Here is a 56393-nt window from a genome sequence, read left to right on the forward strand (position 1 = left end):
CAATCACCACCGCGGCCACACCGCACTCGGCGGCCAACCACCAGCCACCCGCGTCACCAACCTCACAGGTCAGTACACCTAGGCCCAGTGGTCGGGGCGTAGCAGGCTGCTGGGAATGCTGGTGGTGCTGTCGCCCCGGGCCGCGTTCACCTGGGACTGGGTGACGAAGAGCGCGTCGGTGAGGTCGGCGCCGGTCAGGTTGCTGTCGCGTAGGTCGGCGCCGATGAGATCCGCTCTGCGGAGGTCGGCGCCGGCCAGGTCGGCCGCGATCAGGTAGGCGCCGCGCAGGTTGGCCCGGCTGAGATCGGCCTTGCGGAGCTTGGCTCCGACGAGATCGGCGCCCCGGTGCTCCTTCTTCTTGGACTGCTTGCCGCGGACGAGCCGGCTGGTGGTCAGCAGCAGCTCGTTGACCTTGGCGCGTTCGTTGCCCAGGTCAACGTTCAGGACGGGTTGCTCGGTCAGGGCCTCGACGTGCTGCAGGCTGTGGTCGAGCTCGCTGCGGATCGGCGCGGTCTCGGGGCGCTGCTGCGCGTCGTACAGGTACCAGAGCAGTTCGTGCAGCTGGCGCATAATCGGCAGCGCAGCGAACATCTCCTGGCCGGGCTGTTCGCGCCAGCTGGTGCCGGCCTGCCGCGAGATCTTCTGGCCGGCGCCGAAGCAGTCGTAGACCGTGCAGCCGTTGAAGCCCTTGCTGCGCAGCTTCTGGTGGATGCCGCAGCCGAAGTCGTCGCGCAGGTTCGGGCACGGCTCGCCGGCCGGTTTGTCGATCGCGAAGTCGGCGGACCGTGCGAAGGTCAGCGCGACGCAGCACAGGCCGAAGCAGCTGCCGCAGTCCGCGCGGAGCTCCTCCTGGGTCACGTCAGTTCTGGTCGGCGACCGTCTGGCCGGTCCGGCGCCAGCGGATGCCGGCCTCGACGAACTCGTCGATCTCGCCGTCGAACACACCCGAGGTGTTGCCGGACTCGAACTGCGTCCGCAGGTCCTTGACCATCTGGTACGGGTGCAGGACGTAGGAGCGCATCTGGTCGCCCCACGAGCCCTGCACGTCACCGCGCAGCGAGTCGATCTCGGCCCGCTCCTCGGCCTTCTTCAGCGCGAGCAGCTTGGCCTTCAGGATCACCATCGCGCTGGCCTTGTTCTGCAGCTGCGACTTCTCGTTCTGGCAGGAGACCACGGTGCCGGTCGGGATGTGGGTGATCCGGACGGCGGAGTCGGTGGTGTTGACGCTCTGCCCACCCGGACCGGACGAGCGGTACACGTCGATCCGCAGCTCTTCGTCGGGCACGTCGATCTCGTCGGTCTGCTCCAGCACCGGGACCACCTCGACCGCGGCGAACGAGGTCTGCCGACGGCCCTGGTTGTCGAACGGGGAGATCCGGACCAGCCGGTGGGTGCCCGTCTCGACGCTCAGCGTGCCGTACGCGTACGGCGCCTTGACGCCGAACGTGGTCGACTTGAGCCCGGCCTCCTCGGCGTACGACGTGTCGTAGACCTCGGTCGGGTACCCGTGGCGTTCGGCCCAGCGCAGGTACATCCGCTGCAGCATCTCGGCGAAGTCAGCCGCGTCGACGCCACCGGCGCCGGAACGGATCGTGACGAGTGCCTCGCGCTCGTCGTACTCGCCGGACAGCAGCGTGCGGACCTCGAGGGACTGGATCGACTTGGCCAGCGAGGCGATCTCCTTCTCGGACTCGGCCAGGCTGTCCGCGTCGTTCTCCTCGCGGGACAGCTCGATCATCACACCGAGGTCGTCGATCCGGCCGCGCAGCTTGGTCACGCGTTCCAGGTCGGCCTGCAGGCTGGACAGCCGCGACGTCACCTTCTGCGCGTTCGCCTGGTCGTCCCACAGGTCGGGCGCGGCCACCGCCTCTCCGAGGTCGGCGATCTCCCGGCGCAGGGTGTCCAGGTCGAGCACCTTCTCGATCGAGGTCAGGGTCGCGTCGAGTTGCTTGAGCTCAGCGTCAAAATCCAGTCCAGCCACAACCAAGCAGCGTACCCGGTCCCCGTGCCTCGCCGGGAATCCATTGTCCGGTCACCAGGCGCGACGGAGTGCGTCGAACACCTTCGCGGTCGCACGCTCCAACTCCTCGTTCGCCGCTTTCAGCTGCTCGGGCGTCGCCTTGACCGGCATGATCCGGGCCAGTTCGTCCTCCAGCACCTTCTGCGCCGCGGCGAACTGGGCGGCGACGAACCTCGCGGTGAGCGGCTCCAGCTCCGGATCACGTTCCTGGAGCGCGGCGGCGAGCGTCTGCTCCATCTCCTCGGCGATCTGCCGACGCCGCGCGAGTAACGCCTGACTCTCCGTCATCGCCCGGCTGTACGCCTGCCAGGTCTCGAGGTGCCCCGACTCCAGCCGGCCACGGACCACGGTCAGGTACTGCTGCTCCAGGGTGTCGATCGGGTTCTGGCCGGGCGGCGCCTCGCGGATCGCCTGCGCGGGGCCCATCCACCAGCCGGTCTCGTCGAAGAACAGGTCTTCCTTGGTCGGGAAGTGGTTGAACACGGTCTGTACGGCGACGTCGGCCGCCTTCGCCACCTCGGCCACCGTCACCGCGTCGAACCCGCGCTCCAGGAACAGCAGGGTCGCCACGTCGGAGATCACCTGTCGCGTCTGCTGCTTCTTCCGCTCCCGGCGGCCAATCTCCATGGACACATCCTAGAGCGTCATGCTTTACTCTTTCCAATCTTGTAGTTACTACATTTTTGGAGTTCATCCATGACCATCTTGATCACCGGCGGTCGCGGCAAGATCGCTCGCGCTCTTGCCGCCGGACTCGTCTCCGGCGGCCGCGACGTCCGGATCGCCAGCCGCTCGCCGCAGGACCTCCCCGGCGCGGTCAGCTGGGACTTCGAGAACCCGTCGTCCCTGACCGCCGCCCTCGACGGCATCACACAGGTCTTCCTGTACGCCGAACCGTCGACCGCCGGTGTGTTTGCGGCGGCGGCCGACGCCGCCGGCGTACGGCAGGTGGTTCTGCTGTCGTCGATGTCGTCGCAGGCCGACAACGACGAGGCAGCGGGCGATCCGCACGCGGAGACCGAGGTTCTGGTCGGTAGCGGCTCGTACGCGACGACGTACCTGCAACCCGGTGCGTTCATGACCAACGCGCTCTTCTGGTCACACTCGATCCGCGCGACGGGCCAGGTCCGGCTGCCGTACCTGGAGGCGGAGGAGGCGCCGATCCACGAGCAGGACATCGCTGACGTGGCCGTACGGGTCTTGCTGGACGGCCCCGGCGGGGAGCACGACGGACGCGGCTATCCGCTGACTGGCCCGGAGTCGATGACCCGGCGAGCCCAGTTGGCGCAGGTCACCGAGATCACCGGCGCTTCCTTCGAGGCCGTCGACCTCACCGCCGACGAGGCGCGCGTGGAGATGAGCGCCCTCGGCCGCCCCGCCCAGGTCGAGGCGCTGCTCGCGTACTGGTCCTCCCGCGTCGGCAGCCCGCACCCGATCGAGCCGGCGGTCGAAAAGCTCACCGGGCGGTCGGGCCGGACGTTCCGTACGTGGCTGGCCGACCACCCAGGTGTGTTTGCCTGAGTCCCGCCCTGCTCCGGCACGCCCCCGCCCGCCTTCTCCACGTCTGCGCCCCGGCCCCGCCTTCGTTCCGGCTCGCGGACGCGGCAGTCGGCTACGGCAGGATCGAGTCGATGTAGCCGCCGTCGACGCGGACGGCGCCGCCCGTGGTGGCGGAGGCCTGCTCGGAGCTCAGGTAGACGACCATGTTGCCGATCTCGCGCGGTTCGATCAGGCGCTCGATCAGCGAGTACGGCCGGTGCTCCTTCATGAACTGGCGCTGGGCCTCGTCCCACGGCTTGTCGTCACCGACCAGCTCGGCGACGAACTCCTCGACACCCGGCGTGTGCGTCGGCCCGGCCATCACCGAGTTGACCGTCACGCCGGTCCCGGCCGCCGCCTTCGCGAACCCCCGCGTCACCGCCAGCAACGCGGTCTTGGTCACGCCGTAGTGCACCATCTCCAACGGCGTCACCACGGCCGAGTCGCTGGCGATGTTCATCACCCGCCCGAACCCGCGGTCCATCATGCCCGGCAGGTACATCCGGATCAGCCGGACCGCCGACAGCACGTTGACCTCGAAGTACCGCCGCCACTCGTCGTCGTCGATCTCCAGCACCGGCTTCGCCCCGAAGATCCCGAGGTTGTTCACGAGGATGTCGAGCTCCCCCGCCTTCTCGCGCAGCGCCTCGGCGCCCTCCGCGGAAGCGAGATCCGCCCCGACCGGAATCAGCTCGGCCGACGGAACCTCCTTGGCGATCGCCTCGGCGGCTCTCTCGGTCTTGTCCTGATCCCGCCCGTTGACCACCACACTCGCCCCGGACCGGGCGAGCTCGGTCGCGATCGCCTGCCCGATCCCCTGGCTCGATCCCGAAACCAACGCCCGCCGCCCTGTCAGATCGATCTGCATCTCCCCATGGTGCCCCACCGGGCTGCCGGTCCAAACCCTTGGCACAAGTTGCCCTCAACAACAACCCCACCAGATGTAGTGGATCTTCAGCGGACGGGGACGATCGCCGACGCGCTGGACGCGATGTCGGCGCCCTCCTGCCACCCCGGGGGCGTGAACGGGAGCTCCACGCTCGATGACAACTCCACCGTCACCGTCGTACCGGTCACCTGTGCCGACCAGTCCAACCCGTCGAACCGCTCACTCGCCGACACCGTGTCCAGGTAGTCGGCCGTCAACCGCCGCGCCTCCTCCGGATCGATCTGCGCATTCCCACCGTTCCCGGTCTGCGCGTAGACCGCGGCCAGTCCATTGGCCGCTGCCAGCACCGCCCCGTCGGCCGTCGAGTCCAGATCCCGTCGTACCAGGAACACCTTCGAGATGTCGGTCACGACCACAACCATCAGCAGCACGATCGCCGCGAACCCGACGATCAGCACCGTCATCTGCCCCCGCTCGTCCCGCCTCTCCGGGCGCCTCACCCGCCTCACGGCGAGCCCTTCGCTTCCCGGTAGTCGCCGTACGGCTCGGTGTGCGACGCCGACACGTGAACAGCCGGCGGCTCCCCGCCCAGCGCGTCCGGAATGAACGGCAACGCCACCGCGTACTCCAGCTCGACCGTCACCGTCGACCCCGGCTGCAGACACTCCGGCTCGCAGGTGATCGACAGATCCCCCGACTCCAACTCGATCCCCTGGTCCTTCATCGCCAGCCGAGCCGCCTCGAACGCCCGCGCCCGCGCGTCGTCCTCGGTCATCCCCGCCGGCACGATGATGAACGCCCGCCCCGCCGCCCGCGTCGCCGCCGTCGCCCCGTACGACGCCCGCTGGACGTCGAACACCCCCAACATCACGTAGATCAACGGCACCAGCAACAACAAGGCCAACCAGGAGAACTCAACCACCGCACTCCCCTGCTCCCCGCGCCTCACCGACCGGGTCCACCACCCGAATCCGTGCACCCGCGACCCCTGCGGCCCGCGCCACCGCGTCTCGCTCCCCGCAGGCCCGCGCCGCCGCGCCCTCCCCACTGAGGAGACGGCCCGCGGGGCTCTCCCCACCGATCCTCCCGATCGCGCGCTCATTCGCCGGTTTCCTTCACCGCGTGGCCCTCGACGCTGAAGTCGATGCCGGGGCCCCACAACCCCAGCGCCGGCATGTGCGCGTCGATGGCGACCCGGACCACCGGCTGCCCGTCGACCTCCGTCTGCTCGGCCGTCACCGACTCGATCAACTCGCCGCGGACCACCCCGTCCACCAGTTCCCGCGTCCGCGCTTCGCCGTCAGCCGTGTCCCGGTTCAGCACCGCCGCGTACAGCGCGCCTTCGGACGCCGCCGCCGTCATCGTGTTCCGGATGTAGAGGAACAGCCCGACCTGCAGGATCCCCAGGAACAACGGCACGACGATCATCGTGACGAGTACGAAGTCGACCACTGCCGACCCACGCTCGTCGCGACCTCCGGGCCGGCAGCACCGGTCCGGCGCCCGCCGCCGTTCGTTGCCCTGGGCCCCGGTCATTTGCCGCCGACGGAGTCCAGCGCACGCCGGAGCATGGCCTCCAGCTGCTCGCCGGCCACCCCCCACAGCACGACCACCAACCCCGCGGTCATCACGGTGATCAGCACCCACCCGGGAACGTCGCCGCGTTCCTTCTCGGCCGGGCGTGGTTTCAGGACCAGGGTCAGCAGGAGTCTGGTCATCAACAGGGACATGGTTTCTCCTCGTTTCATCCGGCGATCAGCCGGATGCCGACAGCGCCTGGGTAGAAGGCGAACAGGATGGTGACGGGCAGCACCAGGAACACGACGGGCACCATCATCGCGACCTCGCGACGAGCACCCGACTCGATCAGCTCACGCCGGCTGGCCTCGCGGATGTCACCGGCCTGCGCCCGTAGTACGTCGGCCAGCGGCGTACCGCGCTCGAGCGCGACCGCCAGCCCGTCCGCAAACCGTGACAAGGCAACCAAGCCCGTCCGGTCCGCCAGGCCGTCGAGCGCACGAACCAGCGTCGACCCCGCCCTGGTCTCCGCGAGCACCCGCTGCAGCTCGTCGGCCATCTCCCCCCTGCACGAGCGTGCCACGCGATCGAGCGCCGCCGCCGGACCTTCACCCGCCGCGACCGACAGCGCCAGCAACTCGGCGACCGTCGGCAGCTCCGCCAGCAGCCGCCGCTCCCGGTTGCGCACCTGTGTGCTCAGGTAGGTGTCCCGCGACAGCACCCCCAGTACGGCGAGCAGCGCGCACAGCACCAGCAGGCCGACCGGGTTCCCGTACCCCAGCGACAACGTGACGAGCGCGATCAGCAGCCCGGCGCCGAATCCCGCCGTGCCCCACAGCACCTGCTCGATCCGGAACTCCTCCACGCTCCGGTCGATCCCCGCCCGCGCCAGGCGCCGCCGGATCGACACCGCACCACCGAGGATCCGCTCCAGCCGAGCAGCTCCGGCGCGCAGCGACGGCCCGAACATCCGCAGGATCGCGTGGAACGGAGACCCCGAGTCGACCACCCCGGAGAACACATCGGCCCCGGCCAGGTCCCGCAGGTACGGCCCGATCCGGTCGTCGACGGTCGGCTTCCGCAGGAACGGCAGCCGTCGAACGATCAGCAGCAGACTCGCACCGAACACCCCACCCAGCAGTGCCCCCAGCACCAGAGGGTTCATGGTCTCCTCCACCCCGATCCGGGCCGATGCGCTGAACGTCCACCGATGCGACCAGCCCGCTTCATCGCAGCACCCGCTCGGGCTCAGGCAGCCGGCCGATCCGCAACATCACCCGGTACGCAACGACACACACGACAGCCCCGATCCCGATGATCAGCGCACCGACCGGCGAGTTGTACCGCTGGATCACATCCCCTTGGAACGACAGCAACCCGAGCACCAGCCACGGCGCCGCCACCGCAACCCGTGCCCCGTTCACCGACCACGACTGCCGGGACTCCAGCTCGGACCGCGTCCGGGCGTCGTCACGCAGGAAGCTAGACAGCGACCGCAGCAACCGGCCGAGATCACCCCCACCAACCTCCCGAGCGATCCGCAACGCCTCCACCACCCGATCACCCACCGGATCCGCCAGCCGCGCCTTCAACCGGTCGAGCGAGTCCGCGAACCGCCCGGTCGACGCGTAGTCCGCTCCGAACCGCCGGAACGGCTCCCGCAACGGCAACGGCCCACGCTCCCCGACCTGCGCCAACGCCTCCGACAGCGACAACCCAGCCCGTACGGCGGAAGCGATGTTGTCGACCACGTCCGGCCACAGCTCCCGGAACTCCGCCAGCCGCTTGCGCGCCCGGCTCTTCAGCAACGCGACCGGCACCCCACCCGCCATCAACCCGAACACCGCACCGACCGGCAACGCCGCCGACACCAGGAACATCAGCACGAACGCCACGAACCCCGTCACCAGGCACGCCCCGATGAACGCCCCCGGCGTCACACCTTCCACCCCGGCCCGCGCCAACAGGTCGCGGCTCCGCGCCGTCAACCGCCCGTCGGTCTTCGGCTTGTCCTCGTACGGCGCGATGAACGACCAGACGACCAGCAGCACGCCGATCCCGAAGAAGAGCCCGAGCAGCAGTCCCATCAGTTCACCCCGCGCGGCAGCTCGGTCAGCAGCCCGGCCGGCGAGTACCCCGCCTGCTGGAACCGCTCCGGATGCGGCAGCTGTCCCTCGGCCCGGCGCAGCAGCCCGTCGTACGTGCCGAACAGCGTCTCGGTCTCGATCGTCTGGTCCTCGATCCGCCCGCTGACCGCGACGATCTCCCGCACCCGGCGCTGCCCGTCGGCGGCGATCCCGAGGTGCACGACCAGGTCGACGCAGCCCGCGACCGTCGGCAGCACGAACCTCGAACCGATGTTCTCCCCGGCGAGCAGCGGCAGCGTGCACATCTTGGTCAGCGCCTCGCGCGCCGAGTTCGCGTGGATCGTGCACATGCCGGGGAGGCCGCTGTTCAGCGCGAGCAGCAGGTCCAGGCACTCCTCGCCCCGGACCTCGCCCACGATCAGCCGGGACGGCCGCATCCGCAGCGACTCCTTGACCAGGTCCCGCAGCCGCACCTCGCCCGTGCCCTCCAGCCCGGCCTGCCGGGTCTGCATCGACACCCAGTCGGGGATCGGCAGCTTGATCTCGAAGACCTCCTCGCAGCTGATCACCCGCTCGCGTCCCGGGATCGAGCCGGCCAGCGCGTTCAGCATCGTGGTCTTGCCCGCTTGGGTGCCCCCGGCAACCAAGATGTTGAGCCCGACGGCCACCGACGCGTCGAGCACCGCGGCCGCGTGCGGCGTCATCGAACCGAGCGCGACCAGGTCGGCCAGCTTGGCGGCCCGGACGGTGAACTTGCGGATGTTGATCGCGGCGTACCGCTGGGTGATGCCGCCGAGCACGATGTGCACCCGGCTGCCGTCGGGCAGGCGCGCGTCGGTGAACGGCTGCGAGACGTCGATCCGCCGTCCGGTCGTCTTCAGCATCCGCTCGACCAGGTCGGAGACCTCCTCCTCGGTCAGCACGGTCGTGGTCAGCTCGTGCCGGCCCTCGCGGGCGATGAACACCCGGGACGGCTCGTTGATCCAGATCTCCTCGACCTTCGGGTCGTCCAGGTACCGCTGCAGCGGCCCGAAGCCGGCCACCCGGTCGTGCACCTCACGGCTGACCGCGTCGACGTCGCCGATCGGCGGGACGATCCCCGTCAGGCTGCGCTCGTCGTACTCGCGGACGACGGTGGCGACGATCGTGCTGACCGCGCCGGGATCGCGGAGCGGGTCGATGCCCTCGCGCCGGACGACGTCGCGGACCTGCGCGTCGATCAGCTCGACCGCCTCACCACGGTCGAACCCGTTGCGGCGCGCGGCGACCCTGTCCGCTGTCATCGTCTCCCCGTGTCCGTCGGTGTTCGGCGGCGACCGTCTCGTCACCCTGCGCGACCATTCTCCCCGTCCGGAGGGCACCCGCGCCAACCCGATCCGCCGACCTGTGGATAACCCGCCGGCGGGCAGAGGCCGCCCGACCGTAACCAGACGCTCACGCTCAGGTCCACCTCGTTGCAGCTTGTTGCAGAAATTTCTCCGTACGCCGTACGGCGGGAAGCCGCTGTAACCAAATCACCGCGTGCTGGCGTCGTACCCAGTGAGACCACGACGAAGGGCAGTGATGGGATCGACGACGGACGATTTCGAGGAGTTCGCCAGAGCGCGGACCCCGCAGCTGTACCGGACGGCCTGGCTGCTCGCCGGGGACCGGCACCACGCCGAGGACCTGGTCCAGGAGACGCTGGCCAAGATGTACCGGTCCTGGTGGCGGATGCAGCGGATCGAGAACCCCGCGGCGTACGCGCAGACCGTCCTGGCCCGGACGTTCATCTCGCAACGGCGCAAACGCAGCTGGGGCGAGCAGCCGACGGCCGCGGTGCCCGACGGCGTCCACCACTCCGGCGACCTCGAACTACGGCTCGCGCTGCGCGACGCCCTGGCCGAACTGGCTCCCCTTGATCGTGCGGTGCTGGTGCTGCGGTTCTTCGAAGATCGCAGCGTCGAACAGGTCGCGCTCGATCTCGGCAAGAACGCCGGTGCGATCAGGACCCGGACCTCTCGCGCCCTGGACCGCCTCCGCGCGGTGCTCGGCGACGACGTCCATCTGATCGCGCTCTGACTCGCAGGAGAAACCCGATGAACAACTTGAACGACAGCTTGCCCGACCTGATGCGCCGGGCGACCGACGACCTCGAGCCGGAGTCCAACGACCTGGTGGAACGCGGCATGCGACGCGGCGTCACCCTGCGCCGTCGCCGTACGGCGCTGCTGAGCCTGAGCGGAGCGGGCGCCGTCCTGGCCACCGCCGGCATCATCGTCGGCGGCTCGCAGCTGTTCGCCGGCAACGCGGCCCCCGTCGCCGGACCGCCGTCGACAGCGCCGAGCACCCCCGCCTCGGCGCAGGTCGCCAAGCCCGGTACGCCGACCGACACCATGAAGAGACTGCAACGGCTCCTGCCGCAGGACCTGAAGCAGTCGTCGGCGAAGGTCAGCTACGAGCGCAACATGCACCACGCGGAGGTCGTCGTCGACGACGGCAAGGGCGCCTCGCTGATCACCGTCGAGGTCATCACCACCAAGCCGAACCCCGACTGCGCGGGCCTGCACGGCTCCTGCACGGTACGCGCCGACGGATCGGTGATCACCTCGTACGCCAACGAGTCGATCTTCCCGTACGACGCCTCGAAGAACCCGTGGGGCATCAAGAACACCGTCGTGGAGATCTTCCACCCCGACGGCCGGCTGATCAGCATCCGCAACTACAACGCGCCGAAGGGCGACGGTGTCCAGCACACCCGGACGAACCCGCTGTTCTCGGTCAAGCAGCTCACCGCCCTGGCCACCAGCGACCAGTGGGTCTTCCCGAAGGAGCAGGACGGACCGCTCAAGCCGAAGGGCAACGGCAAGCCGAGCGTGCCGCTCGAGCAGACGCAGCAGACGCTCAAGAGCGTGCTGCCCAAGGCTCTTCAGCTCACCCAGCCGCAGACCTGGGGCGGCGGTACCAATGGGCACAACGGCGCGTCGTACCTGGTCGACGACGGCACGGGCGCCGCACGGGTCGAGGTGCTGGTGCAGTACGAGACCCCGGTGACCAAGTGCACCGACGAGGGACCGCAGCACTGCCAGGTCCGGGGCGACGGCGCGGTGACCGGCTGGTCGAAGAACGAGCCGTCGTACGGCGACGAGCGCCAGGCCGTCAACGGCGTGCTGGCCAACCGGGTCGAGCTCCACCACCCGGACGGCCGGATGATCACGATGACCAGCTACAACGGGCCGGCCGAGAAGGACGAGAAGCACACCCGTGCCCTGCCGACCCTCAGCACCGACCAGCTGCTGGAGATGGCCGGCAACCCCGGGTGGAAGTTCCCCGGAACTGGTACGAAGTAGGGCTCTCTCGTCCGCCGCCGGCCCTCTGAGGGGTGGGTCAGCGGTGGACGAGAGTGTGTTCGAAGGCGTAGCGGGACGCACGGAACAGGTGTGAGCCGTACTCGACGGCGCGCCCGTGGTCGTCGTACGTGATCCGCGTCGTCGCCAGCAACGGATGGCCCGCTTCCTCACCGAGGAGGCGGGCCTGTTCCGGTGTAGCGGGCTGAGCTGAGATGGTCTGGTGGGCGACTTTGAGGCGGACCCCCTCCGCCCGCAGCAGCTCGTACAGGCCGCGGTCGGCCAGCGTGCTCGGGTCCGTGTCCAGCATCTCCGGCGGCAGCCAGTTGCGCATCAGGGCCAGCGGCTCGCCGTCTGCTCGGCGGAGCCGCTCCAGCCGCAGTACGCGGTCTCCGGCCTCGCACTGCAGGGCTGCTGCGACGTCAGGGCTCGCAGGTGCGATGCCGAAGCGCAGCACCTCGGTCTCCGGCTTGCGGTGGGCCGCCGCGAGGTCGTCGTACAGGCTGGTGAGCTCCAGCGAGCGCCGGACCTGGCCGGAGTTGCCGACGACCTGTGTGCCGACGCCGCGCTTGCGGACGAGCAGGCCCTGGTCGACCAGTCGGGCGATGGCCTGCCGCACCGTTGGACGGCTCAGCCCGTACGCCTCGGCCAGGTCCACCTCGTTGCTGAGCCGGGAGCCGACCGGAAGGTCACCGCCCTGGATCGCTGCCTCCAGCTGCTGCGCCAGCTGGACGTGGAGCGGGGTACGGCTGGTGCGATCAACGCTGACCTGGACGGTGCTCATGGGCACATCTTGGGCTGTCAGGGGCCTACCGTCGAGTCGGTGCGCAGATTTGATCAGATCTCTTCCTTTGTGAGCGGTCGTTTCAGGGGATCCGGATCGGCCGTTGCTCCTCGTACGAGCGCATCGCGGCGAGCGCGATCGTCAGCGCGCGACGGGCGTCCTCACCGGTGACCGGTGGCTCGGCGTCGCCGCGGACGACGTCGGTGAAGTCGATCAGCTCCCGCACGTACGCGTCGCGGAACATCTGCTCGTCGCTGCGCATCGTCTGCTGGTGCAGGCCGTTCGCGTCGTAGCGCACCGCGGTCGTGCTCGGCAGCCGGCCCGCGACGACCATGCCCTTGCTGCCGAACACCTCGCCGCGGACGTCGTACCCGTAGAGCGCGGAGAAGTTCGCCTCCGCGGTCGCGATCGCGCCGTTGTCGAAGGTCAGGACGACGACCGCGGTGTCGATCAGCCCGCCGGCCTTGAACTGCGGCGCGACCAACGCGTCGGCGCGCGTGTAGACCTCGACCACCTCGGCGCCCGGGTTGAGCCAGAGCAGCGTGTCGAAGTCGTGGATCAGGGTCTCGCGAAAGATCGTCCACGGCCGGATGGCGCCCGCGTGCGCCATCCCCTCCGGCCGGACCGGATCGCGGGTGATCGACCGCATCAGCTGCGGCGTACCGATCCCGCCGGCGTCGATCGTCTCCCTCGCCGCCTGGAAGTCCGCCGCGAACCGCCGGTTGAACCCGACCTGGAACGGCACTCCCGCTTCCGCGGTCGCCGCGATCGCGCGGTCGATCTCCTCGAGGGTGAGCGACGCAGGCTTCTCGCACCACACCGCTTTCCCCGCCGCCGCGGCCTGGACGATCAGCTCCGACTGCACAGCGGCGATCGCAGTGATCAGTACGCCGTCGATCTCCGGATCCGCCAGCAGCTCGTCCACGCCGCAGGCCTTCGCGCCGTACTTGCTCGCAAGCCCGCTCGCCGCCTCCGCCCGAGGATCCACCACCGCCGCCAGCTCCGCGCCCGCAACCCACCGCGCCACGTTCCCCGCATGCATCGACCCGATCCGCCCGGCTCCCACCAGCCCGAGCCGAACCACTCGCACCCCGTGATCAGTACGCATCCCGTCCCCGCATTCCTCACTCGTCGACCCTCAACGCACCATGCTGCGACTCATCTCCCACGCCTCGGCTCGTCGGACGCGCCCGGTACGGCGATCTCCGCCATCCGCGCGTACGGAAACCCGACCTCCGACGCCGGGTTCCACACGTTCTCGCCATTGATCTCGAAGGAGCTGCTCACCGGTGCCCTCCTCCGGTACGGCGGACGTCGGCGTCCTCGACGGCTTCACGAGGTGATCTCACCACGGGACGACGACCGTGGGAAGGTGCCTTCGGCAAGGAGTTGGAGGTGAACGGGGTGGATCCGGGAGGTGAAGGTCAGGCGGTGGGTGGCGATCGCCGGGTTGTTGCCGGATGGCGCGTTCTAGGCTGCCCAGGTGTACATGTTGTCGGGGGTTCGCAGGGTGGTCGCGGGCGGTGATCGCGCACGCTGGTCGTGGGCTGCGGGCTGCCGGGGCTCACGCTCGGTGGACTGCCGGGCTTCACACTCGGTGGACTGCCGCGCCTCACGCACCGTGAACTGCGGGGCTTCACGCATCGTGACCCGCGACGGCTCGTCGGCCGTCGTACGCCGTAGCCAGCACGCCTCACGGACCGTTGCCGACCGCGCGGAGCACACCGGACCGACAGTTCCCGACCGGGTCCGGATGGCGGTCACGGTCTACCGGGCGCTGCCTGAACTCGGGCAAGATGACGCCTTCGATCCGGACACCGTCATCGCCGCCGGCGAGCGACACGCGCTTCCGGCCGGCCCCGGAGCGGGACCTGCCGATCCGCCGTCCGGCACCCCCCGAACCCCACGACACGCTCCGCCAGGACTCGACGGCCGCCGCCGGACGACCACTGTCCGGCAAGCCCTCGACCAGCCCGCCGTACGCCGCCGTACGGATGAAATCTGAAGGAGAAGGCATGGAACCGCTGCGCATCGGCATTCTCGGCGCCGCCCGGATCGCTGGCCGGGCGATCGCCGAACCGGCCCGGCTGACCGGCGCCCGGCTGGTCGCGGTCGCGGCCCGGGACACCGAACGGGCCGAGGCCTTCGCCGCCGAGCACGGCGTCGAGCGGGTGCACGCGTCGTACGAGGACGTGATCAACGACCCCGAGGTCGAGGCGATCTACAACCCGCTCGCCAACGGCCTGCACGGGCCGTGGAACCTGCGCGCGATTGCCGCGGGCAAGCATGTGCTGACCGAGAAGCCGTCGGCCAGCAACGCGGCCGAGGCCGCCCAGGTCCGCGATGCCGCTCGCGAGGCGGGCGTCGTACTGATGGAAGGCTTCCACTACGTCTTCCACCCGGTGACCAAGCGGATCCAGGAACTGCTCGCCAAGGGTGAGCTCGGCGAGCTCCAGCACGTCGAGGCGACGATGGTGATGGGCCCGCCGGCCGACGAGGACCCGCGCTGGTCGCTCGCACTCGCCGGCGGGGCCGTGATGGACGTCGGCTGCTACGCGCTGCACGCCCAGCGGATGCTCGCGCCGTGGGGCGGCGGCCAGCCCAAGCTCGTCAGCGCCCGTGCCGGCGAACGCAAGCGGCTGCCCGGCGTCGACGAGTGGCTGAACGCGGACCTGGAGTTCCCGAACGGCGCGACCGGCGCGGTCCGCACGAGCATGGCCGCCGAGGAGCTCGACTTCAGCCTCAAGGTCGTCGGCACCCGCGGCGAGGCCTTCGCCCCGAGCTTCGTGCTCCCCCACCAGGACGACCGGGTGATCGTCACCACCAAGGAAGACCACTGGGTCGAACAACTCGGCCGCAAGTCGTCGTACACGTACCAGCTCGAAGCCTTCACCGCCCACCTCCGCAACGGCACCCCCCTCCCCATCGACGCCGACGACGCGGTAGCCACCATGGAACTGATCGACGCCTGCTACCAGGACGCCGGCCTCCAGCCCCGCCCAGTCACCCAAATCTGACCGCTCAGCCGGTACGCCGGGCGCCCGGGGCAGGCAGCCGACTCCCTGCCCCGGGCACGGCAACCACTAGCTACGACGGACGTCTGCCCCGTACGCGCGCCCATGAGCAAGCGACACCCATCTCCGGGGCTGCGCAGCCGCGCGCCAGCAGCACCAACCTCTCCGGGAACTCCGGGCCTCGCTGCCCCTCCGGACTCCGCCCTACCCCCACAGGCAGCCGCTCCGGCCCCCGCTCACCCAGGCAGCCGCTCCGGCCCCCCGCTCACCCAGGCAGCGGCTCTGGCTCCGGGACTCCAGGGCTCCAGGGCGGCGCTGAACCCGCCGACGCCGGACGGCGCGACCCCGCTCCAGGGCTCCAGGGCTCCAGGCGAGCGTCACCGCCAGACGCCGCCCCCAGCACACCGGCAGCGGCCGTCACCTCCGCACCCACCCACCCACCCACCCACGCAGCGGCTCCGGCTCTGACTCCCGCGCCCAGCGCCAGTCCGGACGAACGCCGCCCGCACGGCACGCCCCAGCCGCGAGCATGCGGCTCCGACCTCAGGAGCTGCCGAGCGTGCACGACTACCATCCCCGGCAATTGCTCGCACTGCCGGCCAGCACGTCCTCCACCGAGGGGCTCACGGTGAGCGTCACCGCCTGGCCCCGCATCCGCCCGCTGGGGCTCCGGCCCGCCCCAAGCCAGGCAACTGCTCCGGCCCTCGCAGCCACCACCACCCCGCCGTAGACGAACAGCCCGGCGAAGAGCGCCCAAGTACAGCGAACGCCGGCTGCCGCGCTCCTCGAGGATGCGTGGCGGCCGGCGTTCTCACCTGGCTACTGCCTGACGACTACTTCCGCCCCTGCTTGGTCGGCGGGATGATCGCGCTGTCGCCCGGGCTGGCCTTCGGCTGTTTGGGTTGTTTCGGCTTGCGGACTTCGCGTCCGCCTTTGTTCTTGGACATGACGCACTCCAGGGCTGAGATGTCTCCCGTACTGCGGACGACTCGACTGAGCCTGGTTCGCCGCGGTACTCCTCGTGCCCCGGGGGTTCCTCTTGACGCTACACCCCACCTGCGAATCAGTCGCCGGTCGGAAAGCCCAGATTCAGGCCGCCGTGACTCGGATCCAGCCAGCGCGAGGTGATGACCTTGCCGCGGGTGAAGAAGTGCACGCCCTCGGTCCCGTGCGCGTGCGTGTCGCCGAACAGCGAGTTCTTCCAGCCACCGAACGAGTAGTACGCCATCGGCACCGGGATCGGCACGTTCACCCCGACCATGCCGACCTCGACCTCGACCTGGTACCGCCGCGCGGCCCCGCCGTCGTTGGTGAAGATCGCCGTCCCGTTGCCGTACGGGTTCGAGTTGACCAGCTCCAGCGCGGCGTCGTACGACGGAACGCGGACCACCGACAGCACCGGCCCGAAGATCTCGTCGGTGTAGATCGACATCTCCGGCGTCACCTTGTCGAACAGCGTCGGCGCGAGCCAGAACCCGTCCTCACCACCGTCGAACGGCCCTTCCCGTCCGTCGACCGTCAGCTCGGCGCCGGCTTCGACTCCCGCCTCGACGTACCCGACGACCTTGTCCCGGTGCGCTCCGGTGACCAGCGGACCCATGTCGCAGCCGCGGGTGCCGTCGCCGGTCTTCAGCGTCGACATCCGCTCCCTGATCTTCGCGATCAGGTCGTCCGCGACCGGTTCGACCGCGATCAGCGCGGAGATCGCCATGCACCGCTCACCGGCCGAGCCGAAGCCCGCGTTCACCGCGGCGTCGGCGGCCAGGTCGAGATCGGCGTCGGGCAGCACGACCATGTGGTTCTTCGCGCCGCCGAGGGCCTGCACGCGCTTGCCGTTCGCCGTACCGGTCTCGTACACGTACCGCGCGATCGGCGTCGACCCGACGAACGAGACCGCCTTGATGTCCGGGTGCTCGAGCAGCCGGTCGACGGCCTCCTTGTCACCGTGCACGACGTTCATCACGCCGTCCGGCAGCCCGGCCTCCTTCCACAGCGCGGCGACCGCGTTCACCGCCGACGGGTCCTTCTCCGACGGCTTGATCACCACACTGTTGCCGCAGGCCACCGCGATCGGGACGAACCACAACGGCACCATCGCCGGGAAGTTGAACGGCGAGATCACCGCGACCGCGCCGAGCGACTGGCGGATCGAGTACACGTCGACGTTGGTCGAGACGTTCTCGCTGAACCCACCCTTGAGCAGGTGCGGGATGCCGCAGGCGAACTCGACCACCTCGAGCCCGCGCGTCACCTCGCCGAGCGCGTCCGACAGCACCTTGCCGTGCTCGGCGGTGATCAGGGCGGCGATGTCGCCCTTGCGCTCGTTCAGCAGCTCGCGGAACGCGAACAGCACCTGCGCGCGCTTGGTGAGCGACGTCCGCCCCCACGCCTTCGACGCCTCGTGGGCGACCTTGACCGCCTCGTCGACAGTCGCCGCCGAGGCCAGGTCCAGCTCGCCGGTCACCTCGCCGGTGGCCGGGTTGTAGACCTTGCTGGTGCGCTCCGAGACACCCGTCCAGGGCGCCCCGCCGATCAGGTGGGTGATGCGTTCAGTGCTCACAGCTGTATCCCTCGCGTCGATCCTGCGGTGGTCTCGTGGTGGTGCGTCGTCCCGGTACGTCGGGAGCGGGTGCGGGTCATCCGAGCACCTCGCTCTTGCGGGCCATCTCGACCTCGACCGGCCGGCCTTCCTGCAGCGACTGGATGCCGGCCGTGCACACGGCAGCCGCGGCGTACCCGTCCCAGGCCGTCGGCCCGTCGATCTCGCCCCGCTGGGTCGCGTCCACCCAGCGTTGCACCTCGACGTCGTACGCCGTACCGAACCTGGCTCGGTAGTCCTCCGGCACGGCGCCGCCCCACTGACCGGCGCGTTTGGTCAGCACGTCGACGCCGAGTCCGATCGTCGCGCTGCCCTTCTCGGCGACAGCCTCGCAGCGCACCTCGTACCCGACCTGGAAGTTCACGAACACCTCGACGTCGGCGATCGCGCCGCTCGCCATCTCGAGGATCGCGAGCTGCGGGTCGAGCGCGCCGTTCGCGACCAGGCTGGTCGGCTTCGGCGCGTGCACGGTGATCCGCGCGATCTCGTCGTCGAACAACCAGCGCGCGACGTCGACCTCGTGCACGAGCGAGTCGCGCACGATCATCTCGCTGCGGAACGTCTCCGGCACGGACTTGTTGCGGTGCACGTTGTGGAGCAGGAGGGTCCGGCCGAGCTCGCCCGAGTCGAGCAGCTGCTTCAGCGCCGCGTACTCCGGGTCGAACCGTCGCATGAACCCGACCTGGATCAGCTGCCGCCCCAGCTTGTGCTCGGCCTCGACGACACGCAGCGAGGACTCGGTGTCCATCGTCAACGGCTTCTCGCACAGCACCGGCTTCGCGTGCTCCAAGCAGGCCATCAGCTGCTCGGCATGCGCGAACCCTGGCGACGCGATGATCACCGCATCCACGCCGGCGTCCCCGATCAACGCCAGCGGATCCTCGATCACCCGAATCCCGCCCGCTGCCGAAGAGCCCGTCTGCGCACTCGCCGAGCCGGTCGCGGCAGCGGATCCGGTCGCACCCGCGATCCCGGCCGGGCGCGACAGCGACTCGGCCAGGGCGTTCGCCCGCGGCAGGTCCGGGTCGGAGACCGCGACCAGGCGCGCACCGGAGATCCGTCGCACCACCCGCTCGGCATGATCGGCGCCCATCTGCCCGACCCCGATGATCCCGATCCTCAGGTCCTGCATCTCCACCTACTCTCTGACGACGTTGTACGACGACTGCCCGCGCCGCACTCCCGCTGACCACCGAACCTTCCGGTGACCACCACCGCACCACCTCCGGCACCCACCAGGTCTCCCCAGCACCACCGCCGAGCTCGGCCGCCGGTCGCTACCGACTCCCCTCAACCTGCGGTCGCCGCCAACTCCCAGCCGCCACCGGTTCCCCGGCAACCACCGTCCCGCTCCATCACGCGCTGCGCCACATCCCAGCGCCCTCTTCCTCCAGCAGCTTGCCGCGTCGACCCGGTTCGACCGAGCCGGCGCGGCTCCTCGCCGTACCAGCTAGTCCTTCTTGTCCTGCGGCGTCACCACCCGCTCCGGGTCGAAGTCGCGCAGCTCGTGGCTGAGCGCCTCCAGCTCCGAGCCGCCGGCCATCTCCGTGGTCAGCTGCTCCAGCGTGATGTCCGACCGGTGGGTGTCGAGCGCGACCCGGCCGAGCTTGAGGATGACGAAGTGGTTGCCGACCAGGTACGCGTGGTGCGGGTTGTGGGTGATGAACACGACCCCGATCCCCGCGTCCCGCGCCTTGACGACGTACTTCAGCACCACGCCCGACTGGTTCACGCCGAGCGCCGCGGTCGGCTCGTCCAGGATCAGCACCTTGGCGCCGAAGTGGATCGCCCGCGCGATCGCGACGCACTGGCGCTGACCACCCGACAACTTCCCGACCGGCTGCTCCAGGTTGGGGATCGAGATCCCCATCTTGGTCAGCTCCTCGTGCGCGATCCGCTTCATCTTCGCGGAGTCGAGCACCCCGAACGGTCCCTTGGTGAGCTCGTTGCCGAGGAAGAAGTTGCGCCAGACCGACATCAGCGGCGCCAGCGCCAGGTCCTGGTAGACGGTCGCGATCCCGCTGTCGAGCGACTCACGCGGCGAGGTGAAGTGCCGTTCCTCGCCGTTCACCGACATCGTCCCGGAGGTGTAGTCGTGCAGCCCGGCGATGATCTTGATCAGCGTCGACTTGCCGGCGCCGTTGTCGCCCAGCACGCAGGTGATCTCGCCCTGCCGGACCGACAGCGACACCCCGCGCAGGGCGTGGATGTTGCCGTAGCTCTTGCCCACGTCCTCCAGGTGCACGATCGGCGTGGTCGGGCTCGCGCTCGCCTCGCCGGCGAAGCTTTCCGTCGTGCTCATCGGGCATCCGCCTTGTTCTTGACGACCAGGTTCACGATCGTGGCCAGCAGCAACATCGCGCCGAGGAATGCCTTGAACCAGTCCGGGTTCCAGCCCGCGTACACGACGCCGAGCTGCACCATGCCGAAGATCAGCGCGCCGACCGCACCACCGACCACCGAGCCGTAGCCCCCGGTCAGCAGGCAGCCACCGACGACCGCGGCGATGATGTAGAGGAACTCCTTGCCGACGCCCTCACCGGACTGCACGACGCCGTTCTGCACGAACAGCAGCTGCATCCCGGTGAACCAGGCGAAGAAGCCGACCGTCATGAACAGCCCGATCTTCACCTTCGTCACCGGTACGCCGACCGCCCGCGCGGACGCCGCGTCGCCGCCGACCGCGAAGATCCAGTTGCCGATCTTGGTCCGCATCAGCACCCAGGCGGCGACCGCGACGAACACGATCCACCAGGCGATGATGATCTTGATCGTCACCCCGCCCAGCTTGAACTCCGAGGCGAACACCGCCTTGGCCGAGCCGAACCCGTCCATGTCGCTGATCGAGTTCGACGCGACGGCACCCGAGGTCAGCCGGGTCACCGCGACGTTCAGGCCCTGCAGGATGAAGAACGTGCCGAGCGTGACCAGGAAGCTCGGCAGCCCGGTCCGCATCAGCAGCCAGCCGTTGAACAGGCCGACCGCCAGGGCGAAGACGAGCGCGACCGCCATCCCCACCCAGACGTTGACGCTGAACTGGTAGGCGAAGATGCCCGCGGTCAGCCCGCTGGTCGTCACCGCCACACCGGCCGACAGGTCGAACTCGCCACCGATCATCAGCAGCGAGACCGGAACGGCCATCACGCCGATCAGCGAGGCCTGATAGAGGATCGTCCCGGTGTTGTTGATGTCCCGGAACGGCTCCGCGGTGACCAGGAAGAAGACCAGGATCACCGCGGCGCCGACCAGCGACCCGATCTCCGGGCGGCTGAGCAGCCGGGCGCCGACCGAGCGCGCCGAGACGCGGTCGTCGGAGTCGGCGGGGGCCGCGATCGTCGATGCCATCGCGAGCCTCAGCGGGTCCCGGCCGCGGCGAACTTCTCGACCGCGTCGATGTTGGACTTCTCGACGAACGACGGCCCGGTCAGCGTGGCCTCGCCACCACCGATCGCGTTGCCGTTGGTCTTGGCCAGCCAGATCGCGTCGACCGCGAGGTACCCCTGCAGGTACGGCTGCTGGTCGACGGCGAACTGCACGGTGCCGTCCTTGACCGCCTTGGCCATCTCCTTGCTCATGTCGAAGCTGCCGATCTTGGCCGCGGACCCGGCGTCCTTGGCGGCCTGGACGGCGGTCAGCGTGACGCCGGCGTTCAGACCCACCAGGTAGTCGACCGACTTGTCCTGCTGCAGCTTCGAGGTGATCGTCGCCTGCGTGCCCGGCTGGTCGGCACCGTCGACGTTCAGGTTCTCGACGTTGCCGAACTTGTTCTTGATGCCCTGGCAGCGGGCCTCGAGGCTGACGTTGCCCTGCTCGTGCACGATGCAGAGCACCTTCTTGGCACCGAGCTGCTTGAGCTTGTCACCGGTCGCCTCACCGGCGATCCGCTCGTCCTGGCCGAAGTACCCGACCGCGCCGGACTGCTTCCAGGTGTCCAGGCCGCCGTTCAGCACGGTGACCGGGATGCCGGCCGCGACGGCCTTCTTCACGTTCGGGATCACGGCGTCGGGCTTGTTCAGGGTGACCGCGATGCCGTCGACCTTGGAGTCGATGGCGGTCTGCACCAGGTTGGCCTGGGCGGCGCCGTCGGGGTCCGAGGAGTACTGCAGCTCGATGTTGTCCTTCTGCGCCGCCGCCTCCGCGCCGCGCCGGACGATGTCCCAGAACGTGTCACCCGCCTTGGAGTGGGTGATCAGGGCAACCTTCATCCGCGGCGTGGTCGCGACGTTGCCCGACCCGCCGTCGGCCTTCTCCTCTTCCTGCTTACCACCGGAGGAGCTGCAGGCGCCCACCGCGAGCACCAGCGCGAGTGCCGCGCTGGTGACGACGGCTCTGCGCTGGGCCTTCCTTTGCCACCGAACCATGACCACAACCAGCCTTTCCGAGTTCCCGCGGGGACGCCGCGGCGTTGCTAGTGACCAGAGAGTGCATACTCTCCTGGCCGTCAGTCGGATGCACCACCCCCGTGGCTGTTCAGGTAGGTCAAGGTGCGCCGCGCGATCGGCAACGGCACCTCCGGAGCACACGGGTAGAGGTCCTGCTCGACGATCGCGATCAGATCGACGTCCAGCGCGGACAGCGCCTGCAGCACCGGCGGCATCTCCGGTACGCCGCCTGGCGGCTCGGTCATCACCCCACGCGCGACGGCCGCGTCGAAACCGATCCCTTCGGCCTGGACCTGCGCGAGCACGACCGGGTCGACCTGCTTGAGATGGACGTACCCGATGCGGTCCGGGTACTTGCGGACCAGCTCCAGGTTGTCGCCGCCGCAGTAGCTGATGTGCCCGGTGTCGAGGCACAGGTTCACGTGCGCGCCGTCGGTCTCGGCCAGGAACCGCTCGACGGTGTCCTGCGTGTCGACGTGCCCGTCCGCGTGCGGATGGAACTGGGTCCGCAGCCCGTACTCCTCGAAGACCCGACGGCCGAGCTCGGTCACCTGTCGGCCGTGCCGTGCCTGCCCTTCATGGTCCAGTCGCGGCTCGACGATCTCACCGTCGTCGCCGCGCCACATCGACGGCATGACGACGAGGTGCTTCGCACCCATCGTGGCCGCCAGCTCGGCGGTCTTCGCCACGTCGCGCCAGGTCGAGTCGAACGAGTCGTCGCGGTGCAGGTGCTCGAACGTCGTACCGGCGGTGACCTCGAGTCCGCGTCGGTCCAGCTGGTCCTTGAGCTCGGCGGGATCAGTCGGAAGGTAGCCGTACGGTCCGAGCTCGATCTTGGTGTACCCGGCTTCGGCGACCTCGTCGAGGAACCTGGTCCACGGCGTCTGCTGCGGGTTGTCGGCGAACCAGACGCCCCGCGAGTCGGGCGCGCTGCCGATCGTCACCTTGCCCATTCAGCGACCTTCCACCGGCGCCCAGTACGGACGCTGCGCCTTCTTCGACTCCTCGTACGACGCGGAGGCCGCGCGGGTCGAGTCGAGGTCGGAGACCTGACTCACCGGCACGTCCCACCACGAGTCGTTGTCCGGGGAGCCGATCAGCGGATCGGTGGTCACGTGGATCGCGATCGGGCCGTCGGCAGCCTTCGCCGTGTGGATCGCCTTCTCCAGCTCGTCACGGCTGGCCACGTCGATCACCTCGACGCCGAAGCTGCGCACGTTCGCCGCGAGATCGACCGGCAGGTGGTCGCCGTCGAGCCGCCCGTCCGCGCCGCGCTTGCGGTACGCCGTACCGAATCGCTGTGAGCCCAGAGACTCCGACAGCGCGCCGATCGACGCGAAGCCGTGGTTCTGCACCAGGACGACGATGATCTTCACGTTCTCCTGGACAGCGGTGACCAGCTCGCTCGACATCATCAGGTACGACCCGTCGCCGACCAGGACGAAGACGTCGCGGTCCGGGGCAGCCAGGCGGACGCCGAGACCGCCGGCGATCTCGTATCCCATGCAGGAGTAGCCGTACTCAACGTGGTAGCCCTTCGGGTCGCGGGTCCGCCAGAGTTTGTGCAGGTCGCCCGGCATCGAGCCGGCCGCACAGACAACGACATCAGACGCCGCCGACAATTCGTTGACGGCACCGAGGACCTGGCCCTGGGTGAGCAGTCCTTCCGCGAGCTTTCCGGTCACCTCGACGGGCGGGTTGTAGTGGTTTTCCACAACCTCGTCCCACTGCTTTGCCAGCTCGGTGGCCGAATCCGTGTACCTTCTCTGCACGGACCACCCGCCGAGCGCGGAGCCCAACGAAACAAGGGCTTCCCGCGCATCCGCCACCACAGGGAGACCAGCATGCTTGCCACCGTCGAACCGCGCCACGTTGATGTTGACGAACTTCACGCCCGGGTTCTGGAACGCCGTCCGCGACGCCGTCGTGAAGTCGCCGTAGCGGGTCCCGATGCCGATCACCAGGTCGGCGTCGCGGGCCAGCGCGTTCGCTGCCGTGGTTCCGGTCGAGCCGACGGCGCCGACCGACTGCGGGTGGTCGTAGCGCAGCGATCCCTTGCCTGCTTGGCTTTCCGCGACCGGGATGCCGGTCGCCTCGGCGAAGGCGCGCAGCGCGTCCTGCGCCTGCGAGTAGGCGACCCCGCCACCGGCGACGATCAACGGGCGCTCGGCGGAGCGGATCAGCTCGGCCGCCTTCTCGACGATCGATGCTTCAGGCAACGGCCTGGCGACGTACCAGGTCCGCTCGGCGAACAGCTCCTCCGGCCAGTCGTAGGCCTCGGCCTGGACGTCCTGCGGCAGCGCGATCGTCACTGCGCCGGTCTCGACCGGATCGGTCAGCACGCGCATCGCGTTGAGCAGCGCCGACGGGAGCTGCTCGGGGCGCCAGACCCGGTCGAAGTACTTCGAGACCGGGCGGAAGGCGTCGTTCACCGAGACGTCGCCGGCCGAGAAGCTCTCCAGTTCCTGCAGCACCGGCGACGCCACCCGCGTCGCGAAGACGTCCGAGGGGAGGATCAGGACCGGCAGCCGGTTCACGGTCGCCAGCGCGGCACCGGTGACCATGTTGGTCGAGCCGGGCCCGATGCTGGCCGTGCAGGCGTAGGTCTGCAGACGGTCCTTGGCCCGAGCGAAGGCCGATGCACTGTGCACCATGGCCTGCTCGTTGCGGGCCAGGATGTACGGCAAGGCGGTCGGGTCCTCGAGCTCGGCCTGCAGCAGCGCCTGGCCGAGTCCGGCCACGTTGCCGTGCCCGAAGATGCCGAAGCAGCCGGCGAAGAGCTTCTGCCGTTCGCCGTCGCGCTCCGAGTACTGGACGCTCAGGAATCGCACCAGCGCCTGGGCGACCGTGAGACGTACCGTCATCGCTGTCCTCCGAAAGATAGCCGCGGATCGATCGAAACTGCGTTGATCGCTTCTGGGGTCATGACTGGGCCGAGCTTGTCACTTCTCGCCGAACGGGAGCCGTGGGTCGATCTGCTGGCTGTCCCACAGCTGCCGGACCCAGCCGTGCTGCGGGTCGTCGCTGATCAGCCAGGCGCGTTCGGTGCCCGGACCGGCCATCACGTTGAGGTAGTACATGTCGTAGCCGGGAGGTGCCATCGCCGGACCGTGCCACCCGTGCGGGACCAGCACGAGGTCGCCGTCCCGGACCTCGGCCAGTACGTCGATCGGCCGGTCCTCGGTCCCGTAGACCCGCTGGTAGCCGATCGGGTCGTTGCCCTTGACCTCTTCCGGCGCGTCGTCGGAGAGCTGCAGCTCGAAGTAGTAGATCTCCTCGAGCACGGTCTCCTTACCCGGCTTGTGCTCGTCGTGCTTGTGCGGCGGGTACGACGACCAGTTGCCGGCCGGCGTGAGCACCTCGCAGGCGATGATCGAGTCGGCCTCGAGCACCGCCGGCGTACCGAAGTTGCGGACCTGTCGCGACGAGACGCCGGCGCCACGCAGCTCGGTCTCCACCTGCTCGGTGCCGATCCGGCGGAACGGGTAGTCGCTCGCGGCCTTGGCGTGCGGGAAGGCGATCCGGGCTCCCCCGGCGCTGACGACGGCCACGGTGGTCCCACGCGGGACGTAGGCGAGATCCGTCGGACCGGCGAAGACGTCCGCGCGACCACCGAGCGGCACGGTCTCACCGTCGACGATCACCTCGGCCGATCCGCTCAACGGAAGCACCAGGTACTCACAGTCCCCGGTGTCGAACTCGACGGACTGCCCCGGCTGCAACGTCCGCACGGTCAGACCCGTGTGGTGCCAGTCCTGCTCGCCGGGGCGGACGACCAGGTCGTAGCCGTCCCGTGCGGTGGTCCCGGCCGGCCTGAACCACTCAGTCATGCGTACCTCCGTGAGTCGTCATGCGGCTCCTCCGTGCACCAGCGTGGCGGCCTGGTCGACCGCGGCAGCCACGTCGCCGTCCGGCGGGAAGAGCAGCGCCCGGCCGACGACGAGTCCGCGGACGGACGGCAGGCTCAGCGCCTTGCCCCAGGATGCATAGGTTTCCTCGGGCGCGACAGTCGGATCGCCGCCGAGCAGCAAGGTCGGCAGGGTCGTCGCCTCCATCACCCGTTCCAGTTCGTCGACCACCGGCAGCTTGAGCCAGGTGTACGCGCTGGTCGCGCCGAGCCCGGCGGCGATGTGCACCGACCGGATCACCGAGTCCGGGTCCAGCAGGTTGCTGACCCGCCCGTCGGTTTTCGTCGACCAGAACGGCTCGACCATGGCCATCAGTTTGCGCTCGGCCAGCTCCGTGACGGCCTGCGCGCTGCTCTCCAGCGTCGCCACCGTGCCCGGGTCGTCCAGGCAGATCCGGGTCAGCATCTTGCCGCCGTCCAGCCGGCGCGAAGCGATGTCGTTCGCCGACCGGTACGCCGTGAACCGGTCGTCCAGCTCGAAGGAGGAACCTTGCAGCCCACCCCGGTTCATCGACCCGACGACGACCTTGCCCTCCAGCGCGCCGAGCAGCAGCAGGTCCTCCAGCACGTCCGGAGTGGCCAGTACGCCGTCCACCCCGGGCTGCTGCAGCGCCGTGCACAACCGCTCGATGAGCCCCGGCCGGCTGGCCATCGCCATCCGGTCATCGCGTACCCCCAGCGCCCCGCGCGCCGGGTGGTCCGCGGCGACGATCAGCAGCCGCCCGTCTTCACCGACCAGTTCGCGCCGCCGGCGCTGCTGCCAAGCCTCGGCCACCCGCTCCGGATGCCGGACCCGCAGCTCGGTCAGGTCCACGCTCTGCCCAGCGCCCCACTCGACCCCACGTCCCCGCCCGCTCCCGCCACCCGATCGAGCACGTTCCCCGCCAACCGATCCAGTCGGTCTATCGCCGGCGTCCACCCCGGCCTCGGGTACTCTTCCGGCTCCGCCCCGCTGTGCGCCGCCGACTCCGTCCTGCCGTGCGCCACTGGCTCCGCCCGGCTGAGCGCTGCCGCCTCCGCCCGGCTGAGCGCTGCCGCCTCCGCCCGGCTGAGCGCTGCCGCCTCCGCCCGGCTGAGCGCTGCCGCCTTCGCCCGGCTGTGCGCCGACAGCTCCGCCCGGCTGTGCGCCACCGGTCCCACCCGGCAGAGATCCACCGGTTCCGAGTTGCTCGGTGCTCATGCGTCTTCACCCATCAGCGCCAGGACCTCGGCCTCGGTGGGCATGGCCGTCGAGCACTCCAAGCGCGATGCCACGACAGCGCCCGCGATGTTCGCGAACCGAATGATCCGTTCCAGCGGCCACCCTGCGAGGAGACCATGACAAAGCGCTCCACCGAAGCCGTCGCCGGCGCCGAGCCCGTTGACCACCTCGACTGGGAACGGTGGCACCTCCACCCGCTCGTCCCGCGTTCGCGCCAGCGTGCCCTTCGGGCCCTGCTTCACGACGGCCAGCTCCAGTCCCCGGTCCAGCAGCGCCTGCGCCGCCTTGTCCGGATCGGTCTCCCCGACCGCGACCTCGCACTCTTCCCGGTTGCCGACGGCAACCGTGCAGTAGTCGAGCGCCTTGCTGACCTGCGCGTGCGCCTCACTCGGATCCGCCCAGAACATCGGCCGGTAGTCCAGGTCGAGCACGGTGATCGGCCGGCGTTCGCGGGCCTCCCAAGCGGCGAAGTGAGCCGATCGGCTCGGTTCGGCCGACAGCCCCGTGACGGTCGACCAGTAGATCTTCGCGTCCTTGATCGCCCGCAGGTCCAGCTCGTCGGGGTTGATCACCAGGTCCGGCGCCTTCGGGAACCGGTAGAAGTACAGCGGGAAGTTGTCCGGCGGGAAGATCTCGCAGAACGTGATCGGCGTCGGCAGTCCCTCGACCGGCGTGACGAACCGGTCGTCGACGTTCAGCTCGCCGAGCGCCCGGTGGATGAACGTGCCGAACGGGTCGTTCCCGGTCCGGCTGATCACCGCCGCCTTGCGCCCGTGCTTGGCCGCCGCCACCGCGACGTTGGTCGCACTGCCGCCGAGAAACTTCCCGAAGCTCTCGACGTCCTCCAGGTGCGTACCGGTCTGCAACGGGTAGAGGTCGACACCGATCCGCCCGATCGTCAGTACGTCGTCCACCATCAGACCACCCCACCCTTGACCGACCCCGCGGAGTCGCTGCTCCCATCGACCTGCGCGCTCTCTCCCGCAGCCGGGTCGGCGCCGGCACGCTCGTGCCCACCACCAGTCGCGGCCGGACCGGGCCGCGCACCCTCGCCCGCACCCGCACCCGCACCCGCACCCGCGGCACGGTCGGCTCCCGCACGCTCATGCCCACCACCAGTCGCGGCCGGACCGGGCCGCGCCCCCTCGCCCGCCCCCGCGGCACGGCCGGCTCCCGCACGCTCGTGGCCACCACCGGCCGCAGCGTCGGGCCGTGCGCCCTCTCCCACACCCGCGGCCCGGTCGGCGCCGGCACGGGCTTCCACTCCACTGGCCGCGGCCGCGTCGGCTCCGGCGGCGAGGTGGCGGAGATGAGCGATGCTCGCGCGAACGTCGACGACGGGCCCTTCGTCGGTCGGGTGGGCCTGGAGCATGGTGTCCTGCTCGAGAACGTACCAGCCTTGGTAGCCGGAGGTCTCGAGAGCGCCGACGATGGCGGCCAGGTCGACGTCGCCCTGACCGAGCGGGCGGTACATGCCCTCGCGGACGGCGTCGGTGTAGCTGACCTCACCGGACTGGACCTTCGCAGCCCACGCCGCGTCGACGTCCTTCAGGTGCGTGTGCTTGATCCGGCCGGTGTGCTCCAGCGTAAGCGCGACCGGGTCGACGCCGCCGATCATCAGATGACCGGTGTCGAGCGTCAGTCCGGTGGCCGAGCCGGCGAGCACCCGGCGTACGTCCTCCGCGTTCTCCACCATCGTGCCGACGTGCGGGTGGATCGTGGCGAGCACGCCCTGGGTCGCGGCGAGCTCGGCCAGCCGATCGAGGTTGGCGAGCAGCGTGGCCCAGCCGGCGTCGTCGAGCACCGGCCGGTCGTCGTACCCGTCACGCCCGGTCGCGGCAGCGATCACGAGGGTCGCAGCGCCTGCGGCGACAAACCCTTCCAGCGCTCGCGCAACCTCGGGGACCGGATCGTGCGTAGGGTCGTGCAGCACCACCGGTACGAATCCGCCGACCGCACGCAGTCCGACATCGGCGAGCGTCTTCGCCTTCTCCGCCGGGTCTCCAGGCAGGAATCCGTCCGGCCCGAACTCGGTCGCCGCGATCCCGACGTCGCGCATCTCGGCCAGTACCGTCTCCGGGTCGTACTGCCAGCCCCAGCCGGGCACCTCGCAGACTCCCCACGAGATCGGGGCTCCGGCGATCCGGGCAGCTACGTCACTCATCGGCCGATCTCCTCCAAGCGGACAACACGGTTCTCAGAACGGGACAGTTCGCAGGCATCGGCGATCCGGAAGGCCTGCAGGGCATCGCGGACTGTGCAGGGGACGTCGCGGGTGCCGGCGACGACCTCGGTGAACGCGGTCAGCTCGGCGACGTACGCCAGGCGGAAGCGATCCATGAACGTGGTGTGCGGATCACCGCCGGGGAAGGTCACACCGGCTTCGACCGAGCGCAGCGCGGTGTGCTCGTCCAGGCCGACCGCGATCGAGCCGAGACTGCCGAGCACCTCCATGCGGACGTCATGACCGGCCGCGTTGTAGCGGGTTCCGCTGACCGCGGCGAAGGTGCCGTCGTCCAGCGTGAGCAGCGCGGCGGCCGCGTCGACGTCGCCGTACTCGCCGAAGAAGGTCTCGCCGCGGTTGGCGCCGGTTGCGTAGACGCTGACCGCCTCGCGGCCGGTGACGTACCGGATGATGTCGAAGTCGTGCACCGTGCAGTCGCGGAAGAACCCGCCGCTGGTCGGGATGTACCCGGCGGGCGGAGGGAACGCGTCGTTGGTGTTCGCCCGGATGTGGTGCACGAATCCGAGCTCGCCGGACTGCACCTGTTGAGCGGCAGCCTGGTAGCCGGCGTCGAAGCGGCGCTGGAAGCCGATGTGTACCGGGACGTCGGAGCCCTCCACCAGTTCGACGACCCGTTGGGTCTCGGCGAGGTCGAGCGCGACCGGCTTCTCGCAGAAGGTCGTGATGCCCGCCGCGACGGCCGCCTCGATCAGTTCGGCGTGCGCGGAGGTCGCGGCGGCGATGACCAGCCCGTCGATCCCGCTCGTCAGCAACGCGGGGACATCGGGAGCGAACTCGGCCCCGAGCTCCTTCGCGGTCAGCTCGGCCCGGCCTGCGTCCGCGTCGGCCATCACCACCTGCTCGACGGCCGGCAGACCCTTCAGTGTCGCGGCGTGAAACGCCCCGATCCGTCCGACCCCGACCAACCCGATCCGCATGCGCGGCCGCCCTCTCGTTGTCACTTGGTCCGTCCCCGGCGTCACTCCCGTGGCCGGCGGAACGCGAACAGCGGCGCCCTGTACGGCGTACGCAGCTCCCCCGGGCCGGATCCGTGCAGGACCCCGTCCGCGGGCGCGACCGCAGTCGCGCACGACGCCGGTTGCCGCGGTCCAGCCTTCCGGGCCGAGCGAGGAGAGTCAATAGTTTGTAAGCACATTTTCACGTCGGGACATACATACCTGTCTCCTGTAACATCCGGCCATGGCCGCCCTGCCGATTCAGATCGATCGGACCAGCCCGGTACCGCTGTACCACCAGCTGGCCGAGCAGCTGACGGCTGCCATCACCGACGGCACCCTGCACCCCGGCGACCCCTTCGAGAACGAGATCGCGATGGCGGACCGCCTCGGCCTGTCGCGGCCGACCGTCAGGCGAGCGATCTCCGAGCTGGGCAACAAGGGCCTCCTGGTCCGTCGCCGCGGCATCGGTACGACCGTCGCCAACCAGATGGTCCACCGCAAGGCCGAGCTCACCAGCCTGTACGACGACCTGGAACGCGAAGGCCGCACACCGCGCACCGAGGTCCTCTCGCTCAACTGCGCAGCCCACGACGACCGAGCCGCCGAGGCCCTCGGCCTGCCGCCGGGGACGCCACTGGTCGCCATCGTCCGCCTCCGCTACGCCGGCGACGTCCCACTCGCCATCATGCGCAACTGGTTGCCCCCGGCAATGGACGACCTCACCCAGGACCAACTCACCACCGAGGGCCTGTACGCCGTCCTCCGCGCCCGAGGCATCCGGCCGACGGTCGCCCGCCAACGCATCGGCGCCCGCAACGCCTCCGCCGAAGAACGCCGAACCCTCCACATGTCCAAGGCAGAACCCTTGGTCACCATGACCCGAAGCGCCTACGACGCCGACGGCTCCCCCGTAGAGTTCGGCGACCACTGCTACCGAGCCGACCAGTACTCAGTAGAAGTCATCGTCTCGGACCGCTGACAAACAAGCAGAGCACAGATCGCAACGCAGGAAGTGCTGCGGAGGAAACCGCTGCCCGCCCGCAGACAGGTACGGCTGCGGAACAAGCCGCAGGCGGGTACGGCGGAACAAGCGGCCGAGGTAGGCGGGTGGCTGCCCCGACGTAGTCAGTGACGGCCGAGGCGGGGACGCCGTGGTGTAGCGGCCTGGACGGATGATTCAGCGCACAGGGTCGGTTCAGCGGTTGTAGATCGGGATGGTCGCTTGACCCAGGGCAACGACGGCAGCGGACTGTTCCGCCGTCAGCGATGACGGAGTGATGGTGACGAACCGGTCCTCGCCTATCCGGTACACCAGATAGCCGCTGTCGTGCTGCCAGCCTTCCTGACCAACATCGACGCGCCGTGCCTCTGGCACCGGGTTGGTGCTGGTGGACTTCAAGAGGCCGAAGTCCGTCGCTGCCTCGGAGGCCGGTCCACCACCGGCAACGACGACACCCGCGCGCGCAGACGCCCACAGACACATGACTTCTCCGTCGACGAGCGCGTCCCGACGGGCCAGAGCCTTCCCACTCAGCACCTTCTCCGCAGCCGCGGTCGCCGGCTCGCACTCCGGACGGCCGACGATCTTCGGACCGGCCGGAACACCGCCGGGCAGGGTGTTGATCGTTCTGGCAACAGCAGTGATCGCTGCGAGCTGCCCCGGCCCGTAGGCCTCCTGGGCCACTCTGACCATCCTTCCGCCGCTGAAGAAGACCAGCCACGGTCCTTCTGCAGCCGGGTTCACCGACCACGAGTTCTCGCCGATCCCGGCGTCGACGGCTCTGGCGGCGTACCGGTCCTCCTTGAGCCGGCGCTCCGAAGACTTCCGAAAGTCGGCGATGTCCTGCTTGGTCAGAGGCAACACCCCGACTGCGATCCGGTACCGGTTCTTCGGGTCGGTGGTGCTGGTGAGCCAGCAGGAGTCGGCGACCGGATTGACCAGCGGCTGCTGAATCTCGACCGACCAGTCACCGGGCAAGGTCGGGCGAACCCGCTCACACACGTTCGCTGCCGGCCGAGCGGTCGGTGAGGGCGTTGCAGCAACCGTCCGATCCGCGACCGGTTGTTGTGCGCTGGAGCCACAGCCCGCTGCCAGCAACACGATCAAGCAAGCCAGGCCCACGCGAGCTCGGTGCATCACCGCTCCTCCAGGAGTCAGTCCGTCAGCAGGAGACTGGATGGTTGTGGGTGGACGTGAGGCTGCGTCCACCCACCCACAACGCGAAGTACTAGGCCTGGTTGACCATCAAGGTTCGGACCAGGCGGAGGCCTACCGAGAGGTGGGCGAGTTCTGGGCCTTCGGTTTCTACGATTTCTTCGAGCATGGAGGCAGCTCGGGACAGGGCCGCGTCGTTCTGGTCCTGCCAGGAGATGACTCGGTCCTCGGGTTCGGCCGTCGGGTCGGTGGTGGCGAGGACTTGGGCGGTGAGGCGGGCGTGGACGGCGTGGAGGTCGTCGCGGAGGGCGGCTCGGGCCATCGTCTGCCAGCGGTCGGTGCGCGGGAGGGCGACGATGCGCTCCAGGAAGCGGCCCAGTTGCAGGCGCTCGCCGAGGGCGAAGTGGACCTTGGCGACCTCGAGGATGTCCAGGTCGTCGCGTTCGGCGGTTTCGACGATGCCGAAGCCGGCGTACGCGGGAGGCAGGACGGCGATCCGGGTGGCGAAGTCGGCGGGGACGCCCTTGTCGACCAGAGCCTGGCGGCGCTGTTCGAAGAGGGCGAGCTCGCGGCCCCGGAGGACCTCGGGCAGCGCCGTGGCGAGCTTGGAGATGCCGGGCGTGAAGAACTCGATCAGCTCGGCGATGTCCATCGGGGGGCGCCGGTTGCTGACCAGCCAGCGGGTGGCGCGTTCGACCAGCGTGCGGGTCTCCAGGCGCATCCGCGTCTGGGTCTCGGCGTCGACGACGTTGTCGAGGTCGGCGTTGAGCGCCAGCAGGTCCGGCTGCGCGAAGATCCGGGAGGCCGCCAGGTTCGCCCGTACGACGTCCTCGGCGGTGCCGCCGGTTTCCAGGGAGAGCCGGTGGAACGCGGTGATGCCGGAGGAGTTGACGAACTCGTTGACCACCTGGGTGGTGATGATCTCGCGGCGCAGCTGGTGCGCCTTCATCGGTTCGGCGAAGCGTTCCTGGATCGCGCGCGGGAAGTAGCTGACCAGCTTGTGCGACAGGAAGTCGTCGTCCGGCAGCGGGGTCTTGAGCAGCTCGGCCTCGAGCACGATCTTGGTGTAAGCGATCAGCACCGACAGCTCCGGCGACGTGAGCCCGCGGCCCTCGGCCTTGCGGCGCTTGAACTCGGCGACGCTCGGCAGGAACTCCAGCTCCCGGTCCAGCAGCCCCTGGCGCTCCAGCCGGCGGACCCAGTCCTGGTGGACGTGCATCAGCGCGGCGGCCTGTGAGGTCGCGTTGGCCAGGCCGATGTTCTGCCGGTAGTTGCTCTTCAGGACCAGCGCGCCGACCTCGTCGGTCATCGACGCGATCACGTCGTTGCGCTGCTTCTCGGTCAGGTCACCGTCAGCGACCACCTTGTCGAGCAGGATCTTGATGTTCACCTCGTGGTCGGAGGTGTCCACGCCGGCCACGTTGTCGATGAAGTCGGTGTTGATCCGCCCACCGCCCGCGGCGTACTCGATCCGGCCGAGCTGGGTGAACCCGAGGTTCCCGCCCTCGCCGACCGACCGGGCGCGCAGGTCGGCGCCGTTGATCCGGATCGCGTCGTTGGCCTTGTCGCCGACGTCGGCGTGCGTCTCCGACGCCGCCTTCACGTACGTGCCGATGCCGCCGTTCCAGAACAGGTCGACCGGCGCCTTGACGATCGCCTGCATCAGCTCGGCCGGCGTCAGCGTCGCCGGATTCCCTTCCAGACCAAGGGCTTCGCGGACCTCCGGGGAGATCGGGATCGCCTTGTCGGTGCGCGGGTAGACGCCACCACCGGCCGAGATCAGCGCGGTGTCGTAGTCGGCCCACGACGAACGCGGCAGGTCGAACAGGCGGCGCCGCTCCACGAACGACGACGCGGCGTCCGGCGTCGGGTCCAGGAAGATGTGCCGGTGGTCGAACGCCGCGACCAGCCGGATGTGCTCCGACAGCAGCATCCCGTTGCCGAACACGTCACCGGACATGTCACCGACGCCGACGACGGTGAAGTCCTCGTTCTGGCAGTCGTGGCCCAGCTCGCGGAAGTGCCGCTTGACCGACTCCCACGCGCCACGGGCGGTGATGCCCATCGCCTTGTGGTCGTAGCCGACCGAGCCGCCGGAGGCGAACGCGTCGCCGAGCCAGAACCCGTACTCCTTGGCGACACCGTTCGCGATGTCGGAGAACGTCGCCGTTCCCTTGTCGGCGGCAACGACCAGGTACGCGTCGTCACCGTCGTACCGGACGACGTCGCGCGGGGGCACCACGGAGCCGGAGACGATGTTGTCGGTGATGTCGAGCAGCCCCGAGATGAACGTCTTGTACGACGCGATGCCCTCGGCCAGCCAGGCGTCGCGGTCGGCCAGCGGGTCGGGCAGCTGCTTGGCGTAGAAGCCGCCCTTCGCGCCGACCGGCACGATCACGGAGTTCTTCACCATCTGCGCCTTGACCAGGCCGAGCACCTCGGTGCGGAAGTCCTCGCGCCGGTCCGACCAGCGCAGCCCACCGCGCGCGACCGCGCCGAAGCGCAGGTGCACGCCCTCGACCTGCGGCGAGTACACGAAGATCTCGTACGCCGGCCGCGGCTGCGGCAGGTCCGGGATCGCCTTCGGCTCGAGCTTGAAGCTGATGTAGCCGCGCGGCGCGCCGTCCGGTCCGGGCTGGTAGAAGTTGGTCCGGAGCGTCGCCTTGATCACGGTCAGGTAGGACCGCAGGATCCGGTCCTCGTCCAGGCTCTTCACCGTGTCCAGCGCGGCGCCGATCTCCTTGTCCAGCTGGGAGATCGAGTCCCGCCGGGACGGATCGTCGAAGGCTCCGCGGGCCGGGTCGAAGCAGGCCTCGAACAGCTGGACGAGCAGGTTCGCCACGTCGACGTGGTTGAGGAAGGTGTTCTCGATGTAGTCCTGGCTGAACGGCGTACCGCCCTGGCGGATGTAGCGCTGGTAGGCGCGCAGGATCGAGACCTGCCGCCAGCTCAGGTTGCCGCGCAGGACGAGCGCGTTGAGCTTGTCGGACTCGGCCCGGCCTTCCCAGACCGCGCGGAAGGTGTCGGAGAAGAGCGTGCGCAGCTCCTCGCGCTCCTCGGCCTCGCCCGGCGCGCGCAGGCCGAAGTCGTAGATGTACGCCGTACCGCCGGGGCGGCGGATCTCGTACGGGCGCTCGTCGATCACCTCGACGCCCATGTGGGTCAGGTGCGGCAGGACCTGCGACAGCGACAGCGGCGACCCGGTCCGGTAGACCTTGAACCGGCGCTCGCCCTCCCACTCCTCGTCGATCGGCGAGTACAGCGACATCGCCAGCCCGTTGTCGGCCGGCAGCTTGTCGAGGATCACCACGTCCTTGACCGCGACCCGGGCGTCGAAGTCCTCCTTGTACGCCTCCGGGAACGCACCGGCGTACTGGGTGTTCAGCCGGGTGACGGCGCCGTCACCGCCGAGTGCGTGCAGCGCCACGGCGAAGTCGTCCTGCCAGGCACGGGTCGCCTCGACCACCCGCTGCTCGAGCAGCTCGGAGTCGTACTCACCGACGGTCTCGCCCTGCTTCATCCGGACCACGAAGTGCACCCGGGCGAGCACGGACTCGGTCACGTAGGCGGCGTAGTCGACCGAGTCGGCGCCGATCGCGTCCTTGAGGATCTGCTGCATCTTCAGCCGGACCGCGGTGGTGTAGCGGTCGCGCGGGAGGTAGACCAGGCAGGACAGGTACCGGTTGTAGACGTCACGCCGTACGAACAGCTTGACCGCGCGGCGCTCCTGCAGGTGCAGCACGGACTGCACGATCGGCAGCAGGTCCTCGACCGGCGCCTGCAGCAGCTCGTCGCGCGGGTAGGTCTCCAGGACGTCGAGCAGGCCCTTGCCGCTGTGGCTGTTCGGGTCGAAGCCGGTCAGCCGGAACAGCTCCAGCGCCTTGCGCCGCAGCACCGGGACCTGCATGACGCTCTCGGTGTACGCCGTGGACGACAGCAGCCCGATGAAGCGGCGTTCGGCGACCGGTTCGCCGTTCTCGTCGAACGACTTGATGCCGACGTAGTCCAGGTACGACGAGCGGTGCACCGTCGAGCGCGAGTTGGCCTTGGTGAGGATCAGCAGCTTCTTCTCGCGGGCCTTGGCGCTCACCTCCGGCGGCAGCAGGCCCGCGTTCTCGCCCTGGGCCGGGTCGGGCCGCAGGATGCCCAGGCCGGTGCCCGGTACGCCGCGCAGCACGCCCTGGTCGCCGCGCATGGTGAAGGCGTACTCGCGGTAGCCGAGGAAGGTGAAGTGCTCGTCGGCGAGCCACTCCAGCAGCTCGCGGGCCTCCTCGACCTCGGTCGCGCCGACCGGCAGGTTCGTCGTGGGGTCCGTCAGCTCGTCGGCGATGGCGACGGCCTTCTCGTGCATCTTCGGCCAGTCCTCGACGGCCTCGCGGACGTCGCCCAGGACCCGCTGCAGCGCCTTCTCCAGCTCGCGGTGCTCGGCCGGGTCGGCGATCCGCTCGACCTCGAGGTGCATCCAGCTCTCGCGCACCAGGTCGTGCGCGTCCGCCGAGCTGGCGTCGTCCAGGACCTCCTGCAGGGTGCCGGCGACGTCACGGCGTACGACGAACTGCGGGTGGATCAGCAGCTGCAGCTCCAGACCGCGGTCGGTGACGACCATCGCGGCGCTGTCGACCAGGAACGGCATGTCGTCGACCACGATCTCGACCACGGTCCGGCCGTTCGCCGACCAGCCGTGCTCCTCGACCGTCGGGGTGAAGACGTGCACCTTGGCCGTGCCCTGCGGGCGCGCGGTGGCCGACTTGTAGTGGTGCTTGGCCGCGCCCAGGCAGTCCTGCGGCTGGCGCTCGGCCACGTCCTCGGCAGCCACGTACCGGTAGTACCGCTCCAGGAAGCTCCTCAGCTTCTCGGGGTCCACCGACTTGTCGTGTCCGTGCGCTCCCGCAGCCACTGCCTTGGCGAGCACGTCGGCCTTCTGGACGTCCAGCTTGCTCTGCATTCCCCACCGTTCCACGCGCGTGATCTCGGCGCTCCAGCGCCCGGCGCACGCCGTTGTGCGCCTCCCCCAGAGATTAGTCCACTTCTGTCACTGGTGTGATGGCGGGACGGTCCTTTCGGGGTGCCTTACAGCTCACATTTAACAGCTGGACGGGCCTCGTTCAGGTTCGCTGCAGCCGCAGCGCGAGAGCCGGGCAGGCAAGGGCCGCGCGGCGGGCGTTCGTCAGCTCACCGGGAGTGATGCGGCGGCCGCGGAGGACCGGGAAGCCCCACTCGTCGAGGGTGACGTCGTCGGGCAGCAGCGTGGCGCACAGGCCGTGCCCGTCGCAGCGAGTCCAGTCGATTTCGAGCTTGTGGTCCGTCACCACGTACCTCCGGGGACAGGAAGGACACCCTGTACGGCGCGGCCGCAGGTGCCGGTGGTCAGGTGTTTCTCGAGGTCGCCGGTGAAGATCTCCAAGGCTGAGGCCAGGAAGCGGGCCGAGCCGTCGGGGTGTGCACAGGCGCCTCGGCCCGGGACGAGTCCGAGGTGGCGCTGGGCGTCGTGCCAGCCGGTGGGGTCGCCGTGGAGGATCCGAGCGAAGTCGTCGACCAGTGCGCCGAGTCCGAAGAGGCAGGGGCCGCACTGGCCGGCTGACTGGCTTGCCAGCCACTGCGCGACGCGGTGTACCTCGCCGAGCGGGCAGGTGGTTGAGCCGAGAGCCAGGACGATGCCGGCGGAGACCTCTGGGCGGCTGAGGGTGACGCCGTCGGTCTCGGGCAGCCAGCGACCGTGGTAGCCGCCGAGGAGAACCGGACCGGTCTCCGCACCGGCGTACTGGAGGACTGTGTCGAGCGGGATGCCGGTGGGCGTTTCCAGTACGCCGGGGCGCTGGACGGCGCCGGCGACCGTGAGGAGCTGCGTGCCCGGTTCGCTGCGGAGACCGGTGGCGCCGAACTGGCGGGAGCCGAGTCGAGCGAGTACGGCGAGCTGGGCGAAGGTCTCGACGTTCGACAGGAAGGTCGGGCGACCGTCGAGGCCTTGGCGGGTCGGCAGAGTACGCCGTCCGGGCGGGACCGCCGGTCCGCCGGCGAGGATGCTGAGGACCGCTCGGGCTTCGCCGGCGACGAAGCGGCCAGGGGCGTCGGCGATCTGGAGGTCGAGGCCGTCGCTGCGGTAACGGTGCTCGACCTCGTCGGTGAACCGTTCGGCGACGGCTGCTCGCAGCGAGGCGGCCGCGGTGGCGTCGTGGACGGCGATGACGACCCGAGGTGCTCCGAGGGCGCGGGCCAGGCCGGTGGCTCCGTCGAGGACCAGGTGTGGAGCCAGGCTGAGGAGGAGGCGGTCCTTGCGGCTGACCGGTTCGCTCTCGGAGCCGTTGACGACGACCGCCTCGATGCCCTTCGGTGGAAGGTCCGCGAGCTTCAGCGCGACCGGGAAGCCGGCTCCGCCTCGGCCCTTGAGCCCAACTTCCTCGGTGAGGGTGGCGTAGTCCTCTCTGGTCAGCTGCGGCTGCTCGCCGTGGGTCCAGAGGTGGCGGGCGAGGTCTGCTCGGCCGCTGTCGAGTCCGGCGAGCAGGCGCGCTTCACCGATCACCCGGAGCTGCTGCGGGGTCTCCTGGAGGATGGTCATCGGGTTCTCCCGGCTCGGGCGAGGTTGAGCGGCGTACTGGCTTGGGCTGTGCGGTTGGTGAGGCGGACTGCGGCGGCTGCGCCAACTGCGGCCAGGCAGGTCAGCGTGAGGGCGAGCATCCAGGGAGTGCCGCGGTCGGTGCCGGCGAGGAGGCTGTGGCCGATCGACAGGAGCCAGCCGACAGAGGCGGCGACGTGGATCGAGCGCCAGCGCTTGGTGAAGGCCTGGGAGCGGGCCAGTCGGCCGCGGGCTGCTCCGACGACTGCGGCCAGCAGTACGCCGTACAGGGCGAGCACTCCGACGGTGATGGCGAAGGGGCGGTAGCCGGAGGTGAAGGGGAGGATCAGGGCCGACGTACTGATGTCTACGTGGGCATCCGCGAGTACTGCGACGACGTGGGTCAGCAGGAGGACCAGTCCGGTCGCGGAGGCTGAGCGGTGGACGTACTGGAGCCAGAAGCGTTGCTCCGGTCTGCGTCCGCCTGCTGCGAGGAGGCCTAGCGCTGCTGCGACGGTGAAGAGGATCAGAGCGGTGACTCCGGCGGCGCGGGCCAGGTACCAGAGGGTCATCAGGCGGCCCTGCTCGCTGCAGGCCAGCCGGCCAGCTCGGTGACTTCGCCGTCGGCGTCGACGAGGCGTGCTGGGTGGCGGGCAAGGGTGAGGCGGCCCAGCGCGGCTTCGCCGGTGGCGATCATCGCTGTGCTGAAGGTGTTCGCGCGGACGGCTGTGGGCGCCCAGATGGAGGCTGTGCGGTACGGGCCGTCTGCAGGCCGGCCGGTGCGTGGGTCGATGACGTGGTGGGCTGTGCCGGTCTCGGTGTCCCAGGTGCGCGCCGTACGGGTGGAGGTGGTCAGGCCACCGTGGGCGAGGGTGACGGCGACGGCCGGGTCGCCTTCACGTTCGGCGACCTTGACGACCCAGGGTTCGGCCGGCGTACCGGCAGCGCGGAGGTCGCCGCCGATCTCGACGAGCACTGCGCACTCGTGGCGCTTGCTGAGGACCAGTGCGGCGCGGTCGGCGGTCCAGGCCTTGGCAGTCGCACCGAGGTCGAGGCTGCTGCCTTCGGGGATGCCGACGAGCGCCTGCTTGCGGTTGAGCTGCACGCGCTGCCAGCCCGGGACTGACGGTGGGATGAGCTCCGGCGCCGTGCGGCGGCGGACTGCCTCGATGTCGTCGTCGTAGCCGGCCGCGACGACCGCTGCGCCGACCGTGGGGTCCACGGCTCCGCCGCTGAGGGAGGCGGCGACCAGGCTCACGTCGACGAGGTCGACCAGGAGGCGGGAGACCGGGACCATCGCACCGGCGCGTTCGTTGACCCTTGCGAGCTCGGAGTCTTCGCGGAAGCGGCTGGCTGCTTTGTCGACTCGGTCCATGAGGAGCTTGAGGGCACCGCAGGCTGGTGAGAGTGCGGCAGGATCCTCGACGGTGAGGCGGACCGTGCAGCTCCAGGCGGTCCAGCTACGGGTGGCGGTCATGAGCCGTTGCTCCCGCCTTGCGCCGGGGCGTCCTGGTCTGCCTGGCCGAGTCCGCTGGTGCTCTGGTCACCGGTGCTGCCCTGGTCGTCGCTGGGGCTGCTGCTCGTCGTACCGGATGTGTTGGCGGCCTGAGGATCGCTGGAGGTGTCCGGCTGGCGTGCAGCCAGTACGGCGACCGCCAGCCCGGTGCTGCCGAGGCCTAGTACGGCGGTCGCGACCGCGGCGGCACCTGCGCGCCGTAGCCAGCGGGTGCGGGCGAGGTGAAGGACTCCTGTGGTGACCATGCCCGCAGCTTCGCGCTCACGGGCTCAGGCGCACGCCAAGAGAACCTCAAGGCCTGATCAAGTCCTGCTGAGACTCTGCTGAGAAGACCTCTCAGAGTGGCCGGTCAGCACTCGCCGCGAACCTCCGGCGGGCAGGTGGTCTGACGGTGCTTCTCGATCGCGGTCGCCACCTCGTCACCGGCCTCGCCGAGCGCGACCAGACGGTCGGTGCCGAGCGTGTCGACGACCAGCTCACGGATCAGCGCGGCGTGCGCCGGCGCGCAGGCCCGGATCGCCTCCAGACCCTGCTCGGTGATCGAGATCTCCGGGTACCGCGCGTCGCAGGCGATCTTCGCGATCAGCCCACGCTTCTCCATCCGGGTCAGGTGGTGCGACATCCGGCTCTTCTCCCACTGGGTCGCCTCCCCCAGCTCGAACGCGCGCATCCGGCCGGTCGGCGCCTCCGAGAGGTTGACCAGGATCTCGAAGTCCGACGCGGACAGCCCGTACTCACGCTGCAGGTGCCGGGCCACGTGCGACTCCAGCAGCTTCCACATCAGCAGATAGCTGCGCCACGCCTTCTGCTCGTCGTCGCCGAGCCACGGTTCGTTCGCCACGTCAACCATCCTACAGGGCAAGGTTGACGCATCAACCAACCGTGTAACGGTCAGCGGCGTGGCCGGCGCCGCCCGCCGGCCTCGAGAGTTGCCACGTACTGCAGGAGTTCCTCGGCGCTGATCTTGCCGACGCGTTCGGCGAGATGCAGAAGGTCCCAGGTGTCGGCCACCTTGATGCCTTGATGGGCAGCCAGGCCGAGGGCACTGGTGTCGTCGGTGACGAAGACGGCCGTCGGCTTCATGCCGCGACTGGTGATGATGGTGATCGTTTCGGCCTCACCAAGGTGCTTGGTCGCCGCTTCACCGGGTGACGCCATGCTGTCGCGCAGCACTCTGGTGTTCAGCAGCTCGACAGGCGTGGGCTGCAGGGGATCACCCAAGAAATCCCGGACGCCCTTCAGCGCCTCCAGTCCGTCGACGCGAGCCGACTTGGCGCACTCGTGAGAGACCGAGAGACACCACCGACCGTTGCCGTTGGCAAGCTCCTCGAGGAGATCGAGGCGGCCGATGACGGTGAAGTTGATCAGGACCGTGTTGTCAGGGAAGAACAAGGACATGCGTCAGCGCTCAGAGGCCGAGCGCTGACGCGAGGTCGTCGACGGATTGGTGCACGACGCTCGGCCGGTCGACGACCAGGTCTTCCTCCGCGCTGTCCAGCATCCAGGCCAAGGTGCCCGGCGCGATCTCGCCGAGCGCGATCCGTTGGGCGTGGGCGTCCTGCAGCGACAGCGGGAACCGGCGTACCGCCGAGGCGTTCATTCGCTCGGTGATCGGGTCAACAGACAGAGCGAACGGTCCACTACGGGCCGCCTGCCCGCCGACTTCCCCCAGGTGCTGCCGGAGCAACCGCTGCGTCGGGCCGTCGAGAAGCTGCCGCGCCTTGGCGGACAGCGAAATCTGGAGACTCCCGAGACGCCTGACGAGCGCGTCGCACGACACGCCCGCGTTCCACACGAACTGCGCCAACCGGGCGGGGCTGATGCTCTCCCAGTCGACACCGCGGAGCGCTGCCTTCGGCAGCAACAGCTCAGCGGCGAAAGCGTTTGCCGCTGCTTCCTGACTGCCATCGGCGTCGTCGACGTCATGGTGGCGAAGGGCGAGGTGCGCGAGCTCGTGGGCCAGCGACCAGTTGCTGCGAAACCAGTTCGCCCGCGCTGCCAGCAGAATCACCTGCCGGCCACCGATGGTGAACGAGTAGTCGGTGGTCAGACCGGCCAGTCGAACGACGTCGACGTCGAGCCGCTGCTCGACCCGGTCAGCGAAGTCGCGCGCGAAGTCGGCACCCAACGCGGCGCGCAGATCTTCCACCGAGGACCGGAGTTTCGCGGAGGGGTGCTCGGCGTTCGGGTAGGCCTGCCGGTAGGCCAGAGCGACGTTCCCCAGCTCGGTGTCGTCGTACTCACGACCGGGGACTCTTCGCTCACCGGTGGCATGGTCGAACTCGTGCCGGGCGGCGATCCTGATGCGGTTCGGGTCTGCCTGACCGGTGATGAGCCAGTGCAGATCCGTGTCGAGCAGGTCGGCCAGTAAGGCCAGCTCGACAGAGGAGAAGGCGCGTTTGTCGTTGAGCGCGCGCGAGAACGCGTCGGGAGTCATCCCGATCTCCTCGGCGATGTCACGCTGCCGAGCGGTCGGAAGAGTCTGCTCGATGGTCCGATGGACTCGATCTCCGATGGTGCTCATTAGGTGAGCTTAGCGGGCGATTGGGAAAATCCCAACGGACTCGTGGGTGTGGAGACGGGTGGGTTTGCACGACGGCCAGGCCGGAGCGCCGCCTGGATCCGCGGGTGCTGACCGCCGAGGGGACGGCTGGTGCGACGAACCTCGAACGTCGCATCGGGCAGCGATAGCGACCACGCGCGGATGCCTGCGGGTGATCGACGCCCTCCTCGGAACCAGCCTGCTTCCGGGCGATAGCACGCGCGCTTGGCGGCGACAGCCGCACGCGGTTGCGAAGGGTGGGTGGGAGCACGCCGCGGAGGGAGCGCCAGCGGCCGGAGGGGCGCGCGTGGGGGCTTTACTTGCTGAGGAACGTGAGGTGTACGGCGGCGCCGTGGATGGTGAGCGTGCCGCCGGCCGCTTCTGTGGCGCGGCGGGCGATATCCAGGCCCAGGCCGGTGGAGCCTCGGTCGCTGCGGCCTCGGGTGCCGGCGCCCAGGGGGATGCCGGGGCCTTCGTCGGCTACGACGATGCGGATGCCGGGGGCGGCGGCTACGCGTTCGCGGGAGAGGGTGATGCGGGCGGCGGTGCCGTCGGGGGTGTGGGCTACGACGTTCTCGACGAGGGCGTCGAGGGCGGCGGCGAGGTCTTCGGCGGAGAGGCGGATCTCGGCGGGTGGGGTGGGGAGGTCGAGCGTGAGGCGGCGGCCCTGGTCCTCGAAGAGTGGGGCCCAGAAGGCGGCGCGGCTGCGGACCACCTCGACGGCGTCGCAGTGCGGGACGCGGCCTTCGCGTTGGGGGCGGCGGGCGGCCGTGATGACGGCGGTGAGGGTGCGTTCGAGGGAGGTGACCTGGGTGTTGAGCTCCTCGGCGCGTTCGCGGTCCGGGAGGGCTTCGACCTGGAGCCGGAGCGCGGTGAGCGGCGTACGGAGGCGGTGGGACAGGTCGGCGACGGCTTCGCGTTCGACGGCGATGACCTCGTCGATGCGGTCGGCGAGGCCGTTCAGGGCGGCGCCGACCTGGGCGACCTCGGCGGGGCCGGAGGTCGGGGCGCGGGCGTCGGTGTCACCGCGGGCCAGGCGTTCCGCCGTACGGGCTGTTTCTTCGAGCGGGCGGGCTAGGCGGCGGGAGACGAGCTCGGCGCCGGCGATGCTGAGGAGCAGGACGAGGAGGCTGCCGGCGACGAGGAGTCCGATGCCGCGGGCAAGGCCCTCGTACAGCTGGGCGTTGGTGAGGAACAGGCAGACGCTCGCCGGGTCGCCGCCCCTGCTGACGTCGATGTCGGTCGCCTTGCCGCCGTCGACGTCGCGGACCGTCGCGGTCGACACCTTCGGCGGACCCTTCTTGCCGGAGTCGTAGTCGCCGGGGACGGACTCGGGCTTCTTCACGCCACCCGGTGGTGGATCGCCGAGCAGCGTGCCGTCGGGCAGCTCGACCGAGATCCGGCCGGGGCCGTCGGCGACGACGGCTTCGATGTACTCCGAGATCTCGTCGGGCGCGTGGTCCTTGTCGCCGACGTAGTACGCGACGTTCTGGACGCGGAGCTGCGCCTTCTCGAGAGCGTTCTCGACAGCCGCGTCGCGCATCAGCAGGGTCAGCGGTACGGCGAACGCGAGCACGACCAGCGTCGTCATCCCGACGGACAGCAGCAGGATCCGGCGGCGCATCGTCAACCGCCTGTCTCGGGGGCGGCGAGCTTGATGCCTACGCCACGGACGCTGTGGAGGAATCGTGGTTGGGCTGCTGTTTCGCCGAGCTTGCGGCGGAGCCAGGAGAGGTGGACGTCGACTGTGCGGTCGCCGCCGCCCCAGGGCAGGCCCCAGACCTCGGCGAGCAGTTCGCGTTTGGTGACGACGGCGCCGGGGCGGCGGGACAGGGCGAGCAGGAGGTCGAACTCCTTGCGGGTCAGGTCGACCGGGCTGCCGTCGACGGTGACCTCACGGCTGCGCGGGTCGATCGAGAGGGCGCCGAGCCGGAGGGCCTCGGAATGTTGCTCAGGGCCACGACGTCGGAGGACGGCGCGGATGCGGGCATCGATCTGGACCGAGCTGAACGGCTTGATGACGTAGTCGTCGGCGCCGGCGTCGAGCAGGGCGACCACGCTGGCGTCGTCGTCCCGTGCGGTGGCGACGATGACGGGGACGTCGCTGACTGAGCGGACCATGGCCAGTACGTCGCGGCCGTCGAGGTCGGGGAGGCCTAGGTCTAGGAGGAGGACGTCGGGTTTGTCGCGGGCGACTGCTGCTATGCCGTCTGCGCCGCCGGCGAGGGCGGTCACGACGTGGCCGGCGGTGGTGAGGGATTTGGTCAGGGAGGTGCGGATTGCGTCGTCGTCCTCGACCAGTAGCACCCTTGCCATGTTTCAGAGCGTAGACGGGTGGGCCAGGGTGGTGCTGGTACGGCGGGCGGTGGGTGCGGTTGGTGGGGATGCGGCCGGGGAGGATCGCTGGGCTGAGGTCGCTGCGGCCGGAGGGGAAACGGAAGTGGTGGTCGGCGAGGAGCCAGGGGTGGTGGGCGAGGAGGCAGGGGTGGCGGGCGAGGCCAGGGGTGGCGGGCAGCCCGGGTGGGCTGGGACGGCGGGCTGTGGCTGAGGTTGGCGGCAAGCGGCCGAGAAGGTCCGCTGTGGCTGAGGCCGCTGCGGCCGGGGGAAAACAGAAATAGTGGTCGAGTGGTAGGCGGTAGGCGGGCTACTCGGTGAGCTCTGGGTCCTTGGGGGGTGGCGGGGTCAGTTGTTTGGGGGCCTTCAGGCCGGTGGCTCGGAGTTCTAGGTCTGCTAGTTGGGCGATCACCGCGGAGTCCTGGTTGCGCCAGGCGGTGACGGGGTCGTCGGAGATCTTGGCGAGTTTGTGCATGGGCTGGTTGGCCATGGCTCGGAGGGCGAAGAGGTCCAGGTCGGCGGCATTGTCGATGAACTTCTGGGCGGCGGTGGCTCGGCGGGAGAAGCGGATTCGGCGGGGGAGCCAGATCAGGAGGGCGAAGAGGACGGGGAGACCGATCGTCACCGCGGCCAGGAGGTAGGCGAGTTGTTCTACTGCGTGGGCTTGTTCCCGGCCGGCGTCGGCGAGGCGGACTGCTGCGCCGGCGGCGCCGTCCACGGGGGCCCGGAGTTCGTCGCCTACGACGGGGACGCGGCCTACTGGTTCGGAGAGTTTGCGGAGGTCTTCGGCGAGGCCGTCGCCGGCTGTGGCGGCTTTGCGGCCTGGGTACCCGAGGGCGTTGGTGATGCGGAAGACGGCCAGGCCCAGCGCCGTACAGAAAGTGATCCAGGCGACGAGCATGAGATCGCCGAAGACCTGCCAGAAACGCTGGGTTCGCACTGCGGAGTAGAGCTTCACGTGCCGCCTCCCGGGAGCCTGTTAGGGGCGTGACACTAACGCAGAACTTCTGGCTCTAGCGGAGGTTAGTCAGGGGGTACCGTGCTGACATGCACGTTCAACTGGCCGGGGGCCTGGCCCGGCGTGGAAGTGAGCCGCTGGGTGATCGCTGCCCGATCGACGTGGCCATGCAGGCGATCGGGACGCGGTCGGCGATTCTGGTCCTGCGCGAGGCGTACTACGGCGTGACGCGGTTCGACGAGTTCGCGGCGCGGACGGGGCTGACCGAGGCGACCACGGCGGGGCGGTTGAAGGCTCTGGTCGAGCAGGGTGTGCTGGAGAAGCTGCCGTACCAGGAGCCGGGGCAGCGGAAGCGGTACGAGTACAAGCTGACGGCCAGTGGGGACGCGCTGATGCCGGTGGTGTTCGCCCTGGCTCAGTGGAGCAACGAGCACCACGTGGCGGCTGCGCCAATCGAGCTGAGTCACGCGGGCTGCGGCGCACCGGTGACCATCAAGGCCGAGTGCGGCGAGGGCCACACGGTCGAGATGGAGCAGCTGACCGTCTCGAGCTAGAGCGACGTCCGCAGGTGCCACAGGTGCGGGTAGTAGCGCAGGTCGAGCCGGGAGCGCAGGTAGCCGGCTCCTGACGAGCCACCCGTACCGGGCTTGGTCCCGATCATCCGCTCGACCATGACCACGTGCCGGGCCCGCCAAGCCGCTGCCAGCTCGTCGTGCTGGAGCAGGGCCTCGGCCAGCTCCCAGACAGCGCCGTACTTGCCGCGGTCGCGGGCCACAGCCGACAGACCGGTACGCAGCTCGTCCTCGGTGCCAGTGGCGAACCCAGCACCCTCCAGTACGACGAGGAACGCGTCCCACAGCGTCGGCTCGTCCAGCCGCTGATCCAGCCGGGCCCGCTCGGTCTCGGTCAGCCCACGGAACCGCTTCACGAACGACGGGTCCTTCGCGCCGGACAGGAACTCGATCTCCCGGAACTGCACCGACTGGAACCCGCTGGCCGGCGACAGCCGGTGCCGGAACTCGCCGAAGTCCTGCGGGGTCATCGTCTCCAGGATGTCGACCTGCTGCGTGAGCGTCCGCTCGATCGTGTGGACGCGGCGGAGCAGGTGCTGCGCGAGCCACAGCTCACCGGACAGCATCGCGTCCCTGGAGGCGGTCGCCTCGTGCAGGACCTGCTTGAACCACAGCTCGTACACCTGGTGGATGGTGATGAACAGCAGCTCGTCATGCGCGACCGGGTCCGACTCCAGCCGCTGCTGGTCGAGCAGCTGCGGCAGCCGCAGGTAGCTGCCGTAGGTGAGGCGACCACCTTCCTCACCGAAGTTCACGTCGACGCCGTCCCAGCGGCCGGTCACCGCGTCGGCACTGGGGCTTGCTGCGTCGCTCTTCCCGCTCTGGCTGCTCACGGGGCGAGGATAACCGCCACCACAGCCGGTGACCGGGCCGACTGACGCTGCGGCTGTGACCAGATCGAGAAGTTCGTGTGACGCGAGCAGCCGTCGATCGTTGGAAATGAGGTCAACGGGGTCGATGTGAGATGTGGTGGGTACGTGCACACGCTGGCGGAACGGACAGCGGTCGAGGTCGGACCGGCCGAGGTCGAAGCGGCACTGCTGGAGAACTATCCGGCCTTGGTGCGCCTGGCCTACCTGGTCCTCCCGTCGGCGTTGGGGCGGCACCGCCGCGTGCTCGCGGCGCACGGTGTGGTGCAGCGGGCGATGCCCGACCGGCGCAAGCTGGAGCGGCAGTTGGTCGGCGAGACCAGCGCCTCGGCGTACATCCGCCGCAAGGTGCTGCACGACGCCGTACGCCAGGCACACGCCCGTACGCCGCTGCGCCTGCTGCCGGCTGTCTGGGGCTTCCGGCTGTTCCCGCGCTCCGGCGCGGCGGACGACCTGGCGCTCGACCAGGTGATGTCCGCCTGTACGCCGGAAGCCCGGGCCGCCTGGGCGCTGGTCCGGATCGAGCGCCTGGGCGTCACCGAGGCGGAGAGCGAGCTGCGCGCGGCGGGCATCGACTCCGCGGCGACGGCGATCCAGGAGGCGGCCGAGCTCGACGAGAGCGCTGTCGCGGGAGTCCGAGGGCCGCTGGACGCGCAGGTGTTCGATCCGTGCGCCGTGCGGCTGGCTCCGACCGACCTGATGCGTCGCAAGGCGCGCGGCCGGGCGGTGGCGATCATCGTCACGATCGTCCTGGCCCTGGTCCTGCTCGCCTCGCTGGCGCTGACCGCCGGGCGCCGGCAGTCGACCGCTCAGGCGACGCCGGTGGTGGCTCAGCTGGAGGCCAAGCGGCTCAATGTCGACGACCTACGGCGTACGAAGGTGTTGTGGCAGGACACGGCCCGCGTGGACTTCACCGCCTGGCCGGCGCGCGGCGGCCGGATCAACGACCGGGAGCTGCTGTCCCGGGCGCTCAACACCTGGACCGACGGCACCAGCGTGACGGCCGTCGCCGGAGCGCCGACGGCCGCGCCTGCCGTCCCGCCGCAGCTCCTGTACGCCGGTGACGTGGACGGCGCGGCGGCCGTGCTCCTCCACGACGGCCAGCGCATCGCGCGGTACAGCGACCGTGACGGCGGCAAGCTCGTCGTCGCGCGGACCGACGACGCGGACGTGACCACCTCGGCCGCCGTCGCGATCAGCGAGAACGCCGACGGCGTGCGCTTCCTGACCGCGCCCTGGGTGTCCGAGATCGGGCTGCGGGACCTGAAGAAGCCCGACGCGCCGACCGGCAAGCTGCCGTCGGCGGGCGGCATCACCGCGCCGGTGAAGCCGCCGGCCGCGAACTGCTCGTCGTGGCCCGCGCTGCAGCTGCGGTCCTCGGAAGCGATCGCGGAGAAGCACGCGTTCCTGGTGACCTACCTGGGCGGGCTGTCGCCGGCGCACCTGACCTACATGCCGCCGCCGTCGCTCGGCCCGGCGCGCTTCCCGCGGGAGGCGACGAGTGGCGCGGCGCTGGTGAGCTGGGCGCGGACGGTCTGCGGGCTGCAAACCCTGCAGAACAAGGGCGTCAAGGCCGCCAACAACTGGACCTTCGCCGAGCAGCGCCTGCCCGACGGAACGTACGGCGCGTGGGTGTGCACGCGGTCGGACAGCTGGGAGGGCGGCGGTTGGGCGAGCGTGAAGCTGTTCCCGGCGGGGCTGGACGCCGGGCACGCGACGAACACGGCGATCTGCAGCCGGTTCGACCAGAACGTGGTGGCGACGACCGCCTGGCGTTCGCCGACGGGTGCGACGTACCTGCTCGCGGCCGGGAGCCGGAACGTGGATCGGCTGACGGTCGGCGCGCAGAGCATTCCAGGGTCGGTGATCGCCCTTCCTGGTCAGGTGAACTCGCCGGTGAGCGCGCACCTGACCACGGGGGACACGATCCGTCCGCTAATGAAGTAGGGACTCCGCGGCCGACAGCGGGCGCAGCGTCACGGCGTACGTGCGGGCCTTGGTCGGATCGATCCGGTACGGCGCGAGCACGCCGTTCGGCGTTTCGCCCATGCCGGTCTCGGCGGCTCCGACGTGCAGCGTGACCCAGCCGCGGTTGCGGACGAGCGGGAGCTGGAAGTCGTACTCGGCGCGATCAAGCCTGTCGTACGGCGTGACGCTGACGTCGACCGAGGCGCCCGGCGTGGCGGCCACCATCAGTCCATGCTGCTTGTCGGACAGGGTGGTCCAGCGCGTGTCGGTGTGGTTGCCGTAGGCCTGCGGGCGGGAGTAGGCGACGTACTGCTGGTCGACCGTGCTGCGGTAGACGCCGATGCGGGTACCTGACGCGCGGTCGCTGTACGACTCTTCGGGGCCGCGACCGTAGTACGCGAAGTCGGCGAGGCTTTCGGGGACCTGGAGCTGGAAGCCGAGACGCGGAAGGTACGGCAGCGTGGAGAGCTTGCTGCCGGTGGGAGTGACCTGGTGGGCGAGCGTGATGGTGCCGGCGGCATCGATCGTGTAGGTCATCGTCTGCTGGAAGGCGAGCTCGGACGCGTGGCCCGGTGCGGCTGCCGTGCTCGGTACGACGACCTGGATGCGGCCGTCGGCCAGGCGGACGGTTCGGACCTTGCCGATGGTGGTCTGGAGGCGGTCGAGGCCGAGCTTGTTCCAGATCAGGCGGTCGGCAGTGCCCCAGTCGTAGGTCTCGTTGGAGGTCGGCGGGCGCCAGACGTCGAGTGTCGGACCGGCTTTCAGCAATTCCTTGCCTCGGGCAACCATGGAGACCAGTCGGCCGCTCGAGAAGGCGTAGCGGAAGCCGGTGCCGGAGATGGTGGTGCGGCCGGGGGTGACGGTGATCGCCGGGCGACCTGGAGTGACACGGGTGGCCGGGACAGTGCCACCCAAGGAGAACTGGTCGTGTTGCAGCGAGCCGGCATCCACGTTCAGGAAACGTTCGGTGGGGTGCGGGGACACTGGAACGGTCACCGTACGGCTGGAGCTCGGTGGGAGGGTCATCGGGAATTTGCCCCGGCGGACGATCTTGTCCGCCTCGCGGATGGTCCACTCGAGGTCGAAGGTCAGCGGGGCGAACTGCTGTTCGTTGCCGGCCGTGATGACGCCCGGCTTGGGCGACGTGAAGCGGAGCGGCGATTGCGCCCAGGCGAGTTCTGCTGTCTCGGGCTGGAGGGTGCGGTCCGTGCTGACCACACCGTCGGTGCCGGAGAGGCTGAGGCCCAAGCTGGGGAACGAGCCCTCGCTCTTCGTCGACTCGAAGTCGAGGGCCAGCACCGGCTTGGTGCCGGCGAGGACGCGGACCGCGTCGATGGTGCCGTGGGCGAGGCGGGTGCGGGTCTGGTCCTGCTGGAGCTGGGCGTTGCGGCCGAGGTTGACTTCCCAGACGGTGGGTTCGATGGTGCCAACCGCGGGAATGCGGGTGGACTGACCATCGATCGACAGCGTCAGGACGGAGCCGTCGTACGAGCCGGTGACGCGGTGCCAGGTGTCGTGCCAGTTCGCCGGGACCGGCGCGGTGACGGCCTTTTCGGCGCCGTTGAGCGTGACGCGGAACTCCAGCGTGCCGGCGTTGGGCATCTGGAGGGCGTACTGGTTGCCCTTGGTGACGATCGGGAACGAGCCGGACCAGACATCCGGTTTGACCCAGGCGTCAACGGTCAACGGCCCGGCGACATCCAGTACGGAGTCGCGGAAGACGTTGACGAAGTCGTCGAGTCCGGAAAGCTTCAGACCTTGACCGGAGTTGCCGGGAGCAACGGACGGTTTCCCGACGAAGAAGGTCTGCAGCCGGCGCGCGGAGGAGTCCGGGGTGGTGATCAGCGGCTGGTCGAGGTTCTGCTCGGCCCAGTCCCAGATGAACCCGCCCTGCATCGACGGGTACTTGCGGGCCAGCGCCCAGAACTGGTCGAAGTTGCCCAGACCGTTGCCCATGGCATGCGCGTACTCCCCCATCACGATCGGCTTGCCGAAGGTCTTCGCCTTCGCCTCCAAGGCTGCGGGCGTCGGGTAACGAGCCCCGGCGACGTCGGCGTACGGCGCATCGCCGTCGGGCGTGTTCGACTGGTGGTAGAGCAGCCGCGTCGGGTCGTGCTCGTCGGCCCAGGCAGCCATCGCGAAGTGCGCGGCGCCGAGCCCGGCCTCGTTGCCGGTGTCCCAGAACACGACGCTCGGGTGGTTCTTGTCCCGCTCGACCATCGCGGTGAAGCGATCGGCGTACGCCGGCTGCCACTCGGGCTTGTCGGCCAGGCAGTTGCTCGGGCAGTTCTCGTGCGCGTGCGTCTCGATGTCGACCTCGTCGTCGATCAGCAGCCCGTACTTGTCGGCGAGCTCGTACCAGTACGGGTCGCTCTCGTAGTGCGAGGTGCGGACCGCGTTGACGTGCAGCTTCTTCATCAGCTGGACGTCGCGCTCCATCGCCGCACGGGTGACGTGCCGACCGGTCGCCGGGTCGGTCTCCGCGCGGTTGACGCCGCGGAACAGGACCCGTTTGCCGTTGAGCAGGACCTGCTTGTCCTTCACCTCGACCTCGCGGAAGCCGACCTGCTGGCCGGTCCGGTGCACGACACGGCCGTGCTCGTCGGCGAGCGTGAGGACCAGGCGGTACAGCGTCGGTGCCTCGTCGGACCACTTCGCCGGGGCCTTCACGGTGCCGCTGAGCTTCAGGTCGTCTCCCTCCGCCGTCCCGGTGAGCTTGGTGACCTCGTGTCCGGTTGCGTCCCGCAACGACGCGGCGAGTTGGTAGCCGTGGGCATCGACCAGTGATGCGTCGACGCTGAGCGTCGCGTCCTGGTACGACGCGTCGAGGTCGGTGGTGATGGCAACGTCCTGGACGCGTGAGCGGGGGACGGAGTACGAGTAGACGTCGCGGAAGATGCCGGCGTACCGCCACTGGTCGTAGTCCTCGAGGTAGGAGCCGGACGACCAGCGGTGGACCTGGACGGCGATCGTGTTCGCGCCCGGGCGGGCGGCGCCGGTGATGTCGAACTCGGCCGGGCTGTAGCCGCCCTGGTCGTAACCGACGTACTTGCCGTTGACCCAGACGAAGTAACCGCTGGTCACGCCCTCGAACCTGAGCAACTGGCGACGGCCGGTCTCGTTTCTGGGGAGCTCGAAGGTCTTGAGGTAGGCGCCGGTCGGGTTGACGTCGCGCGGGGTCTTCGGCGGGACGTCGGGCCAGACCTCCTCGGGGATGTTGCGGAACATCGGGTGGTCGAGGAAGTCGCTCTGCCAGGTGTGCGGGACCTGGACGGTGGACCAGGCCGCGCCGTCGGAGTCCTGGAACCCGGCCGGGACCTGGGAGGGCTTGTCGAAGAGCCGGAACTTCCAGGTGCCGTCGAGCGAGCGCACGTACGGCGTACCGACGGCACCGGCGGCACCGGCGGACGCGCCGTCCGCGCCGGAGCCTGCGTCTCCGGCGGCGCCGCCGCCTCGCGCGGCCGAGGCGTCGTCGGCGTACGGCCAGAGCCTGGTGTGCGGCGCGACCTGCCCCTCGGAGACCCGGCCCGGGTCGTCGAGGTAGCTGTAGACGTCGTCGGGCCCGTCGGCGGCGAGGGCAGGGCCGACCACGCCCACGGTGCCGCCGAGCAGCACCAGGGCGAGCAGGTACCCGATCGGTTCCCTCAGCCGCAGCATCCGTCTCCTCATCGTTGATCTTCCTAGGACGATGCACGAACCAGGTCAAGAGTTCGGTGTATTGACGTGATCACGCACGGCGACGAAACTGCGGTGAGATCGCTCTCTCACCGCCCCCGATCTCCGAGGTGACGATGACCGTCGTCTGCAACACGTACTGCGACGCCCGCGACCCCGCGCTGTCCCCCGGCGACCGCTCCCCGGTCGGTGCGACGCTGTTCGGCCGGACCGTCCGGCTGCACTTCGACGACGCGGACGCGATGGGCTGGGCCTCGATCGAGGGCGGGTCGCCCGGCGACGAGGTCTGGCTGGACCGCTCGTTCGACGGCGGCCGGACCTGGACATCCGGCAGCCGGCTCGGGAGCACCGCGATCCCGGCCGGCGAGACCGGCCGGCGCACCCAGATGTACAAAGTCGACGACTGGACCGACCACGGCGTCGGAGCTCTCCGCGCCTGCGGCAAGGCAGCTGACCGCCCGGACGTGGCCTGTACGCCGTGGGCGCGGACGACCTGGAACGCGAGCGACCGGCGTACGGCGGCGGCGACCGCGCAGATGCAGTACTACAACTACGCGACCGGCCTGTTCGACACGACCGGCTGGTGGAACTCGGCGAACGCTCTGAACGCCGTCATCGACAACATCCGGGTGACCGGGATGGGGAGCTACCGGTATGCGATCGCGCGGACGTACGACCTCAACCTCAACGCGCAGTAGGGCCAGTTCCGGAACGACTACATCGACGACACCGGGTGGTGGGGGCTCGCGTGGGTCGCGGCGTACGACCTGACCGGTGAGGCGCGCTACCTGCAGACCGCTCGGGTGGACGCCGATCACATGGCGGCGCACTGGGACAGCACGTGCGGCGGCGGGGTCTGGTGGAGCCAGGCGAAGACCTACAAGAACGCGATCACCAACTCGCTGTACATCCAGCTGAGCGCGGCACTGCACAACCGGATCCCGGGCGACACGTCGTACTTGGAACGCGCGCAGGCGGGATGGGCCTGGTTCCAGCAGAGCGGGATGATCAACGGGGCGAACCTGGTGAACGACGGGCTCGACAGCGCGACCTGCCGGAACAACGGGCAGACCGAATGGTCCTACAACCAAGGTGTGCTGATCGGTGCGCTGACCGAGCTGTCGGTGGGGAACGGCGCGTACCTGACCCGCGCTCGCGAGTTGGCCGATGCTGCGACGACGGCACCGGGGTTGCACACGGCCGACGGGATCCTGCGCGAGCCGTGCGAGTCCGGCGACTGCGGTGGGGACGGGCCGTCGTTCAAGGGAGCGCACGTGCGTGGGCTGGGCAAGCTCAACGCGGCGCTGCCGGATCACCCGTACACGGCGTACCTGGAGAAGCAGGCAGATCGCGCGTTCGCGAGTGATCGGACGGCGATGGACCAGTACGGCCTGCGCTGGTACGGGCCGATCGACAAGCTCGACGCGGCGCGTCAGCAGAGTGCGCTGGACCTGCTGAACACCACTGGCTAGGTCCTTGGCCGCGGCAACTAGGCTGGCCCGGTGGATCGCCGGGAGCTGCTGCTGGAAGTTCGACGGACCCGGAACGACTGCGTGTTCGGCCTGCGGCTGACGCTCGACGCCGGCCGGGCCGGACGCGGGATCGCGTTCGCCGAGAGCTACGACTACCTTCCGCTCGGCTCGGACCCGGGCCGCGAGTACATCTACTCCGTGTACGCCGAGTACGCCGCCCTCGAACCGCTGACCGCGTTCTTCGAGGAACTGCTCGGCGAGACCTTCGCCGGTGAGCCGGCCGACCGGTTCGTCGCGTGCTTCCACGCGCTGGTCGCCGCCGGCGAGCTCGGCGACGGGCTCACGCTGCAGGAGAACCACCGCAAGGTCGCCGCCTGGTGCGAGCAGGCCGGCGTCACGGCGGAGACCGAGACCTGGACCTGGATCAACTCGGATTGATCTGATCTATTCCCATCGTCAGCGCCGATGTGCCACTCTGAGCGGCGATAGATCTGAACCATCCCCTCAAAATCGGATCAGCCGCCCGACCGATTGGCCTGACTCATGCCCCGACTGCCTTGGCGCGCCCTCACCGCGCTCACCGGCCTCCTGCTCCCCTGGTTCGCGGGACCGGCCGCCGCGACGCCGATCACGACCACCCTGTACGTCGCGCCGACCGGCGGCAGCCACGGCTCCGGCACACTGACCAGGCCGTTCAGCACGCTCGAGCAGGCCCGCGACCAGGTCCGCAAGCTCACCCGCAACCAGCGCTCGGACATCCGGGTCGTGCTGCTGCCCGGCGACCACCGCCGGACGGACACCTTTCGACTGACCGCCGCGGACTCCGGCCGCAACGGCCACGAGGTCGTCTACCAGGCGCTGCCCGGCACGAAGGCGACGATCAACGGCGGCCGGACGGTCACCGACTGGCAGCTGTCCGACCCGGCGAAGAACATCTACAAGGCGCACGTCGGCGCGATCGACTTCCGCCAGCTCTCCGTGAACGGCGAACGCCAGCAGCGCGCCCGCGGCCCGGAGAACCCGCCCGGCTTCAGCAAGACCTCGACCGGCTACACCGACACCACGCAGAGCATGGTCGGCTGGAAGAACCAGGGCGACCTCGAGGTGAACAGCCGCTGGGGCTGGATGCACTACCGCTGCCCGGTCCAGTCCGCGTCCGGTACGACGGTGACGATGCAGCAGCCGTGCTTCGCCAACGCGAACCTGCACCAGGGCTACGAGATCCAGAACCCGACCTGGATCGAGAACGCGTACGAGCTGCTCGACTCGCCGGGTGAGTGGTACCTGGACAAGCCGTCCGGGGACCTCTTCTACTCCCCCAAGCCCGGGC

General features: G+C 69.7%; 52 protein-coding genes and 1 pseudogene (1 of these 53 running past the window's edge). 11 read left to right on the forward strand and 42 right to left on the reverse strand.

The features are described from left to right. Window positions 1–78 precede the first annotated feature (78 nt). From ACLQ2O_RS38860 to ACLQ2O_RS38870, 3 genes are read right to left on the reverse strand one after another with little or no spacing between them, the layout of a single operon-like run. Window positions 79–858, reverse strand: coding sequence for a pentapeptide repeat-containing protein (locus ACLQ2O_RS38860; protein ID WP_425842493.1), 780 nt, complete (start codon window positions 856–858; stop codon window positions 79–81). A gap of 1 nt (window position 859) precedes the next feature. After that, window positions 860–1981, reverse strand: coding sequence for a peptide chain release factor 2 (gene prfB / locus ACLQ2O_RS38865; RefSeq protein ID WP_425842494.1), 1122 nt, complete (start codon window positions 1979–1981; stop codon window positions 860–862). Window positions 1982–2032: 51 nt separating this feature from the next. Then, window positions 2033–2647, reverse strand: a complete 615-nt coding sequence (locus tag ACLQ2O_RS38870; protein ID WP_425842495.1) for a TetR/AcrR family transcriptional regulator — start codon at window positions 2645–2647, stop codon at window positions 2033–2035. 69 nt (window positions 2648–2716) lie between these two features. Here ACLQ2O_RS38870 and ACLQ2O_RS38875 point away from each other — a divergent pair, with 69 nt between their 5' ends. Continuing rightward, complete coding sequence (locus ACLQ2O_RS38875) at window positions 2717–3541, forward strand: SDR family oxidoreductase (RefSeq protein WP_425842496.1); 825 nt, start codon at window positions 2717–2719, stop codon at window positions 3539–3541. Window positions 3542–3632: 91 nt separating this feature from the next. On the opposite strand, the gene ACLQ2O_RS38880 is transcribed toward ACLQ2O_RS38875, so the two are convergent. The 8 genes from ACLQ2O_RS38880 to ACLQ2O_RS38915 all read right to left on the reverse strand — a co-directional run bounded on the left by ACLQ2O_RS38880 (window position 3633) and on the right by ACLQ2O_RS38915 (window position 9336). Next, window positions 3633–4427 (reverse strand): SDR family NAD(P)-dependent oxidoreductase, encoded by a 795-nt coding sequence (locus ACLQ2O_RS38880; RefSeq protein WP_425842497.1) that lies wholly within the window; start codon window positions 4425–4427, stop codon window positions 3633–3635. A gap of 86 nt (window positions 4428–4513) precedes the next feature. Continuing rightward, window positions 4514–4912 carry a pilus assembly protein TadG-related protein gene (locus tag ACLQ2O_RS38885; RefSeq protein ID WP_425842498.1) on the reverse strand — a complete coding sequence of 133 codons (399 nt, stop codon included), beginning with the start codon at window positions 4910–4912 and terminating at the stop codon, window positions 4514–4516. Window positions 4913–4953: 41 nt separating this feature from the next. Next, a complete protein-coding gene (locus ACLQ2O_RS38890) occupies window positions 4954–5370 on the reverse strand; it encodes a hypothetical protein (RefSeq protein WP_425842499.1) in 417 nt (138 codons plus the stop codon). 176 nt (window positions 5371–5546) lie between these two features. After that, a complete protein-coding gene (locus tag ACLQ2O_RS38895; RefSeq protein WP_425842500.1) occupies window positions 5547–5900 on the reverse strand; it encodes a TadE family protein in 354 nt (117 codons plus the stop codon). An 80-nt stretch (window positions 5901–5980) separates the two neighbouring features. Beyond that, window positions 5981–6178 carry a hypothetical protein gene (locus tag ACLQ2O_RS38900; protein ID WP_425842501.1) on the reverse strand — a complete coding sequence of 66 codons (198 nt, stop codon included), beginning with the start codon at window positions 6176–6178 and terminating at the stop codon, window positions 5981–5983. Window positions 6179–6192: 14 nt separating this feature from the next. After that, window positions 6193–7131 carry a type II secretion system F family protein gene (locus ACLQ2O_RS38905; RefSeq protein ID WP_425842502.1) on the reverse strand — a complete coding sequence of 313 codons (939 nt, stop codon included), beginning with the start codon at window positions 7129–7131 and terminating at the stop codon, window positions 6193–6195. 61 nt (window positions 7132–7192) lie between these two features. Further along, window positions 7193–8053, reverse strand: coding sequence for a type II secretion system F family protein (locus tag ACLQ2O_RS38910; protein ID WP_425842503.1), 861 nt, complete (start codon window positions 8051–8053; stop codon window positions 7193–7195). Continuing rightward, the gene (locus ACLQ2O_RS38915) at window positions 8053–9336 is read right to left on the reverse strand and encodes a CpaF family protein (protein WP_425842504.1); all 1284 of its coding nucleotides are present in this window, start codon (window positions 9334–9336) and stop codon (window positions 8053–8055) included. Before ACLQ2O_RS38915 ends, ACLQ2O_RS38910 begins: the two co-directional genes overlap by 1 nt. Window positions 9337–9616: 280 nt before the next feature. Between ACLQ2O_RS38915 and ACLQ2O_RS38920 the strand changes: the two genes are divergently transcribed. Both ACLQ2O_RS38920 and ACLQ2O_RS38925 read left to right on the forward strand, forming a co-directional pair. Next, a complete protein-coding gene (locus ACLQ2O_RS38920; RefSeq protein ID WP_425842505.1) occupies window positions 9617–10114 on the forward strand; it encodes a SigE family RNA polymerase sigma factor in 498 nt (165 codons plus the stop codon). Window positions 10115–10131: 17 nt separating this feature from the next. Further along, window positions 10132–11382: a hypothetical protein gene (locus tag ACLQ2O_RS38925; RefSeq protein ID WP_425842506.1), complete on the forward strand. Its 1251-nt coding sequence runs from the start codon at window positions 10132–10134 to the stop codon at window positions 11380–11382. Window positions 11383–11419: 37 nt separating this feature from the next. Here the strand turns inward: ACLQ2O_RS38925 and ACLQ2O_RS38930 are convergent, their stop codons facing one another. From ACLQ2O_RS38930 to ACLQ2O_RS38945, 4 genes are all read right to left on the reverse strand, one after another. Next, window positions 11420–12163 (reverse strand): GntR family transcriptional regulator, encoded by a 744-nt coding sequence (locus ACLQ2O_RS38930; protein WP_425842507.1) that lies wholly within the window; start codon window positions 12161–12163, stop codon window positions 11420–11422. 82 nt (window positions 12164–12245) lie between these two features. After that, window positions 12246–13271 (reverse strand): Gfo/Idh/MocA family oxidoreductase, encoded by a 1026-nt coding sequence (locus tag ACLQ2O_RS38935; protein WP_425842508.1) that lies wholly within the window; start codon window positions 13269–13271, stop codon window positions 12246–12248. A gap of 50 nt (window positions 13272–13321) precedes the next feature. Continuing rightward, the gene (locus ACLQ2O_RS38940; RefSeq protein ID WP_425842509.1) at window positions 13322–13450 is read right to left on the reverse strand and encodes a hypothetical protein; all 129 of its coding nucleotides are present in this window, start codon (window positions 13448–13450) and stop codon (window positions 13322–13324) included. 183 nt (window positions 13451–13633) lie between these two features. Next, window positions 13634–13888: a hypothetical protein gene (locus ACLQ2O_RS38945; RefSeq protein ID WP_425842510.1), complete on the reverse strand. Its 255-nt coding sequence runs from the start codon at window positions 13886–13888 to the stop codon at window positions 13634–13636. A 71-nt stretch (window positions 13889–13959) separates the two neighbouring features. Between ACLQ2O_RS38945 and ACLQ2O_RS38950 the strand changes: the two genes are divergently transcribed. Then, a complete protein-coding gene (locus ACLQ2O_RS38950; RefSeq protein WP_425842511.1) occupies window positions 13960–15180 on the forward strand; it encodes a Gfo/Idh/MocA family protein in 1221 nt (406 codons plus the stop codon). 1060 nt (window positions 15181–16240) lie between these two features. Here the strand turns inward: ACLQ2O_RS38950 and ACLQ2O_RS38955 are convergent. The 12 genes from ACLQ2O_RS38955 to ACLQ2O_RS39010 form a co-directional block, all read right to left on the reverse strand. Then, a complete protein-coding gene (locus ACLQ2O_RS38955) occupies window positions 16241–17737 on the reverse strand; it encodes a CoA-acylating methylmalonate-semialdehyde dehydrogenase (protein ID WP_425842512.1) in 1497 nt (498 codons plus the stop codon). A gap of 76 nt (window positions 17738–17813) precedes the next feature. Continuing rightward, window positions 17814–18908, reverse strand: a complete 1095-nt coding sequence (locus ACLQ2O_RS38960; RefSeq protein WP_425842513.1) for a Gfo/Idh/MocA family protein — start codon at window positions 18906–18908, stop codon at window positions 17814–17816. A gap of 318 nt (window positions 18909–19226) precedes the next feature. Continuing rightward, the gene (locus tag ACLQ2O_RS38965; protein ID WP_425842514.1) at window positions 19227–20078 is read right to left on the reverse strand and encodes an ATP-binding cassette domain-containing protein; all 852 of its coding nucleotides are present in this window, start codon (window positions 20076–20078) and stop codon (window positions 19227–19229) included. Next, window positions 20075–21121 carry an ABC transporter permease gene (locus ACLQ2O_RS38970; RefSeq protein ID WP_425842515.1) on the reverse strand — a complete coding sequence of 349 codons (1047 nt, stop codon included), beginning with the start codon at window positions 21119–21121 and terminating at the stop codon, window positions 20075–20077. The genes ACLQ2O_RS38965 and ACLQ2O_RS38970 overlap by 4 nt, the downstream gene beginning before the upstream one ends. Before the next feature lie 8 nt (window positions 21122–21129). Beyond that, window positions 21130–22137 (reverse strand): substrate-binding domain-containing protein, encoded by a 1008-nt coding sequence (locus ACLQ2O_RS38975; RefSeq protein WP_425842516.1) that lies wholly within the window; start codon window positions 22135–22137, stop codon window positions 21130–21132. 80 nt (window positions 22138–22217) lie between these two features. Continuing rightward, on the reverse strand, window positions 22218–23111 hold the full coding sequence (locus ACLQ2O_RS38980; protein WP_425842517.1) for a TIM barrel protein: 894 nt from the start codon (window positions 23109–23111) through the stop codon (window positions 22218–22220). After that, window positions 23112–25022, reverse strand: a complete 1911-nt coding sequence (gene iolD, locus ACLQ2O_RS38985; RefSeq protein WP_425842518.1) for a 3D-(3,5/4)-trihydroxycyclohexane-1,2-dione acylhydrolase (decyclizing) — start codon at window positions 25020–25022, stop codon at window positions 23112–23114. It abuts the gene before it with no gap. Between the two features lie 78 nt (window positions 25023–25100). Further along, complete coding sequence (gene iolB / locus ACLQ2O_RS38990) at window positions 25101–25988, reverse strand: 5-deoxy-glucuronate isomerase (protein WP_425842519.1); 888 nt, start codon at window positions 25986–25988, stop codon at window positions 25101–25103. A gap of 18 nt (window positions 25989–26006) precedes the next feature. Continuing rightward, on the reverse strand, window positions 26007–26879 hold the full coding sequence (locus tag ACLQ2O_RS38995; RefSeq protein WP_425842520.1) for a Cgl0159 family (beta/alpha)8-fold protein: 873 nt from the start codon (window positions 26877–26879) through the stop codon (window positions 26007–26009). 362 nt (window positions 26880–27241) lie between these two features. After that, window positions 27242–28183: a 5-dehydro-2-deoxygluconokinase gene (gene iolC, locus ACLQ2O_RS39000; RefSeq protein WP_425842521.1), complete on the reverse strand. Its 942-nt coding sequence runs from the start codon at window positions 28181–28183 to the stop codon at window positions 27242–27244. After that, the gene (locus tag ACLQ2O_RS39005) at window positions 28183–29430 is read right to left on the reverse strand and encodes a sugar phosphate isomerase/epimerase family protein (RefSeq protein WP_425842522.1); all 1248 of its coding nucleotides are present in this window, start codon (window positions 29428–29430) and stop codon (window positions 28183–28185) included. The genes iolC and ACLQ2O_RS39005 overlap by 1 nt, the downstream gene beginning before the upstream one ends. Continuing rightward, window positions 29427–30428, reverse strand: a complete 1002-nt coding sequence (locus tag ACLQ2O_RS39010; RefSeq protein ID WP_425842523.1) for a Gfo/Idh/MocA family protein — start codon at window positions 30426–30428, stop codon at window positions 29427–29429. Before ACLQ2O_RS39010 ends, ACLQ2O_RS39005 begins: the two co-directional genes overlap by 4 nt. A 262-nt stretch (window positions 30429–30690) precedes the next feature. On the opposite strand from ACLQ2O_RS39010, the gene ACLQ2O_RS39015 reads away from it, so the two are divergent. Further along, complete coding sequence (locus ACLQ2O_RS39015) at window positions 30691–31428, forward strand: GntR family transcriptional regulator (RefSeq protein ID WP_425842524.1); 738 nt, start codon at window positions 30691–30693, stop codon at window positions 31426–31428. A gap of 216 nt (window positions 31429–31644) precedes the next feature. Here the strand turns inward: ACLQ2O_RS39015 and ACLQ2O_RS39020 are convergent, their stop codons facing one another. The 13 genes from ACLQ2O_RS39020 to ACLQ2O_RS39080 all read right to left on the reverse strand — a co-directional run bounded on the left by ACLQ2O_RS39020 (window position 31645) and on the right by ACLQ2O_RS39080 (window position 46507). Beyond that, entirely contained in the window at window positions 31645–32451 is an 807-nt protein-coding gene (locus tag ACLQ2O_RS39020; RefSeq protein ID WP_425842525.1) for a hypothetical protein, read from the reverse strand. A gap of 226 nt (window positions 32452–32677) precedes the next feature. Then, window positions 32678–37549, reverse strand: coding sequence for an NAD-glutamate dehydrogenase (locus tag ACLQ2O_RS39025; protein ID WP_425842526.1), 4872 nt, complete (start codon window positions 37547–37549; stop codon window positions 32678–32680). A 160-nt stretch (window positions 37550–37709) separates the two neighbouring features. After that, window positions 37710–37913, reverse strand: coding sequence for a ferredoxin (locus ACLQ2O_RS39030; RefSeq protein ID WP_425842527.1), 204 nt, complete (start codon window positions 37911–37913; stop codon window positions 37710–37712). Beyond that, entirely contained in the window at window positions 37910–39160 is a 1251-nt protein-coding gene (locus ACLQ2O_RS39035) for an NADH-ubiquinone oxidoreductase-F iron-sulfur binding region domain-containing protein (RefSeq protein ID WP_425842528.1), read from the reverse strand. The genes ACLQ2O_RS39030 and ACLQ2O_RS39035 overlap by 4 nt, the downstream gene beginning before the upstream one ends. Next, entirely contained in the window at window positions 39157–39729 is a 573-nt protein-coding gene (locus ACLQ2O_RS39040; RefSeq protein ID WP_425842529.1) for a hypothetical protein, read from the reverse strand. The genes ACLQ2O_RS39035 and ACLQ2O_RS39040 overlap by 4 nt, the downstream gene beginning before the upstream one ends. After that, window positions 39729–40634: an FAD:protein FMN transferase gene (locus tag ACLQ2O_RS39045; RefSeq protein WP_425842530.1), complete on the reverse strand. Its 906-nt coding sequence runs from the start codon at window positions 40632–40634 to the stop codon at window positions 39729–39731. The genes ACLQ2O_RS39040 and ACLQ2O_RS39045 overlap by 1 nt, the downstream gene beginning before the upstream one ends. After that, window positions 40631–40918, reverse strand: a complete 288-nt coding sequence (locus ACLQ2O_RS39050; protein WP_425842531.1) for a hypothetical protein — start codon at window positions 40916–40918, stop codon at window positions 40631–40633. Before ACLQ2O_RS39050 ends, ACLQ2O_RS39045 begins: the two co-directional genes overlap by 4 nt. A 104-nt stretch (window positions 40919–41022) precedes the next feature. After that, complete coding sequence (locus ACLQ2O_RS39055) at window positions 41023–41523, reverse strand: MarR family winged helix-turn-helix transcriptional regulator (protein WP_425842532.1); 501 nt, start codon at window positions 41521–41523, stop codon at window positions 41023–41025. Between the two features lie 41 nt (window positions 41524–41564). Next, window positions 41565–42071, reverse strand: a complete 507-nt coding sequence (locus tag ACLQ2O_RS39060; protein ID WP_425842533.1) for a hypothetical protein — start codon at window positions 42069–42071, stop codon at window positions 41565–41567. A gap of 10 nt (window positions 42072–42081) precedes the next feature. Beyond that, a complete protein-coding gene (locus ACLQ2O_RS39065; RefSeq protein ID WP_425842534.1) occupies window positions 42082–43197 on the reverse strand; it encodes an ImmA/IrrE family metallo-endopeptidase in 1116 nt (371 codons plus the stop codon). A 334-nt stretch (window positions 43198–43531) separates the two neighbouring features. Beyond that, window positions 43532–44839: a sensor histidine kinase gene (locus tag ACLQ2O_RS39070; protein ID WP_425842535.1), complete on the reverse strand. Its 1308-nt coding sequence runs from the start codon at window positions 44837–44839 to the stop codon at window positions 43532–43534. Window positions 44840–44841: 2 nt separating this feature from the next. Further along, the gene (locus tag ACLQ2O_RS39075) at window positions 44842–45531 is read right to left on the reverse strand and encodes a response regulator transcription factor (RefSeq protein ID WP_425842536.1); all 690 of its coding nucleotides are present in this window, start codon (window positions 45529–45531) and stop codon (window positions 44842–44844) included. Window positions 45532–45859: 328 nt separating this feature from the next. Next, window positions 45860–46507, reverse strand: coding sequence for a hypothetical protein (locus tag ACLQ2O_RS39080; RefSeq protein WP_425842537.1), 648 nt, complete (start codon window positions 46505–46507; stop codon window positions 45860–45862). A gap of 89 nt (window positions 46508–46596) precedes the next feature. Between ACLQ2O_RS39080 and ACLQ2O_RS39085 the strand changes: the two genes are divergently transcribed. Further along, on the forward strand, window positions 46597–47061 hold the full coding sequence (locus ACLQ2O_RS39085; RefSeq protein ID WP_425842538.1) for a winged helix-turn-helix transcriptional regulator: 465 nt from the start codon (window positions 46597–46599) through the stop codon (window positions 47059–47061). Here the strand turns inward: ACLQ2O_RS39085 and ACLQ2O_RS39090 are convergent. Continuing rightward, window positions 47058–47912: a tryptophan 2,3-dioxygenase gene (locus ACLQ2O_RS39090; RefSeq protein WP_425842539.1), complete on the reverse strand. Its 855-nt coding sequence runs from the start codon at window positions 47910–47912 to the stop codon at window positions 47058–47060. The two genes, ACLQ2O_RS39085 and ACLQ2O_RS39090, sit on opposite strands and share 4 nt — an antisense overlap. Window positions 47913–48056: 144 nt before the next feature. Between ACLQ2O_RS39090 and ACLQ2O_RS39095 the strand changes: the two genes are divergently transcribed. After that, window positions 48057–49895 (forward strand): hypothetical protein, encoded by a 1839-nt coding sequence (locus ACLQ2O_RS39095; RefSeq protein WP_425842540.1) that lies wholly within the window; start codon window positions 48057–48059, stop codon window positions 49893–49895. On the opposite strand, the gene ACLQ2O_RS39100 is transcribed toward ACLQ2O_RS39095, so the two are convergent. Further along, on the reverse strand, window positions 49884–53585 hold the full coding sequence (locus ACLQ2O_RS39100; RefSeq protein ID WP_425842541.1) for a glycoside hydrolase family 2 TIM barrel-domain containing protein: 3702 nt from the start codon (window positions 53583–53585) through the stop codon (window positions 49884–49886). The genes ACLQ2O_RS39095 and ACLQ2O_RS39100 overlap by 12 nt on opposite strands. 116 nt (window positions 53586–53701) lie before the next feature. Here ACLQ2O_RS39100 and ACLQ2O_RS39105 point away from each other — a divergent pair, with 116 nt between their 5' ends. From ACLQ2O_RS39105 to ACLQ2O_RS39120, 4 genes and pseudogenes are all read left to right on the forward strand, one after another. Beyond that, window positions 53702–54289: a hypothetical protein gene (locus ACLQ2O_RS39105; RefSeq protein WP_425842542.1), complete on the forward strand. Its 588-nt coding sequence runs from the start codon at window positions 53702–53704 to the stop codon at window positions 54287–54289. Window positions 54290–54307: 18 nt separating this feature from the next. Next, a pseudogene (locus tag ACLQ2O_RS39110) lies at window positions 54308–55063 on the forward strand (glycoside hydrolase family 76 protein); the annotation flags it as partial. Between the two features lie 30 nt (window positions 55064–55093). Beyond that, on the forward strand, window positions 55094–55501 hold the full coding sequence (locus ACLQ2O_RS39115; RefSeq protein WP_425842543.1) for a hypothetical protein: 408 nt from the start codon (window positions 55094–55096) through the stop codon (window positions 55499–55501). Between the two features lie 105 nt (window positions 55502–55606). Continuing rightward, window positions 55607–56393 carry the 5' portion of a discoidin domain-containing protein gene (locus ACLQ2O_RS39120; protein ID WP_425842544.1) on the forward strand. The gene runs 1769 nt beyond the window's last position, so 787 of the gene's 2556 nt are visible here — the first part of the coding sequence; it begins with the start codon at window positions 55607–55609; its stop codon lies off the right edge, out of view.

The sequence above is a fragment of the Kribbella sp. DT2 genome (genome assembly GCF_049844575.1).
In the GTDB taxonomy this organism is placed as follows: domain Bacteria; phylum Actinomycetota; class Actinomycetes; order Propionibacteriales; family Kribbellaceae; genus Kribbella.

Excerpts from the sequence above, each read along its gene's own strand:
- ACLQ2O_RS38870 (WP_425842495.1), bottom strand. The coding sequence starts at position 2,647 with ATGGAGATTGGCCGCCGGGAGCGGAAGAAGCAGCAGACGCGACAGGTG.
- ACLQ2O_RS38875 (WP_425842496.1), top strand. The coding sequence starts at position 2,717 with ATGACCATCTTGATCACCGGCGGTCGCGGCAAGATCGCTCGCGCTCTT.
- ACLQ2O_RS38880 (WP_425842497.1), bottom strand. The coding sequence starts at position 4,427 with ATGCAGATCGATCTGACAGGGCGGCGGGCGTTGGTTTCGGGATCGAGC.
- ACLQ2O_RS38885 (WP_425842498.1), bottom strand. The coding sequence starts at position 4,912 with ATGACGGTGCTGATCGTCGGGTTCGCGGCGATCGTGCTGCTGATGGTT.
- ACLQ2O_RS38900 (WP_425842501.1), bottom strand. The coding sequence starts at position 6,178 with ATGTCCCTGTTGATGACCAGACTCCTGCTGACCCTGGTCCTGAAACCA.
- ACLQ2O_RS38905 (WP_425842502.1), bottom strand. The coding sequence starts at position 7,131 with ATGAACCCTCTGGTGCTGGGGGCACTGCTGGGTGGGGTGTTCGGTGCG.
- ACLQ2O_RS38910 (WP_425842503.1), bottom strand. The coding sequence starts at position 8,053 with ATGGGACTGCTGCTCGGGCTCTTCTTCGGGATCGGCGTGCTGCTGGTC.
- ACLQ2O_RS38915 (WP_425842504.1), bottom strand. The coding sequence starts at position 9,336 with ATGACAGCGGACAGGGTCGCCGCGCGCCGCAACGGGTTCGACCGTGGT.
- ACLQ2O_RS38920 (WP_425842505.1), top strand. The coding sequence starts at position 9,617 with ATGGGATCGACGACGGACGATTTCGAGGAGTTCGCCAGAGCGCGGACC.
- ACLQ2O_RS38925 (WP_425842506.1), top strand. The coding sequence starts at position 10,132 with ATGAACAACTTGAACGACAGCTTGCCCGACCTGATGCGCCGGGCGACC.
- ACLQ2O_RS38930 (WP_425842507.1), bottom strand. The coding sequence starts at position 12,163 with ATGAGCACCGTCCAGGTCAGCGTTGATCGCACCAGCCGTACCCCGCTC.
- ACLQ2O_RS38935 (WP_425842508.1), bottom strand. The coding sequence starts at position 13,271 with ATGCGTACTGATCACGGGGTGCGAGTGGTTCGGCTCGGGCTGGTGGGA.
- ACLQ2O_RS38950 (WP_425842511.1), top strand. The coding sequence starts at position 13,960 with ATGACGCCTTCGATCCGGACACCGTCATCGCCGCCGGCGAGCGACACG.
- ACLQ2O_RS38960 (WP_425842513.1), bottom strand. The coding sequence starts at position 18,908 with ATGCAGGACCTGAGGATCGGGATCATCGGGGTCGGGCAGATGGGCGCC.
- ACLQ2O_RS38965 (WP_425842514.1), bottom strand. The coding sequence starts at position 20,078 with ATGAGCACGACGGAAAGCTTCGCCGGCGAGGCGAGCGCGAGCCCGACC.
- ACLQ2O_RS38970 (WP_425842515.1), bottom strand. The coding sequence starts at position 21,121 with ATGGCATCGACGATCGCGGCCCCCGCCGACTCCGACGACCGCGTCTCG.
- ACLQ2O_RS38975 (WP_425842516.1), bottom strand. The coding sequence starts at position 22,137 with ATGGTTCGGTGGCAAAGGAAGGCCCAGCGCAGAGCCGTCGTCACCAGC.
- ACLQ2O_RS38980 (WP_425842517.1), bottom strand. The coding sequence starts at position 23,111 with ATGGGCAAGGTGACGATCGGCAGCGCGCCCGACTCGCGGGGCGTCTGG.
- iolD (WP_425842518.1), bottom strand. The coding sequence starts at position 25,022 with ATGACGGTACGTCTCACGGTCGCCCAGGCGCTGGTGCGATTCCTGAGC.
- iolB (WP_425842519.1), bottom strand. The coding sequence starts at position 25,988 with ATGACTGAGTGGTTCAGGCCGGCCGGGACCACCGCACGGGACGGCTAC.
- iolC (WP_425842521.1), bottom strand. The coding sequence starts at position 28,183 with ATGGTGGACGACGTACTGACGATCGGGCGGATCGGTGTCGACCTCTAC.
- ACLQ2O_RS39005 (WP_425842522.1), bottom strand. The coding sequence starts at position 29,430 with ATGAGTGACGTAGCTGCCCGGATCGCCGGAGCCCCGATCTCGTGGGGA.
- ACLQ2O_RS39010 (WP_425842523.1), bottom strand. The coding sequence starts at position 30,428 with ATGCGGATCGGGTTGGTCGGGGTCGGACGGATCGGGGCGTTTCACGCC.
- ACLQ2O_RS39015 (WP_425842524.1), top strand. The coding sequence starts at position 30,691 with ATGGCCGCCCTGCCGATTCAGATCGATCGGACCAGCCCGGTACCGCTG.
- ACLQ2O_RS39025 (WP_425842526.1), bottom strand. The coding sequence starts at position 37,549 with ATGCAGAGCAAGCTGGACGTCCAGAAGGCCGACGTGCTCGCCAAGGCA.
- ACLQ2O_RS39035 (WP_425842528.1), bottom strand. The coding sequence starts at position 39,160 with ATGACCATCCTCCAGGAGACCCCGCAGCAGCTCCGGGTGATCGGTGAA.
- ACLQ2O_RS39040 (WP_425842529.1), bottom strand. The coding sequence starts at position 39,729 with ATGACCCTCTGGTACCTGGCCCGCGCCGCCGGAGTCACCGCTCTGATC.
- ACLQ2O_RS39045 (WP_425842530.1), bottom strand. The coding sequence starts at position 40,634 with ATGACCGCCACCCGTAGCTGGACCGCCTGGAGCTGCACGGTCCGCCTC.
- ACLQ2O_RS39050 (WP_425842531.1), bottom strand. The coding sequence starts at position 40,918 with ATGGTCACCACAGGAGTCCTTCACCTCGCCCGCACCCGCTGGCTACGG.
- ACLQ2O_RS39055 (WP_425842532.1), bottom strand. The coding sequence starts at position 41,523 with ATGGTTGACGTGGCGAACGAACCGTGGCTCGGCGACGACGAGCAGAAG.
- ACLQ2O_RS39060 (WP_425842533.1), bottom strand. The coding sequence starts at position 42,071 with ATGTCCTTGTTCTTCCCTGACAACACGGTCCTGATCAACTTCACCGTC.
- ACLQ2O_RS39065 (WP_425842534.1), bottom strand. The coding sequence starts at position 43,197 with ATGAGCACCATCGGAGATCGAGTCCATCGGACCATCGAGCAGACTCTT.
- ACLQ2O_RS39070 (WP_425842535.1), bottom strand. The coding sequence starts at position 44,839 with ATGCGCCGCCGGATCCTGCTGCTGTCCGTCGGGATGACGACGCTGGTC.
- ACLQ2O_RS39075 (WP_425842536.1), bottom strand. The coding sequence starts at position 45,531 with ATGGCAAGGGTGCTACTGGTCGAGGACGACGACGCAATCCGCACCTCC.
- ACLQ2O_RS39085 (WP_425842538.1), top strand. The coding sequence starts at position 46,597 with ATGCACGTTCAACTGGCCGGGGGCCTGGCCCGGCGTGGAAGTGAGCCG.
- ACLQ2O_RS39100 (WP_425842541.1), bottom strand. The coding sequence starts at position 53,585 with ATGAGGAGACGGATGCTGCGGCTGAGGGAACCGATCGGGTACCTGCTC.